Source organism: Streptomyces sp. NPDC012825, assembly GCF_042900925.1.
Lineage (GTDB): Bacteria > Actinomycetota > Actinomycetes > Streptomycetales > Streptomycetaceae > Streptomyces.
Map to the genome: position 1 here is coordinate 1 of NZ_JBIBBZ010000023.1, position 56017 is coordinate 56017.

Annotated in this window: 53 protein-coding genes (1 of these 53 cut by a window edge); 37 read left to right on the top strand and 16 right to left on the bottom strand. The window is 74.0% G+C overall.

What is annotated here, in order from left to right:
• The 9 genes from ACFY7E_RS29670 to ACFY7E_RS29710 form a co-directional block, all read left to right on the top strand.
• Positions 1–872, top strand: an 872-nt coding sequence (locus tag ACFY7E_RS29670) for an acyl-CoA carboxylase subunit beta (protein WP_389490187.1), incomplete at its 5' end; no start/stop codon positions are given.
• Between the two features lie 38 nt (positions 873–910).
• Positions 911–1882 (top strand): aromatase/cyclase, encoded by a 972-nt coding sequence (locus ACFY7E_RS29675; RefSeq protein ID WP_389490189.1) that lies wholly within the window; start codon positions 911–913, stop codon positions 1880–1882.
• 35 nt (positions 1883–1917) lie between these two features.
• Positions 1918–3048 carry a DegT/DnrJ/EryC1/StrS family aminotransferase gene (locus ACFY7E_RS29680; RefSeq protein WP_389490191.1) on the top strand — a complete coding sequence of 377 codons (1131 nt, stop codon included), beginning with the start codon at positions 1918–1920 and terminating at the stop codon, positions 3046–3048.
• On the top strand, positions 3045–4109 hold the full coding sequence (locus ACFY7E_RS29685) for a glucose-1-phosphate thymidylyltransferase (protein WP_389490193.1): 1065 nt from the start codon (positions 3045–3047) through the stop codon (positions 4107–4109). The genes ACFY7E_RS29680 and ACFY7E_RS29685 overlap by 4 nt, the downstream gene beginning before the upstream one ends.
• Entirely contained in the window at positions 4106–5107 is a 1002-nt protein-coding gene (rfbB, locus tag ACFY7E_RS29690) for a dTDP-glucose 4,6-dehydratase (RefSeq protein WP_389490195.1), read from the top strand. The genes ACFY7E_RS29685 and rfbB overlap by 4 nt, the downstream gene beginning before the upstream one ends.
• Positions 5104–6543, top strand: coding sequence for an NDP-hexose 2,3-dehydratase family protein (locus tag ACFY7E_RS29695; protein ID WP_389490197.1), 1440 nt, complete (start codon positions 5104–5106; stop codon positions 6541–6543). The genes rfbB and ACFY7E_RS29695 overlap by 4 nt, the downstream gene beginning before the upstream one ends.
• Before the next feature lie 50 nt (positions 6544–6593).
• On the top strand, positions 6594–7316 hold the full coding sequence (locus tag ACFY7E_RS29700) for a methyltransferase domain-containing protein (protein ID WP_389490199.1): 723 nt from the start codon (positions 6594–6596) through the stop codon (positions 7314–7316).
• A complete protein-coding gene (locus ACFY7E_RS29705) occupies positions 7313–8278 on the top strand; it encodes an NAD-dependent epimerase/dehydratase family protein (RefSeq protein ID WP_389490201.1) in 966 nt (321 codons plus the stop codon). Before ACFY7E_RS29700 ends, ACFY7E_RS29705 begins: the two co-directional genes overlap by 4 nt.
• Before the next feature lie 42 nt (positions 8279–8320).
• A complete protein-coding gene (locus tag ACFY7E_RS29710) occupies positions 8321–9346 on the top strand; it encodes a carbohydrate kinase family protein (protein ID WP_389490203.1) in 1026 nt (341 codons plus the stop codon).
• A gap of 157 nt (positions 9347–9503) precedes the next feature.
• On the opposite strand, the gene ACFY7E_RS29715 is transcribed toward ACFY7E_RS29710, so the two are convergent.
• Entirely contained in the window at positions 9504–10007 is a 504-nt protein-coding gene (locus ACFY7E_RS29715) for a flavin reductase family protein (protein WP_389490205.1), read from the bottom strand.
• A 43-nt stretch (positions 10008–10050) separates the two neighbouring features.
• Positions 10051–11037 carry a 3-hydroxyacyl-CoA dehydrogenase NAD-binding domain-containing protein gene (locus ACFY7E_RS29720; protein WP_389490207.1) on the bottom strand — a complete coding sequence of 329 codons (987 nt, stop codon included), beginning with the start codon at positions 11035–11037 and terminating at the stop codon, positions 10051–10053.
• Between the two features lie 173 nt (positions 11038–11210).
• On the opposite strand from ACFY7E_RS29720, the gene ACFY7E_RS29725 reads away from it, so the two are divergent.
• Genes ACFY7E_RS29725 through ACFY7E_RS29740 form a run of 4 tightly spaced genes read left to right on the top strand, consistent with a single transcriptional unit; the run spans position 11211 to position 14639 of the window.
• Positions 11211–11987 (top strand): BTAD domain-containing putative transcriptional regulator, encoded by a 777-nt coding sequence (locus tag ACFY7E_RS29725; RefSeq protein WP_389490209.1) that lies wholly within the window; start codon positions 11211–11213, stop codon positions 11985–11987.
• A gap of 14 nt (positions 11988–12001) precedes the next feature.
• The gene (locus ACFY7E_RS29730; protein WP_389490212.1) at positions 12002–12442 is read left to right on the top strand and encodes a nuclear transport factor 2 family protein; all 441 of its coding nucleotides are present in this window, start codon (positions 12002–12004) and stop codon (positions 12440–12442) included.
• Positions 12443–12495: 53 nt separating this feature from the next.
• Positions 12496–13512: a zinc-binding alcohol dehydrogenase family protein gene (locus ACFY7E_RS29735; RefSeq protein ID WP_389490214.1), complete on the top strand. Its 1017-nt coding sequence runs from the start codon at positions 12496–12498 to the stop codon at positions 13510–13512.
• Entirely contained in the window at positions 13509–14639 is a 1131-nt protein-coding gene (locus ACFY7E_RS29740; RefSeq protein WP_389490216.1) for a nucleotide disphospho-sugar-binding domain-containing protein, read from the top strand. The genes ACFY7E_RS29735 and ACFY7E_RS29740 overlap by 4 nt, the downstream gene beginning before the upstream one ends.
• 91 nt (positions 14640–14730) lie before the next feature.
• On the opposite strand, the gene ACFY7E_RS29745 is transcribed toward ACFY7E_RS29740, so the two are convergent.
• On the bottom strand, positions 14731–15378 hold the full coding sequence (locus ACFY7E_RS29745; protein WP_389490218.1) for a hypothetical protein: 648 nt from the start codon (positions 15376–15378) through the stop codon (positions 14731–14733).
• 282 nt (positions 15379–15660) lie between these two features.
• On the opposite strand from ACFY7E_RS29745, the gene fabG reads away from it, so the two are divergent.
• The 5 genes from fabG to ACFY7E_RS29770 all read left to right on the top strand — a co-directional run bounded on the left by fabG (position 15661) and on the right by ACFY7E_RS29770 (position 21155).
• Positions 15661–16446 (top strand): 3-oxoacyl-ACP reductase FabG, encoded by a 786-nt coding sequence (gene fabG / locus ACFY7E_RS29750; RefSeq protein ID WP_389490221.1) that lies wholly within the window; start codon positions 15661–15663, stop codon positions 16444–16446.
• A 34-nt stretch (positions 16447–16480) separates the two neighbouring features.
• The gene (locus ACFY7E_RS29755) at positions 16481–17620 is read left to right on the top strand and encodes an acyl-CoA dehydrogenase family protein (protein ID WP_389490223.1); all 1140 of its coding nucleotides are present in this window, start codon (positions 16481–16483) and stop codon (positions 17618–17620) included.
• A gap of 142 nt (positions 17621–17762) precedes the next feature.
• A complete protein-coding gene (locus tag ACFY7E_RS29760) occupies positions 17763–19031 on the top strand; it encodes a beta-ketoacyl-[acyl-carrier-protein] synthase family protein (RefSeq protein ID WP_389490224.1) in 1269 nt (422 codons plus the stop codon).
• Entirely contained in the window at positions 19028–20254 is a 1227-nt protein-coding gene (locus ACFY7E_RS29765; protein ID WP_389490226.1) for a ketosynthase chain-length factor, read from the top strand. The genes ACFY7E_RS29760 and ACFY7E_RS29765 overlap by 4 nt, the downstream gene beginning before the upstream one ends.
• Positions 20247–21155: an MBL fold metallo-hydrolase gene (locus tag ACFY7E_RS29770; RefSeq protein ID WP_389490229.1), complete on the top strand. Its 909-nt coding sequence runs from the start codon at positions 20247–20249 to the stop codon at positions 21153–21155. Before ACFY7E_RS29765 ends, ACFY7E_RS29770 begins: the two co-directional genes overlap by 8 nt.
• Before the next feature lie 118 nt (positions 21156–21273).
• Here the strand turns inward: ACFY7E_RS29770 and ACFY7E_RS29775 are convergent, their stop codons facing one another.
• Both ACFY7E_RS29775 and ACFY7E_RS29780 read right to left on the bottom strand, forming a co-directional pair.
• A complete protein-coding gene (locus ACFY7E_RS29775; RefSeq protein WP_389490231.1) occupies positions 21274–22596 on the bottom strand; it encodes a GAF domain-containing protein in 1323 nt (440 codons plus the stop codon).
• 445 nt (positions 22597–23041) lie between these two features.
• Positions 23042–24697, bottom strand: coding sequence for an acyl-CoA dehydrogenase family protein (locus ACFY7E_RS29780; protein WP_389490234.1), 1656 nt, complete (start codon positions 24695–24697; stop codon positions 23042–23044).
• A 17-nt stretch (positions 24698–24714) separates the two neighbouring features.
• On the opposite strand from ACFY7E_RS29780, the gene ACFY7E_RS29785 reads away from it, so the two are divergent.
• Both ACFY7E_RS29785 and ACFY7E_RS29790 read left to right on the top strand, forming a co-directional pair.
• Entirely contained in the window at positions 24715–25839 is a 1125-nt protein-coding gene (locus ACFY7E_RS29785; RefSeq protein ID WP_383439407.1) for a YihY/virulence factor BrkB family protein, read from the top strand.
• Positions 25840–25853: 14 nt separating this feature from the next.
• Positions 25854–26594: a helix-turn-helix domain-containing protein gene (locus ACFY7E_RS29790; protein WP_389490237.1), complete on the top strand. Its 741-nt coding sequence runs from the start codon at positions 25854–25856 to the stop codon at positions 26592–26594.
• Here the strand turns inward: ACFY7E_RS29790 and ACFY7E_RS29795 are convergent.
• Positions 26525–26947, bottom strand: coding sequence for a VOC family protein (locus ACFY7E_RS29795; RefSeq protein WP_389490239.1), 423 nt, complete (start codon positions 26945–26947; stop codon positions 26525–26527). The two genes, ACFY7E_RS29790 and ACFY7E_RS29795, sit on opposite strands and share 70 nt — an antisense overlap.
• Positions 26948–27087: 140 nt before the next feature.
• Between ACFY7E_RS29795 and ACFY7E_RS29800 the strand changes: the two genes are divergently transcribed.
• From ACFY7E_RS29800 to ACFY7E_RS29810, 3 genes are all read left to right on the top strand, one after another.
• A complete protein-coding gene (locus ACFY7E_RS29800) occupies positions 27088–27231 on the top strand; it encodes a hypothetical protein (protein WP_389490241.1) in 144 nt (47 codons plus the stop codon).
• A gap of 60 nt (positions 27232–27291) precedes the next feature.
• The gene (gene rsgA / locus ACFY7E_RS29805) at positions 27292–28401 is read left to right on the top strand and encodes a ribosome small subunit-dependent GTPase A (protein WP_389490244.1); all 1110 of its coding nucleotides are present in this window, start codon (positions 27292–27294) and stop codon (positions 28399–28401) included.
• An 88-nt stretch (positions 28402–28489) separates the two neighbouring features.
• Positions 28490–29863, top strand: coding sequence for a DNA-3-methyladenine glycosylase 2 family protein (locus tag ACFY7E_RS29810; RefSeq protein ID WP_389490246.1), 1374 nt, complete (start codon positions 28490–28492; stop codon positions 29861–29863).
• 38 nt (positions 29864–29901) lie between these two features.
• On the opposite strand, the gene ACFY7E_RS29815 is transcribed toward ACFY7E_RS29810, so the two are convergent.
• Together ACFY7E_RS29815 and ACFY7E_RS29820 are read right to left on the bottom strand one after the other, a co-directional pair.
• Positions 29902–30384 carry a DUF456 domain-containing protein gene (locus tag ACFY7E_RS29815; protein ID WP_389490248.1) on the bottom strand — a complete coding sequence of 161 codons (483 nt, stop codon included), beginning with the start codon at positions 30382–30384 and terminating at the stop codon, positions 29902–29904.
• Between the two features lie 277 nt (positions 30385–30661).
• Positions 30662–31645, bottom strand: coding sequence for a helix-turn-helix domain-containing protein (locus ACFY7E_RS29820; protein WP_389490250.1), 984 nt, complete (start codon positions 31643–31645; stop codon positions 30662–30664).
• A 349-nt stretch (positions 31646–31994) separates the two neighbouring features.
• On the opposite strand from ACFY7E_RS29820, the gene ACFY7E_RS29825 reads away from it, so the two are divergent.
• From ACFY7E_RS29825 to ACFY7E_RS29840, 4 genes are all read left to right on the top strand, one after another.
• Positions 31995–32369 carry a hypothetical protein gene (locus tag ACFY7E_RS29825; RefSeq protein ID WP_389490253.1) on the top strand — a complete coding sequence of 125 codons (375 nt, stop codon included), beginning with the start codon at positions 31995–31997 and terminating at the stop codon, positions 32367–32369.
• Positions 32370–32492: 123 nt separating this feature from the next.
• Positions 32493–33989 (top strand): protein phosphatase 2C domain-containing protein, encoded by a 1497-nt coding sequence (locus ACFY7E_RS29830; RefSeq protein ID WP_389490255.1) that lies wholly within the window; start codon positions 32493–32495, stop codon positions 33987–33989.
• A 27-nt stretch (positions 33990–34016) separates the two neighbouring features.
• Positions 34017–35759 (top strand): pyruvate dehydrogenase, encoded by a 1743-nt coding sequence (locus tag ACFY7E_RS29835; protein ID WP_389490257.1) that lies wholly within the window; start codon positions 34017–34019, stop codon positions 35757–35759.
• Between the two features lie 86 nt (positions 35760–35845).
• Complete coding sequence (locus ACFY7E_RS29840; protein WP_383439372.1) at positions 35846–36250, top strand: ATP-binding protein; 405 nt, start codon at positions 35846–35848, stop codon at positions 36248–36250.
• A 38-nt stretch (positions 36251–36288) separates the two neighbouring features.
• On the opposite strand, the gene ACFY7E_RS29845 is transcribed toward ACFY7E_RS29840, so the two are convergent.
• Entirely contained in the window at positions 36289–37431 is a 1143-nt protein-coding gene (locus tag ACFY7E_RS29845; RefSeq protein ID WP_389490260.1) for a DUF2637 domain-containing protein, read from the bottom strand.
• A 213-nt stretch (positions 37432–37644) separates the two neighbouring features.
• Positions 37645–38511 (bottom strand): (2Fe-2S)-binding protein, encoded by an 867-nt coding sequence (locus ACFY7E_RS29850; RefSeq protein WP_389490263.1) that lies wholly within the window; start codon positions 38509–38511, stop codon positions 37645–37647.
• A 538-nt stretch (positions 38512–39049) separates the two neighbouring features.
• Here ACFY7E_RS29850 and ACFY7E_RS29855 point away from each other — a divergent pair.
• Complete coding sequence (locus ACFY7E_RS29855) at positions 39050–39799, top strand: GntR family transcriptional regulator (RefSeq protein ID WP_389490331.1); 750 nt, start codon at positions 39050–39052, stop codon at positions 39797–39799.
• 145 nt (positions 39800–39944) lie between these two features.
• Positions 39945–41612, top strand: a complete 1668-nt coding sequence (locus tag ACFY7E_RS29860; RefSeq protein WP_389490265.1) for a hypothetical protein — start codon at positions 39945–39947, stop codon at positions 41610–41612.
• A gap of 33 nt (positions 41613–41645) precedes the next feature.
• On the opposite strand, the gene ACFY7E_RS29865 is transcribed toward ACFY7E_RS29860, so the two are convergent.
• Positions 41646–42434: a hypothetical protein gene (locus ACFY7E_RS29865; protein WP_389490268.1), complete on the bottom strand. Its 789-nt coding sequence runs from the start codon at positions 42432–42434 to the stop codon at positions 41646–41648.
• A gap of 321 nt (positions 42435–42755) precedes the next feature.
• On the bottom strand, positions 42756–44453 hold the full coding sequence (locus tag ACFY7E_RS29870; protein WP_389490271.1) for a PucR family transcriptional regulator: 1698 nt from the start codon (positions 44451–44453) through the stop codon (positions 42756–42758).
• A gap of 318 nt (positions 44454–44771) precedes the next feature.
• On the opposite strand from ACFY7E_RS29870, the gene ACFY7E_RS29875 reads away from it, so the two are divergent.
• From ACFY7E_RS29875 to ACFY7E_RS29895, 5 genes are all read left to right on the top strand, one after another.
• The gene (locus ACFY7E_RS29875; RefSeq protein WP_121832305.1) at positions 44772–45662 is read left to right on the top strand and encodes a xanthine dehydrogenase family protein subunit M; all 891 of its coding nucleotides are present in this window, start codon (positions 44772–44774) and stop codon (positions 45660–45662) included.
• A 1-nt stretch (position 45663) separates the two neighbouring features.
• On the top strand, positions 45664–46254 hold the full coding sequence (locus ACFY7E_RS29880; RefSeq protein ID WP_356548070.1) for a (2Fe-2S)-binding protein: 591 nt from the start codon (positions 45664–45666) through the stop codon (positions 46252–46254).
• Positions 46255–46256: 2 nt separating this feature from the next.
• Positions 46257–48662 carry a xanthine dehydrogenase subunit D gene (pucD, locus tag ACFY7E_RS29885; RefSeq protein WP_383440359.1) on the top strand — a complete coding sequence of 802 codons (2406 nt, stop codon included), beginning with the start codon at positions 46257–46259 and terminating at the stop codon, positions 48660–48662.
• 216 nt (positions 48663–48878) lie between these two features.
• Positions 48879–50345 (top strand): NCS2 family permease, encoded by a 1467-nt coding sequence (locus ACFY7E_RS29890; RefSeq protein WP_389490275.1) that lies wholly within the window; start codon positions 48879–48881, stop codon positions 50343–50345.
• Positions 50346–50385: 40 nt separating this feature from the next.
• Positions 50386–51522, top strand: a complete 1137-nt coding sequence (locus tag ACFY7E_RS29895) for an XdhC family protein (protein WP_389490277.1) — start codon at positions 50386–50388, stop codon at positions 51520–51522.
• A gap of 45 nt (positions 51523–51567) precedes the next feature.
• Here ACFY7E_RS29895 and ACFY7E_RS29900 read toward each other — a convergent pair whose 3' ends face one another.
• Together ACFY7E_RS29900 and ACFY7E_RS29905 are read right to left on the bottom strand one after the other, a co-directional pair.
• Positions 51568–52287, bottom strand: a complete 720-nt coding sequence (locus ACFY7E_RS29900; protein ID WP_389490279.1) for a restriction endonuclease — start codon at positions 52285–52287, stop codon at positions 51568–51570.
• Positions 52288–52455: 168 nt separating this feature from the next.
• Positions 52456–52629 (bottom strand): CsbD family protein, encoded by a 174-nt coding sequence (locus tag ACFY7E_RS29905; protein ID WP_383440371.1) that lies wholly within the window; start codon positions 52627–52629, stop codon positions 52456–52458.
• Positions 52630–52793: 164 nt separating this feature from the next.
• On the opposite strand from ACFY7E_RS29905, the gene ACFY7E_RS29910 reads away from it, so the two are divergent.
• Together ACFY7E_RS29910 and ACFY7E_RS29915 are read left to right on the top strand one after the other, a co-directional pair.
• A complete protein-coding gene (locus tag ACFY7E_RS29910; protein ID WP_389490281.1) occupies positions 52794–53186 on the top strand; it encodes a hypothetical protein in 393 nt (130 codons plus the stop codon).
• Positions 53187–53304: 118 nt separating this feature from the next.
• Entirely contained in the window at positions 53305–54036 is a 732-nt protein-coding gene (locus ACFY7E_RS29915) for a translation initiation factor IF-2 (protein WP_389490283.1), read from the top strand.
• A 32-nt stretch (positions 54037–54068) separates the two neighbouring features.
• Here the strand turns inward: ACFY7E_RS29915 and ACFY7E_RS29920 are convergent, their stop codons facing one another.
• Positions 54069–54458, bottom strand: coding sequence for a MerR family transcriptional regulator (locus tag ACFY7E_RS29920; RefSeq protein ID WP_389490284.1), 390 nt, complete (start codon positions 54456–54458; stop codon positions 54069–54071).
• Positions 54459–54544: 86 nt separating this feature from the next.
• Here ACFY7E_RS29920 and ACFY7E_RS29925 point away from each other — a divergent pair, with 86 nt between their 5' ends.
• The gene (locus ACFY7E_RS29925) at positions 54545–55792 is read left to right on the top strand and encodes an MFS transporter (RefSeq protein WP_389490286.1); all 1248 of its coding nucleotides are present in this window, start codon (positions 54545–54547) and stop codon (positions 55790–55792) included.
• 31 nt (positions 55793–55823) lie between these two features.
• On the opposite strand, the gene ACFY7E_RS29930 is transcribed toward ACFY7E_RS29925, so the two are convergent.
• A protein-coding gene (locus tag ACFY7E_RS29930) for an ROK family protein (protein WP_389490289.1) crosses the window boundary here: on the bottom strand, positions 55824–56017 show its end. It continues 1123 nt past the right edge of the window; 194 of the gene's 1317 nt are visible here — the last part of the coding sequence; the start codon falls outside the window, past its right edge; it ends in the stop codon at positions 55824–55826.

A 56017-nucleotide genomic window follows, 5' to 3' on the forward strand; every position in this document is an offset into this window, starting at 1 on the left:
ACTTCGCGTACGACGACGAGGAGACCTGCATCGCCGAGGTCCGCTACCTCCTGTCGATGCTCCCGCAGAACAACCGCGAGAACCCCCCGGCCGTCGCGCCGGACGACTCACCGGACCGGGCGACCCCCGCCCTCCTCGACCTCGTGCCGGCCGACCCCGTGCGCGCCTACGACGTCCGCGTCGTGATCGAGGAACTCGTCGACGACGAGGAGCACATGGAGGTGCACAGCGGCTGGGCGGCCAACCTGGTCTGCACCCTCGCCCGGCTGGACGGCCGGGTCGTCGGGATCGTCGCCAACCAGCCCTCCGTGATGGCGGGCGTCCTGGACATCGACGCCTCCGAGAAGGGGGCCCGCTTCGTCCAGCTGTGCGACGCCTTCAGCATCCCGATCGTCACGCTCGTGGACGTGCCCGGCTTCCTCCCCGGAGTCGGACAGGAGCACAACGGCGTGATCAGGAGGGGCGCGAAGCTCCTCTACGCGTACTGCAACGCGACCGTGCCCCGGATCTCCGTCGTCCTGCGCAAGGCCTACGGCGGCGCCTACATCGTCATGGACTCCCAGTCCATCGGCGCCGACCTGACCTACGCCTGGCCCACCAACGAGATCGCGGTCATGGGCGCCGAGGGCGCCGCCAACGTCATCTTCCGCAAGCAGATCGCGAGCGCCCCGGACCCCGAGGCGGAACGCCTGCAGAAGATCAAGGAGTACAAGACCGAGCTGATGCACCCCTACTACGCCGTCGAACGCGGTCTGGTCGACGACGTCATCGACCCCGCCGACACCCGCCGGGTGCTCGTCCGCGCGCTGGACATGCTCCGCACCAAGCACGCCGACCTCCCCGCGCGCAAACACGGAAACCCGCCGCAGTGACAACGCAACGGCCGGGCGCCGACCTCAAGGAGCCGACCATGACCCAGCCCGCCACACGGGAGACCGCACACGAGATCACCGTCCGCGCGACGGCCGAGCGGCTCTACGAACTGATCGCCGACGTCGGTGGCTGGCCCGCGATCTTCCCGCCCTCGGTCCACGCCGACCACCTGGAGCGCGGCGACAAGGAGGAGCGCATCCGGCTCTGGGCCACCGTCGACGGCCAGGTCAAGCACTGGACGTCCCGGCGCGCCCTGGACCGGGACGGACTCCGCGTCGACTTCCGGCAGGAGGTGCCGAGCCCGCCGATGGCCGCGATGGGCGGCGCCTGGATCGTCGAACCCACCGGACCGGGGGAGTGCCGCGTACGGCTGCTGCACGACTTCCGCGCCGTCGGCGACGACCCCGGCACCCTCGACTGGATCGATCGCGCCGTGGACGCCAACAGCCGGGCGGAACTCGCCGCCCTCAAGCGCCACGCCGAACGCGCCACGGGCGCCGGCGGCACCGGCGAGGCCGGCGGGGGTGACACCTTCCTCACCTTCGAGGACACCGTGCGCCTCGAAGGCCACGTCAAGGACGTCTACGACTTCATCGACCAGGCCCAGCACTGGGCCGACCGCCTCCCCCACGTCATGGCCGTGAACCTGCGGGACGCCGGTCCCGGCGTCCAGATCCTGGCCATGGACACCCTGACCAGGGACGGCAGCCCGCACACCACCGAGTCGGTGCGTGTCTGCGTCCCGTACGAGCGAATCGTCTACAAACAGACCACCCTGCCCCCGCTGATGTCCCTGCACACCGGCGCATGGAGCTTCGAGGAGGACGGCCCCGGCGTCACCACCGTCACCTCCCGCCACACCGCCGTGATCGAGTCCGCCGCCGTCACCCGGGTCCTCGGCGAGACCGCCGACATCCCGGCGGCGCGCCGCTACCTCCGCGAAGCGCTGGGAGCGAACAGCCTGGCCACGCTGCGGCACGCCGGAGCGTACGCCGCAGCCCGTCGCTGACCTCGTCCGAAGTCCGCACTCGCAGAAGGAACACCATGACCACCTACGTCTGGGACTACCTCCCGGAGTACGAGAACGAACGCGACGACATCATCGACGCGGTGGACACCGTCTTCCGCTCCGGCCGCCTGATCCTCGGGCCCTCCGTCGAGGGCTTCGAGAGCGAGTTCGCCGCCTACCACGGCCTCGCCCACTGCACGGGCGTCGACAACGGCACCAACGCCGTGAAACTCGGCCTCCAGGCCCTCGGAGTCGGCCCCGGCGACGAGGTCATCACGGTCTCCAACACCGCCGCGCCCACCGTCGTCGCCATCGACGGCACCGGAGCCGTCCCCGTCTTCGTGGACATCCGCGAGCAGGACTTCCTGATGGACACCGACCAGGTGGCGGCGGCCATCACCCCCCGGACCAAGGCCCTGCTGCCCGTCCACCTCTACGGCCAGTGCGTGGACATGGCCCCATTGGAGCGCCTCGCCGAACAGCACGGCCTGAAGATCCTCGAGGACTGCGCCCAGTCGCACGGCGCCCGCCACCACGGCCGGACCGCCGGCACCATCGGTGACGCCGCCGCCTTCTCCTTCTACCCGACGAAGGTCCTCGGCGCGTACGGCGACGCCGGCGCGGTCGTCACCGACGACGCCGGTGTCGACGCCGCCCTGCGACGCCTGCGCTACTACGGCATGGCGGAGACCTACTACGTCGTCCAGATCCCCGGCCACAACTCCCGCCTCGACGAGGTGCAGGCCGAGATCCTCCGGCGCAAGCTCCGCCGCCTCGACGCCTACGTCGGGGGACGCAGGGCGGTCGCCCGCCGCTACGAGGAGGGCCTCGGGGACCTCTGCGCACCCGGCGGGCTCCAGCTGCCCGCCACGGCCGAGGGCAACGAGCACGTCTACTACGTCTACGTCGTCCGCCACCCGCGACGCGACGAGATCATCGAGCGCCTCAAGGGCTACGGCATCTCGCTGAACATCAGCTACCCCTGGCCGGTGCACACGATGAGCGGCTTCGAGCACCTCGGACACGCCAAGGGTTCGCTGCCCGTGACCGAGCGGCTGGCCGGCGAGATCTTCTCCCTCCCGATGTACCCCTCGCTCTCCGAGGACGTCCAGGACAAGGTGATCTCCGCCCTGCGGGAGGTCCTCACCGAGGGGATCCGGTCATGAAGGCCCTGGTGCTGTCCGGCGGAGCGGGTACCCGTCTGCGCCCCTTCAGCTACTCGATGCCCAAGCAGCTCATCCCGATCGCCAACAAGCCCGTCCTCGAACACGTCCTGGAGAACATCCGCGCCGTGGGCATCACCGAGGTCGGCGTCATCGTCGGCGACTGGGCCGACGAGATCGCCGAGGTCATCGGCGACGGCTCCCGCCTGGGACTGCGCATCACCCTCATCCCCCAGGAGAAGCCGCTCGGCCTCGCGCACTGCGTCGCCCTCGCCCGCCCCTTCCTCGGCGACGACGACTTCGTGATGTACCTCGGCGACAACATGGTCCCGGGCGGCATCGCCGGCATCGCCGCCGACTTCACCGCCCGGCGGCCCGACGCCCTGGTCGTCGTCCACAAGGTGCGCGACCCCCGCGCCTTCGGCGTGGCCGAACTCGCTCCCGACGGCAGCGTCCAGCGGCTCGTGGAGAAACCCGAACGGCCCCGCAGCGACCTGGCCCTCATCGGCGTGTACTTCTTCACCGCCGCCATCCACGAAGCCGTCGCCGCCGTCGAACCCGGCGCCCGCGGCGAGCTGGAGATCACCGACGCCATCCAGTGGCTCGTCACCCGCGGCTCCCGCGTCACGGCCAGCGAGTACTCCGGATACTGGAAGGACACCGGACGCGTCGAGGAAGTCCTCGCCTGCAACCGGCAGCTGCTCGGCGAGCAGGACGCCCGCGTGGACGGCGAGGCCGACGCGGCCAGCCGGCTGACCGGCCGCGTCGTGCTCGAAGCGGGCGCCCGCCTGGTGCGCTCCACCGTCACCGGACCGGCCGTCATCGGCGCCGGCACGGTGATCGAGGACAGCACGGTCGGTCCCCACACCTCCATCGGCCGCGACTGCCTCCTGCGCGAGGCGACCCTGACCGATTCCATCGTGATGGACGGGGCCTCCATCACCGCGGTGACCGGCCTGCGCGGCTCGCTCATCGGCCGCAACGCCGTCGTCGGCGCCGGCGCCGAGGGCGACGGCCACCGTCTCGTGATCGGCGACCACACCCGTATCGAGGTGGCCGCATGAGGGTGCTCGTCACGGGCGGCGCCGGCTTCATCGGCTCCCACTACGTCCGCACGATGCTCGCGGGCGGCTACCCGGGCTACGAGGACGCCCGGATCACCGTCGTCGACAAACTCAGCTACGCCGGCAACCGGGACAACCTCCCCACCGGCCACCCCCGGCTCGACTTCGTCCACGGCGACGTCTGCGACCTCCCCCTGCTCCTCGACGTGTTCCCGGGCCACGACAGCCTCGTCCACTTCGCCGCCGAGTCGCACGTCGACCGCTCCGTGGACTCCGCGGCCGAGTTCGTCCGCACGAACGTCGGCGGCACCCAGACCGTCCTCGACGCCTGCGTCGAGACCGGCGTCGAGCGGGTCGTCCACGTCTCCACCGACGAGGTGTACGGATCGATCGAGACGGGCTCCTGGACGGAGAGCCGGCCACTGCTGCCCAACTCCCCGTACGCCGCGTCCAAGGCGGGAGCCGACCTCGTCGCCCGTTCCTACTGGCGCACCCACCGCCTCGACATCTCCATCACCCGCTGCTCGAACAACTACGGCTCCCACCAGCACCCCGAGAAGCTCGTCCCGCTCTTCGTCACCAACCTCCTCGAAGGGGTCCCCCTGCCGCTCTACGGAGACGGCCGCAACGTCCGTGAATGGCTGCACGTCGAAGACCACTGCCGGGCGGTCCACCTCGTCCTCGCCCACGGCGGAGCCGGCGAGATCTACAACGTCGGCGGCGGGAACGAGATCACCAACCTCGACCTCACCCGCCGCCTCGTGGAGCTGTGTGGCGCCGACGAGTCCATGATCCGACCCGTCGCCGACCGCAAGGGCCACGACCTCCGCTACGCCCTCGACGACGGAAAGATCCGGGGACAGCTCGGTTACGAACCCCTCGTTCCCTTCGACCGCGGCCTCGCGGACACCGTCGCCTGGTACCGCGAGAACCCCCAGTGGTGGAAGCCGGTCAAGCACCGGGAGCGGTCGGCCGCCACTCCGGAGTCGGGCCGGTGACCCGGCCCCCGGACACCGTCACCCGAGCGGCGGGGCCCGGGCCGGCCCCCGCGACGGCGGTCCTGCGCCGCCGCGCGGAGACCGGCCTGGCCCTGCGCCTGGCCCGCTCGGCGGCCGCGCCGGAAGGCGCCCGCCCGCGCACGGAGGAGGTCACCGGCTGGCTGGCGGAACGCCTGCGCGCCCACCGGTTCCGCGTCGACCGCATCCCCTTCGCCGACCTCGAAGACTGGGCGTTCGCACCGGAGTCCGGGAACCTCGGCCACCGCAGCGGCCGGTTCTTCTCGGTCGAGGGCGTGGGCGTCACGGTCGACCGGGGGCCCTTCCCCCACTGGCAGCAGCCCATCATCCACCAGCCCGAGGTCGGCATCCTCGGCATCCTGGCCAAAGAGATCGACGGGGTCCTGCACTTCCTGATGCAGGCGAAGATGGAACCGGGCAACCGGAACCTGCTCCAGCTCTCCCCGACGGTCCAGGCCACCCGCAGCAACTACACCAAGGTGCACAGGGGCGCGGACGTGCGCTACCTGGAGTACTTCCTCGGCCCCCGCCGCGGACGGGTCCTCGCCGACGTCCTCCAGTCCGAGCACGGCTCCTGGTTCCTGCGCAAGGCCAACCGGAACGTCCTCGTCGAGACCGACGAGGACGTGGCGCCGCACGAGGACTTCCGCTGGCTGACCCTCGGCCAGATCGGACGGCTGCTCCGCCTCGACAACCTCGTCAACATGGACTCCCGCACCGTCCTCGCGGGACTGCCGACCGCCTCCACCGAGGACCGGCACGCCCGTGCCCTGCACACCGACCGCGAACTGCTCTCCTGGATCACCACCCAGCGCGCCCGCCACGAGGTCCGGGTGGAACGGCTCCCGCTCGCCGGGGTACGGGACTGGCACCGCACCCCCACCGCCGTCGAGCGCGCGGACGGCCGCTACTTCCGTGTGGTGGCGGTCGCCGTCGAGGCCGGCAGCCGCGAGACCGCCGACTGGACGCAGCCGCTGATCGAACCGACCGGGCGGGGCGTGACCGCGTTCCTCATCCGCCGCATCGACGGCGTCCCCCACCTCCTGGTCCACGCGCGCGTGGAAGCCGGCCTCCTCGACGTCCTGGAGCTGGCCCCCACCGTCCAGTGCGCTCCGGAGAACTACGCCCGCCTCGACCCCGCCGACCGGCCCCCGTTCCTGGACGAGGTCCTCACGGCCGGACCCGAGCGCATCCGCTACGAGGCGGTCCACTCCGAGGAGGGCGGCCGGTTCCTCAACGCCGAGAGCCGCTACCTCGTCGTCGAGGCCGGCCCCGGTGCCCCGCAGGAACCCCCGGAGGGCTACCTGTGGGTCACCCCCGGCCAGCTGGGAGCCCTCGCCCAGCACGCGCGCTACGTGAACGTCCAGGCCCGCACGCTGCTCGCCTGCATCAACGCGGGCGCCGTCGACTCCCTCTGACGTCGCACCGGTCCCCGTCCCGCCATCCATCGCATCCCCCGAGGACGACCATGTACGGAAACGACTCCGCCGAGCTCTACGACCTCCTGCACAGTGCCCGCGGCAAGGACTTCGACGGCGAGGCCGCCGAGGTCGCCGGACTCGTCGAGGACCGCATGCCCGGCGCCGCCTCCCTCCTCGACATCGCCTGCGGCACCGGCGCCCACCTCGCCCGCTTCGCCGGACGGTACGAGCACGTCGAAGGCGTCGAGCTCTCCGAGCCCATGCTCGCCCTGGCCAGGACCCGGCTGCCCGATGTCCCGCTCACCCTCGGCGATATGCGCGCGTTCGACCTCGGCCGCCGCTTCGACGCCGCGGTCTGCCTGTTCGGCTCCATCGGCTACGTCGACTCGGCCGACGAACTCGACGCCGCCCTGCGCGCCTTCGCCCGCCACCTGAACCCCGGCGGCGTCCTGGTCGTCGAGCCGTGGTGGGCCCCGGACACCTTCACGCCCGGACACGTCTCCGCCGACGTGGTCGAGGCCGACGGAACCCACGTGGCCCGCGTCTCGCACGCCTCGCTCGCCACGCCTGCGGGCGACGCCTCCCTCATGCGCGTCCACTACGTCGTGGCCCACGCCGATCACGGCGTACGGCACTTCACCGAGGACCACGTGTGCCGGCTCTTCGCCACCGAGCGGTACGAGGCCGCCTTCACCGCCGCGGGCTTCGCCTTCGAGCGGATCGAGAGCCCGGTGTCCGCCCGCGGGTTCCTCGTCGGGGTCCGCAAGTGACGGCCGTCCCGCCGGCCGCACGGACCCCGCGCGTCATGGTGCTCGGCGGCACGGGCTTCGTGGGACGCACCGTCTGCGCGGACTTCCGTACCGCCGGCTGGGACGTCCTGGCCGTGGCCCGGACCGTCCCCGCGACGCCCGTCGCGTCGCGGTTCCTCGCCCTCGACCTGGCGGAGACCCCCCCGGACACGCTCGCCCGCATCCTGGCGTCCGAGCGCCCCGACGTGGTCGTCAATTCCACCGGGAGCATCTGGAGCCGGGACGACGCCGCCATGGAGCGCATCTGCACCGTTCCCACCGTGCGGCTCCTCGACGCCCTGGCCACCCTGGGGGACCGGCCCCGGCTCGTCCACCTCGGCTCCGTCCTCGAACACGGCCCGCTGCCGCCCGACGGCGCCCCGCGCCCCGACCCGGCACCCGAACCGACGACCCCGTACGGAAGGGCGAAGCTCGCCGCCTCCCGTGCCGTCCTGGAGGCGGCGGCGAGCGGCGCCGTGCGGGCCCTCGTCCTGCGCGTCTCCAACGTGTCGGGTGTCGGCGCCCCCGACGTCAGCCTGCTCGGCCGGGTCGCCGAGCGGCTCGTGACGGGTGCCGGCGGCGGCGGACGGGTCACCGTCGAACTCGCCCCGCTGCGCGCCCACCGCGACTACGTCGACGTACGGGACGTGTCGGAGGCCGTGCTCGCGGCGGCACTCTCGCCCGTCAGCGGCCGGGCCGTCGACATCGGGCGCGGCGAGGCCGTGCCCGTACGGTGGCTCGTCGACCTCCTGGTGCGCGTGAGCGGCGTCCCCGCCCGCATCGTCGAACGGCCGGCGCAGCCCGGCGCCGGGGCGGAGCGGGACTGGATCGAGACGGATCTCGCCCCGGCCCGTGAGGTCCTCGGCTGGGAGCCGAGGCGCGGACTCGAGGAGTCGCTCGCCGCCTACTGGGCGGACGTCAGCGGCCGGCCCGCCGCCGTCTGAACGACGGCCGGGCCCTCACCCCCGAAACAGAGTGGAGTGGATGTGCGTATCGCGGTGACAGGCTCCATCGCCACCGACCATTTGCTGACGTTTCCCGGCCGGTTCGGGGACCAGCTCATCGAAGGCGAGCTGGACAAGGTCTCGCTCTCCTTCCTCGCCGACGAGCTGGAGGTGCGCCGGGGCGGCGTGGCGGCGAACATCGCCTTCGGCCTCGGCGCCCTCGGACTGCGGCCCCTGCTCGTGGGGGCCGTGGGCCGGGACTTCGCCGAGTACGGGCGACGGCTCGAGGCACAGGGCGTCGACACCGGCTCCGTGCACGTCAGCGAGACCCGGCACACGGCCCGGTTCATCTGCACCACCGACCGTGACCAGCACCAGATCGGCACCTTCTACGCGGGTGCGATGAGCGAGGCGCGGCACATCGCCCTCGCCCCCGTGCTCGCCCGCGCCGGGGGTCTCGACCTGGTGCTCGTCTCGCCGAACGACCCGGAGGCCATGCTGCGGCACACCAGTGAGGCGGCCGGGCTCGGCGTCGCGTTCTGCGCCGACCCCTCCCAGCAGCTGGCGCGCCTCGACGGGGAGGAGGTACGGCTGCTCCTGCGAGGCCCGCGCGTCCTCTTCACCAACGCGTACGAGGCCCAGCTCGTCCAGGAGCGGACGGGATGGACCGAGCGGCAGGTCCTGGAGCGGGTCGGCACCTGGGTGATCACCCGGGGCGCGGACGGCGCGCGGATCCTGGCCGGCGGTCGCCCGGCCGTCGACGTGGCGGCCGTTCCCGCGGACGGACCCGTGGAACCCACCGGAGCCGGGGACGCCTTCCGGGCCGGGTTTCTCGCGGCCACGGTCCGGGCGGACGACCCGGTGCGGGCCGCCCGGCTCGGCGCCGCCCTCGCCACCACGGCCCTGGAGTCCGTGGGACCGCAGGCCTACACCCTCGACGGCGAGATGCTGCTCGCCCGCATCGCGGACACGTACGGGCCGGAGGCCGCGGCGGATCTCGCGCCGGAGACCAGGACGGTACGGGCGGTCGAGACAGTGGAGACGGCAGAGACGGTCGGGGCCGCGTAGTCCTGAATCGCGCCGGCGGCCCGGAGGGGGCCGGGGCCGCGTGGTCCTGAAAGCGCGCCCGGCCGCTCCCCTGAACCGGGCCCGGCCGCCACCCCGAACCGCGCGGCCGACCGGTGGCCCGTCGCCCCCGCACACGGGCGGCGGGCCCCGGCGGCGGTCAGGTCGCCGTACGGAACGCCCTGCGGTGCCAGAGCAGCGGCGAGGAGTCCCCGTCGAGGAGCGCCTCCGTCGGACGCCCCACCAGCAGCTCGTGGTCCCCGACCCGCAGCCGGTCCTCGACCGCGCAGCGGAACGCCGCGTGCGCGTCGGGGACGAAGGGCAGGCCGGTGCCGGGCCAGGAGTCGAGGGCCTGACCGGCGAACCGGTCGATGCCCGGGGTGGCGAATCTGCGGGCGAGCTCCTCGTGCTGCTCCCCGAGCACGTTGACCACGAACTCGGACGCGACGGACAGCGCCGCCGCGCAACTGGAGGTGCGGGCTATGCCCACCACGACGAGCGGCGGAGCGAGCGAGGCGGAGGTGACCGAACTCGCCGTGAGCCCCCAGCGGCGCCCCTCCTCGTCCGCTGTCGTCACGAGCGTGAGCGGCGAGGCGAGGAGGGAGAGCACGTCCTTGAACGTCTCCGCGTCCCGTACGGCCCTGATGTCCGCGCGCACGCTCATGACGCACCTCCGCGCGGGGTCGCCCGCCGGCACGGTACGGCGCTCACGACGCGCTCCCGGGCTCGCCGCTCCCCGTCACGGTGCCGCGCTCCGCCTCGACCGCCGCGAGCGCGTCGAGCACCGCGCGGTGCCGCAGATCGCGCTCCAGGCACAGGCGCGCGTACCCGGTGCCGCCGAAGAGGCGCTCGGCCTCCGAGCCGAGGGCGTCGATCGTCTCCTCGGTCATCCGGGGCGAACCGAGTTCGGCCCAGCTCCTCTCCAGGCCCACGCCGAGATGGCCGAGCCACTTGCGCAGACCGCCCTCGCCGCCACCGAGGTGGAAGGCGTGGAACGGGCCGATCGTGGACCACCGCAGGCCGATCGACCGCGTGACGACGGTGTCCAGCTCCTCCATCGTCACCACGCCCTCACGGACGAGGTGGATGCTCTCCCGGAGCAGCGCGGACTGCAGCCGGTTCGCCACGAAGCGGGCGATCGGCCGGCGCAGGACGACGGGCGTCCGGCCCACCGAACGGTAGAAGTCCACGGCCTCCGCCACCGCGTCCGGGTCCGTCCGCTCGCCCCCGACCACCTCCACCAGGGGAACGACGTGGGGGGAGTTGAAGGGATGACCGACGACCAGGCGGCCGGAGTCCTTCATCCGCTCGCCCATGGCGTCGGGCAGCAGCGTGGACGTCGACGACAGCAACAGAGCGTGTGCCGGAGCCGCTTCGCCGATGCGGCCGTACAGCTCCTGCTTGAGGAGCAGGTCCTCGGGGGCGTTCTCCTGGACGACGTCGGCGCCCTCCACGGCGTGGGCCACGTCCGGCTCGAAGGTCACCCGTTCGAGGAATTCCTCAGGGTCTGCATCGGCGCCGCCGGGCAGCGTGGGCACGAAGGTGCGCAGACCCCCGAGGACGACGCTCCGCGCTTCGGGACGGCGGCTGTTCACCCGCACGTCCAGGCCGTGTCCGAGGAACAGGGTGATCCACCCGAGGCCGATCGTCCCCGCGCCGATCACCGCCACGGTGGGCCGGCCGGTTCCGCTCATCGTTTTCGTTCTCCCGTCCTGGTGTCCCCGCATGCGCTCTCGTACGGGCCCATGCTGGTCCGCCGTGCTCGACGGACCCTCGACACGCGCTCGACGGAGGACACCCGCAGAAGTCAGTGACAGTCATCCGCCAGTCCGGAACCGACCGGAAACGAGACGTCCGAGGTCAGTCAGTGAAATTCCATCTCCTCGGCCCCTTCGAGATCACCACGGAGGACGGCCGCTCGTGCATCCCCCCCACCCCGAAAGCCAGTCAGGTCCTCGCGCTGCTGCTCACCCGGCCCCGGGAGATCGTGCCGGTCGATGCGTTCATCCAGGAACTCTGGGCCGAGAACCCTCCGCGCAGTGCCCTGACCACCCTGCAGACGTACATCTACCACCTGCGCAAGATCCTCGTCGGCGAGGGCCTCGCCGGAGCCGACGAGCGGATCCTCGTCACCCGCAGCCCCGGCTACCTCATCGACCCCACCGGGCACGGCCTGGACACCCGGGAGTTCGAGGAGCTCGTGAAGTCCGGGCGGCGGGCCGCCGACCGGGGCCATCTCGAACTGGCCGCCCGGACCCTGAGCGACGCCCTGGACATCTGGACCGGCCCCGCCCTGGCCAACATCTCCACCGGCCGTGTCCTCAAGGGGCACACGATGTACCTGGAGGAGCTGCGGGTGCGCGCCGTCGAGCGACGCATCGAGGCGCTCAAACAGCTCGGGAACGAGCGCGACCTCATCCCCGAACTGCGGGCGCTCATCCATCAGTATCCGCTCAACGAGTGGTTCCACGCCCAGCTCATCGAGTCCCTCAACAACTGCGGCCGGCGGGCCGAGGCCCTCGAGGCCTACCGCGACCTGTGGCGGTCGCTCGCCGACGAGCTGGGCATCGAGCCGTCGCCCGATGTGCAACGGCTGCACCACGAGGTACTGAACCCGGTCGCGCGCTCCGTCCGCGCGGCCTGACGAAGGGAGAGACCATGTCCACCCACCGAGTCCGAGGCGACCTGTACAGCCGCGTGCAGCAGTTCCACGCGGCGCAGATGCAGGCGCTCGACAGCGGCCGGTTCGACGAGTACGCCGCGACGTTCACCGAGGACGGCGAGTTCCGGCACTCGCCCGGCCGTCCCGCCGCCCACACCCGCGAGGGCATCGCCAAGGAGCTCAAGGCGTTCCACGAGGAGCGCTTCGCCGGTGAACCCGTCCAGCGCCGCCACTGGTTCAACATGCTGAACGTCCAGGAGCAGGAGGACGGCACCGTCCACGCCACCTTCTACGTCCTGGCGCTGCTGACCCGCGAGGGCGAGCGCGTCCCCGAGATCGCCCCCAGCTGCCTGGTCCGGGACGTCCTCGTCGAGGAGGACGGCCGGCTCCTCACCCGCTCCCGCCGGGTGGACCACGACCACGTGCCGGGATCGTGACCGCCCCCGCTCCCTCCCTTCCCCGTCCCTTCTCCCTTCCGCGGAGGAACGCCATGCGCGCTGTCCGAATCCATGAGTACGGCGGCCCCGAGGTGCTGCGCACCGAAGAGGTGCCGATACCGGAGCCGGGCCCCGGCCAGGTGCTGATCGAGGCCGAGGCCGTCTCGGTGGGCTTCGCCCAGACCCAGATGCGGCGGAACGCCTTCCCCGCCCCCATGTGGCGCCCCGAGTTCCCCATCACGCTCGGCGGCGACGTCGTCGGCGACGTCGTCGCCGTCGGGCCCGGTGTCACCGGCATCGTGGTCGGCGACCGGGTCGGCGCCTTCACCCTGCACGGCGCCTACGCCGAGTACGTCGTCGTCGACGCGGACACCGTGCTCCCCGTCCCCGCCGCACTCGACGCCGCCCAGGCCACGGCGCTCCCCGCCCCCGGGCCGATCGCCATGGGCACCATGGGCACGGCCTCGCTCGCCCCCGGGGAGAGCGTCCTCGTGCACGCCGCTTCGGGAGGCATCGGCCACCTCGCCGTCCAGCTGGCCCGGCTCGCCGGTGCGACCGTGATCGCCACCGCCGGCACGCCCGAGAAGTGCGCCTATGCCCGCTCCCTCGGCGCGGACGTCGCCGTCGACTACAGCCGCGCGGACTGGGCGGACGCCGTCCGCGAGGCCACCGGCGGGCGTGGCGTCGACGTGATCCTCGACAGCGTCGGAGGTGAGGTGCTGCGGCAGGGCGTGCGCCTCCTCGCCCCGTTCGGCAGGCTCGTCTTCTACGGTTCGGCCGGCGGCGGCCCCGACATCCCCGCCGTCTCGCCGATGGAACTCATCGGCATGAAGTTCCTCACCGGCTTCGCCCTGTCGGCGTGGCGCTCCGCGCGGCCCGAGCGGTACCGGGCCGACCACGACGCGCTCACCGCCCACCTGCTCGCCGGCACCGTCCGGCAGACCGTGCACGCGACGCTCCCCTTGGAGGACGTCGGCAAGGCGCACGAGATCGTCGAGAGCCGGGCCCAGCTGGGGCGCATCGTGCTCCTCACCGGCCGCGGCGACCGGACCACCGGGAGCGCCGCGTGAGGATCCTGTTCGTCGCCGGGCCCAGTCCGGCGACCGTCTTCGGACTCGCCTCCCTGGCCGTCGCCGCGCGCCAGGCGGGACACCGGGTGATCGTGGCCGGGACGGAGGAACTCGTCCCGCACATCACCGGCATCGGTCTGCCCGGCGCGGCGGTCACCCCCCGCACCTGGGACAGCCTGATCGTCACCGATCGGGCCGGCCGGCCGGTGCCCCGGATGCCCCGGGGCGTCGAGCCCGAACGCCGCCATCACGGCGGCTGGTTCGGCCGGCTCGCCGCCGAGAGCCTGCCCGGCCTGCGGGAGCTCGCCGCCCACTGGCGTCCCGAACTGGTCGTCGGCGGCAGCATGTCGTACGCGGCCCCGCTGCTCGCGGCCGAACGGGGCGTCCCGTACGTCCGGCAGGCCTGGGACCTGTACGACACCCGGGGCGTCGATCCGTACGCCGCGGAGGAACTCCGCCCGGAGCTGGAGGCGCTGGGGCTCGACCGGCTCCCCCACCCGGCGCTCCGCGTCGACGTCTGCCCGCCCGGCCTGCGGCCGGAGGACGCCGACCCGGCGCAGTCGATGCGCTGGGTCCCGTACAACCGGCAGCAGCCGCTCGAACGGTGGATGTACGGCCGGGGTGAGCGGCCCCGGGTGTGCGTGACCTCCGGCAGCCGGGAGACGGAGGCCAACCGGGACTTCCTGGCCGGGCTGGTCGCGGACCTCGCCGCCTTCGACGCCGAGATCCTGGTAGCGGCGCCCGAGGAGGCGGCGGCCCGGCTGCGGGCGACCGCGGGGCGGGTGCGGATCGGCTGGATGCCACTCGACGTCGTCGCCCCGACCTGCGACCTCCTGGTCCACCACGGCGGAGGAGTCACCGGGATGACCGCGCTCGGGGCCGGGACGCCGCAACTGCTGCTGCCTCGCTGGGACATCTTCGCCTCGACCATGCGCCGCACGGCCGAGCGGGGCGCCGCCCTGGTTCTCTTCCCCGAGGAGACCACGCCCGAGGCCGTGCTGCGGGCGTGCCGGGAGCTCCTGGAGGACCCCGGCCACCGGAAGAGCGCCGGTGGGATCGCGGACGAGATCGCCGCCCTCCCCGCCCCGGCGGAGGTGGTGGCGGTACTGGAACGGCTGGCCGCCTGACCCGGGTGGGCGCCGCCCGGGACGGGAACGCCGGGGGCGGTCACGGGATCTCCCGTGACCGCCCCCGGCGTGTGCCGCGTGTGCGCTCGCGTCAGCCGACCTTCGTCGTGCTGAACACGACGGGGGTCGCCGGGTTGGCGTAGCACTGGAACGGGTCCCACTGGTTGTTCGCCGGGTGCAGACGGTTCCAGCCGAAGGAACGGTTCTCGAAGCTGGAGCCGCCGGGGGCGGTCGTGACCGAGCCCGGGGTGTGGGGCGCGCGCAGCGCGACCACGAGGGTGGGCAGGTCGAACTCGACGCCGCCGGGCAGGGTGTCGGGCGAGGTGACGACGAACTCGGCGCCACGGCGCTCGACGTGGAAGCTCGCCGAGCCGAGGTTGCTGCCGCCGACCAGCTTGTAGCCGAGGACCCGGGCCTCGGGCGACACCTTGTAGGCGACCTCGATGTCGGTGAGTTCCTTGTTGTAGTCGCCGACGGCCAGGATCGGCGCGGGGTCGAACGCCACGTTGAACGCGCCGCCGGGGCTGACCTGCGTCGGGGCCGTGGTCGTGAAGCCCCGGGAGTACCCGTTGATGGGGAACCACGCGCCGTCGTAGCGGCTCTGGCACACGTAGCCGACGGTCGACGAGGTGCTGGTGCCCCCGCCGGTGGCGTTCGCCGGAGAGGCGACGCCCAGCATTGCGGTGGCCGCCGAGATGCTCAGGGCGGCGGCGATTCCCGCCGCGCTCTTCTTCTTCATGGTGCCTGTGGCCTCTCTCGCTGCGGTACGTGGGGGCCCCGCCTCGTGACCGAGAGCAGGGAGGTGGGTGGTGCCGGCGAGACGAAAGCATCGTCGCGCGGCTCGAAGGGCCGTCGTCGTCCCGTCGAGCAGAACTCGAAGTTCCGCTTCGCCACCGTCCGTCGGGCCCCTTCGAGCGCGCTTCGAACGACCTTCGAGACCCCGGAGCGACCGTCGGCCGGGCCGGGACCACCGCACTCGGAACCCCGGCACCCCTGTACGGAAACCTTCTTGGAGGCCCCCATGACTCAGGCGAACGGCCGTGTGGCCGTGGTCACCGGCGCGACCAGTGGCATCGGACGGGAGATCGCCGCCCGCCTGGCCGGGACGGGCCACCGGGTCTACCTCTGCGCCCGGTCGGCGGACCGCCTCGCCGAGGCCGTCAAGCAGCTGCAGGACCGTGGCTTCGACGCCGACGGCAGCACCTGCGACGTCGCCGACCCCGAGCAGATCACGGCCTTCGTCACGGCCGCCGTCGCCCGCTACGGCCCCATCGACGTCCTGGTCAACAACGCCGGCCGCAGCGGCGGCGGCATCACCGCCGACGTCACCGACGAACTCTGGCTCGACGTCGTCAACACCAACCTCAACAGCGTCTTCCGGATGACGAAGGCGGTGCTCACCGTCGGTGGCATGCAGCGGAAGAAGCGCGGCCGCATCGTCAACATCGCCTCCACCGGCGGCAAGCAGGGCGTCCTGCACGGCGCCCCCTACTCGGCCTCCAAGCACGGCGTCGTCGGACTCACCAAGGCCTGGGGCCTGGAGCTCGCCAAGACCGGCATCACCGTCAACGCCGTCTGCCCCGGCTTCGTCGAGACCCCCATGGCCGAGAAGGTCCGCGCCCACTACGCCGGCATCTGGGGGACCACCGAGGAGGAGACCTTCGAGCGCGTCACCGCCCGGGTGCCGATCGGACGGTACGTCGAGCCCTCCGAGGTCGCCGCCATGGTCGATTACCTCGTCGGCGACGGAGCCGCCGCGGTCACCGCCCAGGCCCTCAACGTCTGCGGCGGCCTGGGCAACTACTGACCGGACGCCCGCGACCAGCACCTCAGGGAGCCCCATGCCCACCCAGCCGACATCACTGTCCCCGGACGCCGTGCGCGAGGCCGCCGAGACCGCCGCCAAGCACGCGGCGGCCGCCGAGGCCGACCGGAGGCTGCCGCCGGAGGTCGTCACCCCGATCCTGGCCGCCGGATTCGCCCGCCACTTCGTCCCGGCCCGCTGGGGCGGCTCGGCCGGCACCTTCCGCGTGCTGCTGCCCGCCGTCACCGCGATCGGCGAGGGCTGCACCTCGGCCGCCTGGTTCGCCTCCCTCGCCGCGAGCGTCGGCCGCCTCGCCGCCCACCTGCCGACGGAGGGCCAGGCGGAACTCTGGGTGGACGGCCCCGACACCCCGCTCGTCGCCGCGCTCGCCGCCGCCGGCACCGCCGAACGCGTCCCCGGCGGCTGGCGCGTCAGCGGCCAGTGGCCGTACGTCAGCGGGATCGACTCCTCGGCCTGGGCCCTGGTCTGCGCCCGGACGACCGGCGGCGAACACCAGGAGCCGCGCTTCTTCGCCGTGCCCCGCTCCTCCTACGGACTCGGGGACTCCTGGTTCAACGTCGGCCTGCGGGCCACCGGCAGCAACACCCTGGTCCTCGACGCCGTCACCGTGCCCGACGCACGGTCCGTCGCCCTCGCCGACCTCCTCGCCGGGCGGGCCCCCGACGCCGAGGCCCGCTGCCACCGCGTCCCCCTGAAGGCCGCCAACGGCCTGACCCTCACGGCGCCCCTGCTCGGCGCGGCCCGCGGCGCCCTGCGCCACTGGTCCGGCCTGGTGCGCGTCAAGCTCCGGGCACCGGCCGCCGCCGTCACCGGAGCGGCGGACCGGACCCCGTACGAACTGACGCTGGCCCGCACCGACGGCGAGATCGACGCCGCCGCCCTGCTGCTCGACCGGGTCGCGGACGTCCTGGACCGCGACACCCTCGACCCGCTCCTGACGGCCCGGAACGGGCGCGACTGCGCGCTCGCGGCCGAACTGCTCGCCGACGCCGCCGACCGGCTGCTGCGCTCCTCGGGCAGCAGGGGCCAGTCCGACACCGAACCGCTCCAGCGGTTCTGGCGGGACGTCAACGCCGGTGCCGGCCACAGCGGCCTGCAGTTCCCCTCCGCCGCGAGCGCGCTGGTCCGCGTCTCGCGGGCCCTCGACACCCCGTGACCGGCACGCGAGCCGCGTGACCGGCCGGAACACCCGTACAGCAGCAACAAGAAGGGAAGACGCACCCGATGTCGTGCATCCAGCGAACGACGGCAGTCCCCGAGGGCCACGCCCGGTCCCGCTACCCGGCGGGAGGCCCCCGATGACCCGCCGCGTCGTCGTCACGGGCCTCGGGGTGCGCGCCCCGGGCGGCTCGGGGGCGCGGCAGTTCTGGGACCTGCTCAGCTCCGGCCGCACCGCCACCCGGAACATCACCTCCTTCGACGCCTCCGCCTGCCGCTCCCGGGTCGCCGGCGAGATCGACTTCGACCCCGCCGCCGAGGGTCTCTCCCCCCGCGAGATCCGCCGCATGGACCGGGCGGCGCAGTTCGCCGTCGTCTGCTCGCGCGAGGCCGTGGCCGACAGCGGGCTCTCCTTCGAGGGCGTCCGCCCCGAGCGGATCGGCGTCGGCGTGGGCAGCGCGGTCGCGGCCGCGATGTCGCTGGAGAAGGAGTACCGGGTCCTCTCCGACCAGGGCCGCGAGTGGGAGGTCGACCCCTCCTATCTGACCCCCCACATGTTCGACCACATGGTGCCCAGCGTCCTCGGCGCCGAGGTCGCCTGGACCGTCGGCGCCGAGGGCCCGGTCACCGTCGTCTCGGACGGCTGCACCTCCGGTCTCGACTCGGTGGGCTACGCCTGCCGGCTGATCCAGGAGGGCTCGGTCGACGTCATGCTGGCCGGTGCCACCGACACCCCCCTCACCCCGATCGTCGCCGCCTGCTTCGACGCCATCAAGGCCACCACCCCCCGCAACGACGACGCGGAACACGCCTCCCGGCCCTTCGACCTCTCCCGCAACGGCTTCGTCCTCGCCGAGGGCGCGGCGATGTTCGTCCTGGAGGAGTACGAGAGCGCGGTACGCCGGGGAGCCCGGATCTACGCCGAGGTGACCGGCTACGCGACCCGCCTCAACGCCCACCACATGACCGGGCTCAAGACCGACGGCCGGGAGATGGCCGAGGCCATCCGCGTCGCCCTCGACGAGTCCAGGCTCGACCCGACCGCCATCGACTACGTCAACGCGCACGGCTCGGGCACCAAGCAGAACGACCGGCACGAGACGGCCGCCTTCAAGCGGAGCCTCGGCGATCACGCCTACGACGTGCCCGTCAGCTCCATCAAGTCGATGGTCGGCCACTCCCTCGGCGCCATCGGCTCCATCGAGATCGCCGCGAGCCTCCTGGCCCTGACGCACCAGGTCGTCCCGCCCACGGCCAACCTCCACACCGCCGACCCGGAGTGCGACCTCGACTACGTCCCGTTGACCGCCCGCGAGACGAAGCTGCGCAGTGTGCTCACCGTGGGCAGCGGCTTCGGCGGGTTCCAGTCCGCGATGGTGCTCCGACGACCCGAGGAGGCGGCGGCATGAGCGACCGGGCCCTGATCACCGGCATCGGCGTGGTGGCCCCCAACGGCCTCGGCGTCAAGGAATACTGGAACGCCACTCTCGAGGGACGCGGCGGGATCGCCCCGCTGACCCGCTTCGACGCCTCCCGCTACGCCTCCCGGCTCGCCGGCCAGATCCTCGGCTTCGACCCGGCCGAGCATCTGCCCAACCGGCTGCTCCCGCAGACCGACGTCTCCACCCGGCTGGCCCTGGTCGCCGCCGAACAGGCCCTCGCCGACGGCGGCGTCGACCCGGCCGAGCTCGTCGACTTCGACCTCGGCGTCATCACCTCCAACGCCTCCGGCGGATTCGCCTTCACCCACCGGGAGTTCGCCAACCTCTGGTCCAAGGGGCCGGAGTACGTGAGCGTCTACGAGTCGTTCGCCTGGTTCTACGCGGTCAACACCGGCCAGGTGTCCATCCGGCACAAGCTGCGTGGCCCGGGAGCCGCCTTGGTCGCGGACCAGGCCGGTGGCCTCGACGCGCTGGGCCACGCCCGCCGGACCCTCAGGCTGGGCACCCCGCTCGTCGTCACCGGCGGCGTCGACTCGGCCCTGGACCCCTGGGGCTGGGCCGCGCACCTGTCCAGCGGACGGATCAGCGACAGCGACGACCCGGACCGCGCCTACCTGCCCTTCGACGGCGGGGCACGGGGCCACGTGCCCGGCGAGGGCGGCGCGTTCCTCGTGATGGAGAGCGAAGAGAGCTTCCGGCGCCGTGGCACGGACCGGCCCTACGGCGAACTCGCCGGGTACGCCGCCACCTTCGACCCGCACCCGGACTCCGGCCGGCCCCCGGCCCTGCGCCGCGCCGCCGAGCTGGCGATCGCCGACGCCGGCCTCACCCCCGCGGACGTCGGCGTCGTCTTCGCCGACGCCGCCGCCACGGCCGACCTGGACCGGACCGAGGCCGGGGCGATCACCGGGATCTTCGGCCCCCGCGGAGTGCCGGTCGCCGCGCCGAAGGCGCTGACGGGCCGTCTCCTCGCGGGCGGCGGACCACTGGACGTGGTGGCGGCGCTGCTCACCCTGAGGGACGGGGTCGTCCCGGCCGTGCCGTACGAGGGCGAGACGCCGGAGGCGTACGGCGTCGACCTGGTGCGCGGGACCCCCAGGCCCACCTCCGCGCGGGCCGCCCTGGTCCTGGCCCGGGGCCGCTGGGGCTTCAACTCCGCCGTCGTGGTCAAGGCTGCGGACCATGGCTGACGACGCCTCGCGGCTCGTCGAGGTCGCCGACGGGGTCCACGCGTACGTGCAGCCCGACGGGGGATGGTGCCTGAACAACGCGGGCGTGATCCTCACCGGCGACGGGGCGGTCGTCGTCGACACGGCGGCGACCGAACGCCGGGCGCTGCGGCTGAAGGAGAGCGTCGACTCCCTCGCGGCCGGTCCGCGACGCACGGTGGTCAACACCCACTTCCACGGCGACCACACCTTCGGCAACAAGGTCTTCGGGCCGGAGGCGACCGTCATCAGCCACGCCCTCACCCGGATCGACATGGCCGAGACCGGCCTCGCGCTGACCGACCTCTGGCCGGACGTGGAGTGGGGGGACGTCGAGGTCGTCCTGCCCGACGTCACCTACTCGGACGGTCTGACCCTGCACGTCGGCGGTCGGCGTGTGGAGCTCCTGCACCTGGGCCCGGCGCACACGCGCAGCGACACCGTGGTCTGGCTGCCGGAGGAGAGGGTCCTGTTCACCGGGGACGTCGTGATGCCGGGCTGCACGCCGTTCGTCCTGATGGGGACGGTACGCGGCTCCCTGGAGGTCCTGGGACGGCTGCGCGCCCTGGATCCCGTCACGGTCGTCGGCGGCCACGGCCCGCTCGCCGGCCCCGAGGCCTTCGACGCCACCGAGGAGTACCTGCGGTGGCTGGAGAAAACCGCGGCCGAGGGCGCCGCGAGCGGGCTCACCCCGCTGGAGGCGGCCAGGACGTGCGACCTCGGCCCCTTCGCCGGGCTGCTCGACTCCGAGCGGCTCGTCGGCAACCTGCACCGCGCCTGGTTCGAACTGGACGACTCCGACCGGGCGAGCCCGCTGGACGTCGTCGGCGTGTTCGGCGAGATGGTCACGTACCACGGCCGCCTGCCCGACTGCCACGCCTGACGGCGCCCCCCGACCCCCGCCCCGGGACCCGGCACCCCCACCGGGCCCCGGGGCGGCGGCATGTCCGAGAACCGCCGTGTCCGGCCGTCCGGGCGGTCGTGCCGGACGCGTCCGGTTCCTACGCGTCCGGGCCCCGCGCGGTCGTGCCCCTCCCCGTGGAGCGCACCGCCGGCGCCGTCGAGTGCGGCAGCAGGTCGCCGGGGCGCTCCGGGCGCAGGACCTCCACCGCGACCTCCTCGCGGAAGCGGTACGGGCGGTGGGCCAGGACTCCCGCCAGGGTCCGGCGCACCCGGGACATCTCGGCCCGGACGGTCACCGTCCTCGTACGGTCCCCGAACACGTCCTCCGCCAGCTCCGCCGCCGTCCGCCCGTCCCGGTGCAGCGCCAGGACGTAGAGCAGCTCGGCGTGCCGGGGACTGAGCTCCTGCTGCCAGCCGCCCGCGGGACCCGAGACGGACACCGTCCAGCGGCGCGGCCGGCTCAGGTCGAGCACCACGCGCTGTGCCGCCTCCGCGTCCGGCGCCCCGGCCCCCTCACCGGCCTCCTCCTCGACCCGCAGCAGCCAGCCGCCCGGCAGCGGCTCCACCGCGCACGTCCCGAGCGAGGGCAGCCAGACCCGTCCGGCGCGGAAGGACTTCGGCAGCGGGACGCGGTCCACCGGCGCGAGCCCGGTCACCGCCGCCGTCCAGCCGTACGCGTCCACCGCGACGGCCCGGCCGCCCACCCGGCACAGGATCGGCGCGGCGACCGCCCGCAGCCGCTCGACCGACCGGCGGTGCCGCTCCCGCATCTCGGCCTCGGCGAGCTGCGCCACCGAGCCGACCAGGGCCAGCATCGCCGGATGGAAGGTGGACGCCGGGCCGCTCACGTCCAGGATCCCCAGGAGCCGCCGGTCGCGCGGGTCGCGCACGGGCGCGGCGGCGCAGGTCCAGTTGTGGAGCGTGTGGAGGTAGTGCTCGGCGGAGTGGACCTGCACCGCCCGGCCCAGGGCGAGCGCCGTGCCGACCGCGTTGGTCCCGGTCGTGTGCTCGGTCCAGGCCGCCCCCTCCTCCAGACAGATGCCGTTCGCCCGCCGCAGCACCCCGGCGTTCCCCTGCCGCCACAGCACCCGGCCGTGCTCGTCGGTGACCACCATGATCTGGAGGGAGGCGTCGGCTATGCCGGCGAGGCCGCTGGTGAGGGTCTGCATGACCTCGGAGAGGAGCGTGGTCCTGCGCCGCTCCTCCAGCTCGTCGCGGCGGAGCAGCACGCTGCTCGTGCCCTGGTCGGGGTGGAGACCGAGCCGGACCATCCGCTGCCAGGACGCGTCGATGACCGGACGGGGCGCGATCGGCGGCGTCCGGCCCGCCAGCGTCTCCTCGCGCACCCGGTGCAGCAGCCTGGTGGCCCGGGCGGTGTCCATGGCGGCAAGCCGCCCCATGTCGAGCCGCGTGTTCTTCATCGGTCCCTCCCAGCCACCCGGGGTGCTGTATCGGTTCTGCACAGGGCGGACGACCGGAGTCCCGCGCGAGGGCGGACGTCCGGAGCGCCGGTGCCCATCGTGCCGCCCGGGGCCGTCCGGCGAGACCCGGTTCGGGTAATCCTGCAACCCTTTGCAACTCTCGCCCTCACCCGCCCTCCTGGGCGACGCTTGTGCGAGCGGCGGGTGGTGCCGTGTCGGCGCAGCACCACCCCCGCTTCTTCGCGCGCCCGCGCCGAGGGCGACCGCCGCGTACGCCTGCGGGGCGCGAACGCCGCGTACGCCCGCCGCACAGGACCGTGCCGTACGGCCATCGCGCAGGGCCACCCCGCACGCCCGCCGCGCAGGGCCACCCCGTACAGCCGCCGTGAGCACCACCCCACACACCCGCCGCACAGGACCACCCCGTACGCCCGGCCCCGTACGCCTACACCTCCACCCGCGCCCGCTCCACCACCGTCCGCAGGTCCAGGGTGTGCGGCAGCGTGCCGAAGGCCGCGCCGCCGTCCCCGCCGAGCCGCGCCGCGCAGAACGCGTCCGCCACCTCCGGCGGGGCCCACCGCACGAGCAGCGCCCCCTGGAGCACCAGGGCCATCCGCTCCACGAGCCGCCGCGCCCGCGCCTCGACGCCGTCCAGGTCCGCCAGTTCGGCGAGCAGCTCCCGTACCGCCCGGTCGAAGCGGTGGTCCGCGCCCCGCGCCGCGCCGATCTCCCGCAGGAAGGCGTCGAGCGAGAGCGGCTCGGTCCGCAGCACCCGCACCACGTCCAGGGCCTGCACGTTCCCCGAGCCCTCCCAGACCGAGTTGAGCGGCGACTCCCGCAGCAGCCGGGGCATCCCCGACTCCTCCACGTACCCGTTGCCGCCCAGGCACTCCAGCGCCTCGGTCACCACCGGCGTACACCGCTTGGTCACCCAGTACTTCGCCACCGGCACCGCGATCCGCAGCAGCGCCCGCTCCCGCGCGGCGTCCTGCCCGCCCTCCTCCGCCGCGTCGTACGCCGCCGCGAGCCGCATCCCCAGGACCGTCGCCGCCTCCGACTCCAGGGCCAGGTCCGCGAGGACGTTCCGCATCAGGGGCTTCTCGGCCAGCGGCCCGCCGAAGGCGCTCCGGTACGAGCAGTGGTGGACGGCCTGCGCCACCGCCTGCCGCATCAGCGCCGCCGAGCCGAGCACGCAGTCGAGCCGGGTCGCCGCCACCATCCCCATGATCGAGCGGACCCCGCGCCCCTCCTCGCCGATCCGGCGCGCCCAGGTCGTGCCGTCGAACTCGACCTCGGCCGAGGCGTTCGACCGGTTGCCCAGCTTGTCCTTCAGGCGCTGGATCGCGAAGGCGTTGCGCGAGCCGTCGGCGAGCACCCGGGGCACCAGGAAGCAGGTCAGGCCCGCCGGGGCCTGCGCCAGGACCAGGAAGGCGTCCGACATCGGCGCCGAGCAGAACCACTTGTGCCCGGTCAGGACGTACTCGCCCGCCGCCGCCAGCGGACGCGCCTCCGTCGTGTTCGCCCGGACGTCGCTGCCGCCCTGCTTCTCCGTCATCGCCATCCCGAGCAGCGCGCCCGGCTTCTCCGCGACGGGCAGCAGCGCCCGCTCGTACACGTGCGAGCGGGCCGCCGGCTCCCAGACCTCGGCGAGCTCCGGCTCGATCCGCAGCGCGGGCACCGCCGCGTGCGTCATCGACAGCGGACAGCCGTGCCCCGCCTCCGCCTGCGTCGCCACCAGGAACCCGGCCGCCCGCCGCACGTGCCCGCCCGGAAGCCCCCACGCGTCGGTCAGCCCGGACGACACGGAACGGCCCAGGATCCGGTGCCAGGCCGGATGGAAGTGGACCTCGTCGATCCGGTGGCCGTAGCGGTCGTGGGTCCGCAGCCGCGGCGGGTTCTCGTTCGCCTGCTCGCCCCACTCCCGCACCTGCTCCGAACCCGTCGCCCGGCCGAGCAGCGCGAGGGACTCCCGGGCCTCGTCGCGCAGCCCCGGACCGAGGTGCCGTTCGACCGCCTCGACCAGGGCGCGGTCGCCCGTGAAGACGTCGTACCCCACCAGGGGAGGGGGCTGATTGCTCACTGTGTGGGTGGTCCGCGCCATACGGATACGGTAAGCAGGTGCAGGCAGCAAGAGAAACACCCGAACCGCCCGAACGGCGGCCCTGGAGCAGGCTCCACCGCGCCCGCGTCCTCTACCGCAACGTCTCGAAGCGGAAGATGGTCTGGCTGCTCCTCAAGGACACCGTCAACTCGTGCATCGAGTACCGGATCCTCGGTCTCGCCGCCGAGGCGGCGTTCTTCACCCTGCTGTCCCTGCCGCCCCTGCTCCTCGGCCTGATCGCCCTCCTGGGCTACGCCGACGACTGGACCAACACCGACACCGTCACCAGCATCCAGGAGAACATCCTCCGCGCCGCCGGGACGGTCCTCTCCGACCGGGGCGTCGAGGAGATCGCCAAACCGGTCCTGGACGACGTCACCGGGGGCAAACGGCCCGACCTGATCTCCCTGGGCTTCGCCATCGCCCTCTGGTCCGGCTCCCGCGCGGTGAACGTCTTCATCGACACCATCACCGTCATGTACGGCCTCGACGGGCACCGCGGCATCGTGAAGACCCGGCTGCTCGCCTTCCTGCTCTACCTCGTGGCCCTGGTCATCGGCGCCGTCGTGCTGCCGCTCGCCGTCGTCGGCCCCGACCGGGTCGTCGAACTCGTCCCCTGGGGGACGGAGGTCGTCTCCGTCCTGTACTGGCCGGCCGTCATCCTCCTCTCCATCGCCTTCCTCACCACGCTCTACCACGTGTCCGTGCCCGTGCGGTCGCCGTGGATCGAGGACATCCCCGGCGCCCTCGTCGCGCTCGCCATGTGGGCCCTCGGCAGCTTCCTGCTGCGGATCTACCTCACCAGCCAGGTCGAGGGCCCCACCATCTACGGCTCCCTCGCCGCGCCCATCGCCGTCCTCCTCTGGATCGGCGTCTCCGCCTTCGCCGTCCTCGTCGGCGCCGCAGTGAACGCCGCCATCGACCGCGTCTGGCCCTCCGTCGCCACCGCCGCCGCCCGCGAGGCCAACGAACGCGCCCGCGCCGTCCAGGCGGCGGAGCTCGTCGCCCGCGTCCGGGCCGAGGCGGAGGACGTCGACGAGGACGACCCGGACATGCCCTCCGAGTTCCCCGAGCGCTGGTCGAAGTTCCTGCCCCCGGACGACGTGAAGTCCCGCCTGCACTCGGGCCGGGAGAAGGACTGACCCCGGGGGAGAAGGTGTACGAGGAACGCCCGGCCCGCCTCACGGGAGCCGTCCTGTGGACCGCCGAGACCGATCCGAAGGCCCCGGTCCGCCCGATCCTCCCCGACGGCTGCATGGACCTGATCTGGGCCGACGGCCGCCTCCTCGTCGCCGGACCCGACACACGCGCGCACATGCCGACGGAGACCGCCACGCGGTACGCGGGACTCCGCTTCGCCCCGGGGGACGCGCCCCGCGTCCTCGGAGTCCCGGCCCGCGCGCTGCGCGACCGGCTGGTCCCCCTGGACGCCCTGTGGGACGGGCCCGAGGCGCGCCGGACCGGCGAACGGATCACCGAGGCCCCCGACCCGGCCGCCGCCCTGGAGGAGTTCGTACGGCTCCGGTCCGCCGCCGCCCCCGCGCCCGACCCGCTCCTGCGGGCCGTCGTGGCGCGCCTCGCCGCCGGCCGGCCGGTCGCGCGGACGGCCGACGCGGTCGGGCTCGGCGCCCGGCAGCTGCACCGCCGCTCCCTCGACGCCTTCGGCTACGGCCCCAAGACCCTCGCCCGGATCCTCCGCCTCCAGCGCGCCCTCGCCCTGGTCAGGTCCGGCGTGCCGTACGCGGAGGCGGCCGTCCGCGCGGGCTGCGCGGACCAGGCCCACCTGGCCCGCGAGGTCAGATCCCTCACGGGCACGACACCGACCGCCTACGCGCGCCTGTCGGCGTCGGCGAACAACGACACCGCGCACCCGTCCGGATCGAGCACCACCGCGTAACGCTGCCCCCAGACCGCGTCCCAGGGCGCCAGGTGCCCCCGGTACCCGGCGGCGACCAGCTCCCCGTACAGCGCGTCCACCTCCGCCGGCGACCCGCACCGGAAGGCCGGCTCGATCCGGTGCCCGCCCGAGGGCCGCGTCCACCCCGGATCGAAGGACCGGACCACCTCCTCCGTGTCCCACGCGAACCGCAGCCCACCGGGCAGCACCACCTCCACGTGCGGCGCCTCCTCGGCCCCCTCCGGGACCTCCGTCCCGAGCCGCCGGTAGAAGGCGAGCGAGGCGGCCATGTCGGAGACGACGAGCCCGATCAGATCGAACCGGGGGGGAGAGGTACGGGGTGTGACGTCCATGCGTCGCACCCTGGGGAGCACCCGCCACCCGGGTCTTGTACGAATCGGACACGGCCCGGGGACGCCCGTGGCTCGCCCCCGACGCCCGGGCCGCCGCCGACCTCGTTTAATCCGGTGGTGCCACCGCCCGGGACGGGGCTATGGTTCTGCTCATCCGTTCGCGAGTGAGCGGTGATCAGTTCGTGGAGAAGCAGCCGGAGGTGAGGACATTGATGACTGTCACGGTGACGGGCACGGCCCGCATTCAGGAGTTCATCGTTCCCACCTCCGTGGCCTCCGGCTGACACCCACTCGAACCGCGCGCCCGTAGCGCGCCGCCGGGGCCGCCCTTCGAAGGGTCCCCCTTGTCTTCCTCGCTTTCCCATGGTTCCTCCTCCCCGCTCGACGCCCACGGCTGGGACTCCGGATGGGCCGCCGCCTTCGCGCCGTACGCCGACCGGGGGCTCGTCCCGGGCCGGGTCGTCCGGGTCGACCGCGGTCAGTGCGATGTCGCCACCGACGCGGGAACCGTCCGCGCCGACACGGCGTTCGTGACCCCGCACGACCCGCTCCGGGTCGTCTGCACCGGCGACTGGGCCGCCGTCGACCCCGAGGGCGCCGGCGATCCCCGGTACGTACGGGCGTGCCTGCCGCGCCGTACCGCCTTCGCGCGCTCCACCTCCTCCAAGCGGTCCGAGGGACAGATCCTCGCCGCCAACGTCGACCACGCCGTCATCGCCGTCTCGCTCGCCGTCGAACTCGACCTCGGACGGATCGAACGCTTCCTCGCCCTGGCCTGGGAGTCCGGCTCCCAGCCGATCGTCGTCCTCACCAAGGCCGACCTCGTCCCCGACCCCGTCGGGCTCTCCTACCTCGTCGAGGACGTCGAGACCGTCGCCCCCGGCGTGCAGGTGCTGCCCCTCAGCTCGACCACCGGCGAGGGGCTCGACGTGCTCTCCGCGGTCGTCGCGGGCGGCACGACCGTGCTGCTCGGCATCTCCGGCGCCGGCAAGTCCACCCTCGCCAACGCGCTCGTGGGCGAGGACGTCATGTCCGTCCGGGCCGCTCGCGACGTCGACGGCAAGGGCCGGCACACCACCACCACCCGCAACCTCTTCGTCCTGCCGGGCGGGGGAGTCCTCATCGACACCCCCGGGCTTCGCGGCGTCGGGCTCTGGGACGCCGAGGCCGGTGTCGGCCAGGTCTTCTCGGAGATCGAGGAGCTGGCCCGGGACTGCCGCTTCCACGACTGCGCCCACGAGGCGGAGCCGGGCTGCGCGGTGGCGGCCGCCATCGAGGACGGCACCCTGCCCGTGCGCCGCCTGGAGAGCTTCCGCAAGCTCATGCGCGAGAACCAGCGGCTCGTGGCCAAGACCGACGCCCGGCTGCGCGGCGAGATCCGCAGGGACTGGAAGCGCACGATGACCGCCGGTCGCGCCGCCGTGGAGTTCAAGCGCAACGGCCGTCTGCGGTAGCCCGTACGGGCGGGGGCGTACGGCCCCGGGGAGCGCGGTGTCCGAAAACCGCGAGCCCCGGGCCGTCCGCCGCCGCACACTGGAGACCGTGAGGGACGACGACACCCGCTACGAGGCGGTCAGCAGCAGGGACGCGCGGTTCGACGGAGAGTTCTTCTTCGCCGTCCGGACCACCGGCATCTACTGCCGTCCCAGCTGCCCCGCCGTCACCCCCAAGCGGCGGAACGTCGCCTTCTTCCCGACGGCCGCCGCCGCCCAGGGCCACGGCTTCCGGGCCTGCCGCCGCTGCCGCCCGGACGCCGTGCCCGGCTCCGCCGAGTGGAACGCGCGGGCCGACGTCGTCGGGCGCGCCGTGCGCATGATCGGGGACGGCGTCGTCGACCGCGAGGGCGTCCCCGGCCTCGCCGGACGCCTCGGCTACAGCACCCGGCAGGTCCAGCGCCAGCTCACCGCCGAACTCGGCGCCGGACCCGTCGCCCTCGCCCGCGCCCAGCGCGCCCACACCGCCCGGCTGCTGCTCCAGACCACCGGGCTCCCCGTCACCGAGATCGCCTTCGCGGCCGGCTTCGCCAGCGTCCGCCAGTTCAACGACACGATCCGCGCCGTCTACGCCCGCACCCCCACCGCCCTGCGCGCCGAGACCGGGACCGGCGCGGGAGCCCGTACCGCCCTCGCCGCCGGAGTGCCGCTGCGGCTCGCCCACCGGGGGCCGTACGCCGCCGGCGAGGTCTTCGACCTGCTCGCCGCCGAGGCCGTGCCCCGCGTCGAGGAGGTCGCCGGCGCCCCCGGCGCCCGCACCTACCGGCGCACCCTCCGCCTCCCGTACGGCACCGGGATCGTCTCCGTCGACGAGCGCTCCGCCGGGCGCTGGCTGGACGCCCGCCTCCACCTCACCGAGCTGCGCGACCTGACCACCGCCGTGCACCGCCTCCGCCGCCTCTTCGACCTGGACGCCGACCCGTACGCCGTCGCCGAACGCCTCGGGGCCGTCCCCGCGCTCGCCGCCGAGGTGGCCGCCCGGCCGGGCGTGCGCTCCCCGGGCACGGCCGACCCCGAGGAGTTCGCCCTGCGGACCCTCCTCGGCGCCGAGGGGTCCGCCCGGGCCGTCGAGGAGCACGGCACCCCCCTGGCCACCGCCTGCGGCGGCCTCACCCACCTCTTCCCGGCTCCCCGTGACCTGACCGGCCACCCCGTCGCCGGGCCGCTGGCCCGCGCGCTCGACGCCGGAGCCGTACGCCTCGACCCCGGCGCCGACCGCGACGAGGCCGAGCGCGCGCTGCTCGCCGTCCCCGGAGTGACGCCCGGGACGGCCGCCCTGATCCGGATGCGGGCCCTCGGGGACCCCGACGTGTTCCCGGAGTACGCCCCCGGGGCCGGGGAGTGGCGGCCCTGGCGCTCGTACGCCGCCCGCTACCTCCTCGGGATCGGGACCGCCGGTGCGTCCGGACGGTCTTCTCGCTGACCTCGCCGACCTCGCGGGGCTCGCCGACCTCGCGGGGCTCAGCCCCCGATCACCGCCCCCGCCCACGCCCCCACGATCAGCAGACAGGCGAACAGTTCGACGAGGACGCTCGCGCCCGCCGCCCGCATCACCGCCCGGGTCGCCGTCCTGGCCTGGCCGTGGCCGCCCAGACGGAGCCGCTCCGCGAGGTAGATCCCGCCGACGAAACCCGGCACCGCGCCGACCACCGGGACCAGGACGAAGCCCAGGAGCGCGCCCGCCCCGGCGTACGTCACCGTCCGGCGGGTGATGCCGACCCCCCGGAACCGGCGCGCGGGCAGTTGCCAGACGATCACCTGGGTGAGGAGCAGCAGGCCCGTCGAGGAGGCGAGGAGGATCCAGGCGAGGTCCGTCCGCTCGTGCAGCGACCACCAGAGCATCGCCGCCCACACCAGCCACGTTCCCGGCACGCCGGGCGTCAGGACCCCGAACAGGCCGAGCAGCATCACCGTCGCGACCATCAGGAGCTGCCACACACCCACGCTGCCCAGCGTGCACGACCCGGTGGATTCCCGCAGGTCGCGACGGGCGGACGGGGGAGGGAGCGGACGACGGTCGGGGTACGAGTGGACGACGGTACGGCTCCGGACCACCGGGGTACGAGGGGACGACGGTACGGTCCCGGGCCACCGGCGTACGGAGCGGACGACGGTACGGCCTCGGACCCCGGGGCCTCCGGGCTCCCGCGTCCGGCGCCGACGTTCGCCCGGGTTCACGCCCCGGCCTCGACGCCCGGCCCCGCCCACGCCCCGCCCCGGCTCACCCGCGCGCGACCCACCCCTTCTCGTACGCGTGCCAGCCCAGTTGCAGCCGGGTCGAGACCCCGGACAGCTCCATCAGCCCCTTCACCCGCCGCTGCACCGTCCGCAGCCCCAGGTCCAGCTGCTTCGCCACGCTCGCGTCCGTCATCCCGGCGAGCAGCAGGGAGAGGATCTCCAGGTCCACCGCGTCCGGGCCCGGCGCCCGGTCCTCGGTGACCTGCGCGTCCGCCCCGAGCCGCAGCGGCAGCGCGTCCCGCCACACCGACTCGAAGAGTCCCGTCAACGATTCGAGGAGCCCGCTCGCGTGCACCACGATCGCCGCCGGCTCCGCGCCCCGCCCGGTCAGCGGCACCATCGCCAGGGCCCGGTCGGCGACGACCAGCTTCGTGGGGACCCGGTCCACCACCCGGACGCGCTCCTCGCGGCCGAGCGCCGCCGACAGCTCCAGGAGTCCCGACGGCTGGGAGAGCACCTCGCGCTCGATCACCACCCGGTAGCGCACCCCGCGCCCGGCCGCCTGCTCCTCCGCGCCGTTCTCCGGCCCGGAGACCGCGACCGGCCTGCCCGTCACCAGGGCGCAGACCTCCTCCGTCGCGCCCAACTGGAGCTGGAGGAAGCGGTGGGTCACCGCGCTCGCCCCGGTCACCACCTCCACCAGATCGTGCACGGCCGCCTCCGCCGCCTCCGCCCGGTACTCCTCGGCGAGCAGCGCCGCCGCCAGCTCGGCCCGCTCCAGCTCGTGGCGCTGCTGGGTGAGCAACGCGCCGAGCGCCACCCCGGGCGGGGCCGCGACCCACCGCCCGGTGCGGGCCGAGGACTGGGCGGCGAGCCCCTGCGACTCCAGGCGGCGCAGGGCCCGCTCGGTCTCCCGCTCGGGCAGGGCGAGCCGATGGGCGAGGTCCGTGACCTCGGCCGCGCCCAGCGAGACCAGAGCGCGATACGCCGATTCCTGGCGTTCGTCGAGTCCTATCGCTCCCAGCATGGTTGCCCCGCCCCTCGCCGCACCTCCGCCGGGCGTCCCGCGTCTTCCGGGAGCGTCCGGCGGAGGCTTTCGTTCCGTTGGTGACCTGGCGGGAAACGGCCACGGCGTATTCCCGCCGGGCTCATCATCCCCGTACCGCCCTCACCTCTGCCAATGTGGCGCCACCGCAGCACCGACGGCCTCCGGGGACGGGCGATTCGCGCCGCCGTGACCGGAATCAGAGGGGAGAGGACGATGCGCCCGATTTCGCGTCTTCGAGACACCGGCCGGAGCCGGGACGCACACGTTCCAACGGAACCCCCTGCGGATCGGCGGCAATGCGGGGGCCCGCTCCCCTTCCGTCAACTCGGTGGGGGAATTCACCTCCAAGCTTGACGGGAGCGTCTATTCTCGGGACATCCCGATTCTCTTCCCCCGGTACGACCTTCCGGGGGGGGACGGCCTCGAGACCCCCGCCGCGACCGACGGCCGGCACATCGGCCTCACCGCGACGGGACACGCGGGCCACACCCCCGTAGCGCTCACCCCGGCCGGGCTCTCGTCCTCCCACGACGGCGGTACGACCCGGACCGGAGCGCGGGTCTCCCAGCAGGGCGGCCGCCGGACCGCGACCGTGAACCACGCGGGCGCGACCGGCAGGCAGGTCACCCTGAAGAGCGAACCGACGGACGCCAGGGACGAATCCGTCACCCAGATCGTGGTCCGCGCTTACGACGTGCGCTGACCACGCCGGTCCGCCGGGCGTCCTTCCCGTGGGGGGTGGGGCCGCCCGGCGGACCACCCGTTCGCCGCAACGCTTTTCCCCATGTGCCGTTTTCGGGCCCCTCGCGCGGTGGACAATAAGGGCATGACTCAGCAGGGGGACAGCTGGTGGGACGAGCTCTACGACGAGTCGGCGCCGGACACGGGCCCGACGGCCTCGGGTGACACGCTCGACGACCGCTTCGACGCGGTGGCCCGCGCCACGACGGACCCACCGGGCGACACGAAGAGCCAGCCGGGCCCGGACCTCCGGGCCGCGGCTCCGGCATCGGCTCCGGATCCGGCTCCGGCACCGAAGAGCACCGCTCCCGACACGGCACCGGAACCGCCGCCGGTACCACCCGCACCGCCGGTACCACCCGCACCACCCGCACCGCTCGCGGCCCCCGTGCCGCCCGTCCCCGAGCGGGCCCCCTGGGAGGCCGCCGCGACCGGGCCGCGGACCTTCCCCGCCCCGCCGCCACCGCCCGCCCCGCCGGCCGAGACGCCCACCGTCCAGGTGTCCCCGGACCCGCCGGAGCAGGAGCAGGAGCCGCCGTCGGCCGGTGTCGACCCGGCCCCGACCGTGCAGGTCCCCGTCCCCCGCCCCCGTACCGGATTCGTCGGCGGCAGGCCGCCCACCTACGAGCCCGAGCCCACCACCCTGCCCGTCGCCCGCCCCGGCGAACTCGCCGACGTGGTCGCGGACACCGTCCTCGACGGCGCCCGCTACGGCACCTGCACGCTGCGCGCCGCCTCCGTGCGCGGCGACTCGGCCCGCTTCCGGGGCGAGCCCCGCCGCGACGCCCTCCTGACCGCCCGCTTCGGCCACGACGAGGCCGCGCTCGTCCTCGTCGCCGTCGCCGCCGGATCCCGCGCCGCCGAGGACGGCCACCTCGCCGCCGCCGACGCCTGCCGGTGGATCGCGGAGGCGGTCTGCCGCAGCCACACCCGGCTCTCCGAGGACATCAGGTCCGGCCGCCGCGGCGACCTCAAGTCCGGACTGCACCGGCTCACCGACCGCACGTACGGCAAGCTGCGCGCCCGCGCCGCCGAGCGCGGCCTCGCCCCCGACGCGTACACCGCGGCCCTCCGCTGCCTCCTGCTCCCCGCCGACCCCGAGTGCCGCACCCGGGTCTTCTTCGGCGTCGGCGGCGGCGGTCTCTTCCGGCTCCGCGACGGCGCCTGGCAGGACATCGAACCGCTGCTGCCCGAGCGGGCCGCCGTCACCGGCGCCCCCGTCGTCGGCTTCGGCTCCCCGCCGTCCGCCCCGTCCGCCCCGGAGGCGGCCGAGGAGGACGACCGGCTCACCATGGACCTCGGCATCACGACCGCGCCCGGACCGCTGATCGAGGAGCCCGTTCCGCCGCCCGCCGAGCCGTTCCGCTTCCGGGCCTCCGTCGCCCGTCCCGGTGACGCCCTGCTGCTCGCCTCGGCGGGCCTCGCCGAGCCGATGCGCGGCGAACCGGACCTCGCCCGTGAGCTCGCCGACCGCTGGGCCGGCGCGGAACCGCCCGGCCTCGCCGCCTTCCTCGCCGACACCCAGCTGAGGGTGACCGGTTACGCCGATGACCGTACGGCGGTGGCCGTCTGGGAGGCGTGACGCGCTGGGCCGTGTGTTGATGGAGCCATGGCCAAACAGAACGTCGCCGAACAGTTCGTCGACATCCTCGTGCGCGCGGGCGTGAAACGTCTCTACGGCGTGGTCGGCGACAGTCTGAACCCGGTCGTCGACGCGATCCGCCGCACCAGGGGGATCGACTGGATCCACGTCCGCCACGAGGAGACCGCCGCCTTCGCCGCGGGCGCCGAGGCCCAGATCACCGGCGGCCTCGCCGCCTGCGCGGGCTCCTGCGGGCCGGGCAACCTGCACCTCGTCAACGGCCTGTACGACGCCCACCGCTCCATGGCCCCGGTCCTGGCCCTCGCCTCGCAGATCCCGTCCAGCGAGATCGGCCTCTCCTATTTCCAGGAGACCCACCCCGACCAGCTGTTCCGCGAGTGCAGCCACTACAGCGAACTCATCTCCAGCCCGAAGCAGATGCCCCGGCTGCTCCACACGGCGATCCAGCACGCCGTCGGCCGCGGCGGCGTCAGCGTCGTCTCGCTGCCCGGCGACATCGCCGGCGAGCCGGCCCCGCAGAAGGCGGTGGAGTCCGCGCTCGTCACCACCCGGCCCACCGTCCGCCCCGGGGACGCCGAGGTCGACGCCCTGGTCCGGATGATCGACGAGGCCGACCGGGTGACGCTCTTCTGCGGCAGCGGCACCGCCGGGGCCCACGCCGAGGTGATGCGGTTCGCCGAGCGGATCAAGGCGCCGGTCGGACACGCCCTGCGGGGCAAGGAGTGGATCCAGTACGACAACCCGTACGACGTCGGCATGAGCGGGCTGCTCGGGTACGGCGCCGCCTACGAGGCCACCCACGGGTGCGACCTGCTGATCCTGCTCGGCACCGACTTCCCGTACAACGCCTTCCTGCCCGACGACGTGAAGATCGTCCAGGTGGACGTCAGGGCCGAGCACCTCGGGCGCCGCTCCCGGCTCGACCTCGCCGTCTGGGGCGACGTCCGGGAGACCCTGCGCTGCGTGACCCCCCGGGTCCGGGCCAAGAAGGACCGCCGCTTCCTCGACAAGATGCTCAAGAAGCACGCCGACGCCCTCGAAGGGGTCGTCAGGGCCTACACCCGCAAGGTCGAGAAGCACGTCCCCGTCCACCCCGAGTACGTGGCCTCCGTCCTCGACGAACTCGCCGACGACGACGCCGTCTTCACCGTCGACACGGGCATGTGCAACGTCTGGGCGGCCCGTTACCTCACGCCCAACGGGCGGCGCAGGATCATCGGCTCGTTCAGCCACGGCTCGATGGCGAACGCGCTCCCGCAGGCGATCGGGGCCCAGTTCACCGACCGGAACCGGCAGGTCGTCACACTCTCCGGCGACGGCGGCTTCTCCATGCTCATGGGCGACTTCCTCACCCTCGTCCAGTACGACCTGCCCGTGAAGGTCGTGGTCTTCGACAACTCCTCGCTCGGCATGGTCGAGCTGGAGATGATGGTCGCGGGCCTGCCCGCCTACGGGACGACGAACAAGAACCCGGACTTCGCCGCCATCGCCCGCGCCGCCGGGGCCCACGGCGTCCGGGTCGAGAAGCCCAAGCAGCTCGCGGGCGCCCTCAAGGAGGCCTTCAGGCACAAGGGCCCGGCCCTGGTCGACGTCGTCACCGACCCCAACGCGCTCTCCATCCCGCCCAGGATCAAGGCGGACATGGTGACCGGCTTCGCGCTCTCCGCGAGCAAGATGGTCCTGGACGGGGGCGTCGGGAAGATGCTCCAGATGGCCCGCTCGAACCTGCGGAACGTGCCCAGGCCCTGACCCTCCGCCACCACCCATGTATGCCGACGGTCCTGTGGGGCATGCATCCCCGTGAGCCTGTTCGACGCGACCACGGGTGGGGGGACATGACCGGGGAGGCACGACAGCCGACTCAGCTGCTCAGAAAGGTGGGGTGCGCGGATCTCACCGCGGTGCCGGAGGTGCGGCACGCCCTGCGGGAACTGCTGCGGAAGTGGGGCGGCCCGGGCGCCTCCGACGTGGCCGAACTCCTCACCAGCGAACTGGTGACCAACGCCCTGGTCCACACCGACCACGGGGCCGTCGTGACCGCGACGGTCGTCCCCGAGCAGTTACGGGTCGAGGTCCGCGACTTCGTCCCCGGCCTGAGGACGCCGGAAGCGCCGCCCGCCGACGAGGGCACGAACGGCCGGGGGCTCGTCCTCGTCCAGGCCCTGGCCGACTCCTGGGGGGTCGAGGACCGGGGGGTGGGGAAGGTGGTGTGGTTCGAGCTGAACGGCGGGGCCGCCTGAGGGGGCGACCCCGCCGTTCCGTGTGATGCGCGCACTGCTCAGCCGAACTGCTGCTCCAGGTCCTTGAGCTTGCGCTCCAGGGAGTCGAGACGGGGCAGCGCCTGGGTGTCGTCCTCGGCGGTGAGGTCCACCGTCCGGGAGTCTCCCGTCCTGGAGTCTCCCGTCCGTGGGTCTTCCGTCCGGGGCTCATCGCCCTTCACGGCTTGCAGGGACGGCCGGGGGCGAAGCGGCAGTTGTCCGGGATCCGCTATGGCGGGCTCCACGACGGGTGCCTGGACGGCGCCCGTAGTGGAGCCCGACCCGGAGACCTGGGCGGGCACCGGGCCCGGGGCGGCCGTGGCGTTCAGGGCCGCCATCTCGACCTGGCGGCCACCGCCGCGGCCGATCCCGAAGGCGCGGTGCTGACGGTTGATCGCCTTGAGCCGGGCCCGGTCCAGCTTCACCTGGTCCCGCCTGCGGATCCGGTTCTGCTCCTTCTCCCTGCGGTCCTCCCGCACCTCGTCGACCGCCTCGTCCAGGGTCCGCACGCCCTCCAGGAGCATCAGGGACCAGGCCGCGAAGGTCTCCCGGGGCGCCCTCAGCCAGCGGACGATCCGGATCTGCGGCAGCGGGCGGGGCACGAGGCCCTGCTCGCGCAGCGCGGCCCGGCGGGTCTGCTTCAGCGCCCGGTCGAAGAGGACCGCCGCCGAGAGGGACATGCCCGCGAAGAAGTGCGGGGCCCCGTCGTGGCCGAAGCCCCGGGGCGCGTGCACCCAGTTGAACCAGGCCGCCGCGCCCGCGAACAGCCAGACGAGCAGACGCGAGCCGAGGGCCGCGTCGCCGTGGCTGGCCTCGCGGACGGCGAGGACGGAGCAGAACATGGCGGCGCCGTCGAGGCCGAAGGGCACGAGGTACTCCCAGCCGCCGGAGAGGCTGAGGTTCTGGCGGCCGAAGCCCACGAGGCCGTGGAAGGAGAGCGCGGCCGCGACGGCCGCGCAGCAGAACAGCAGGCCGTACGAGGCGAACCCGTAGACGGCCTCCTTGCGCCGGCGGCGCTCCTCGCTGCGTTCCCAGGAGTCCTCGGCCGGGGTCTGGTCACCGGCGCGCTTCCCGCGCGCGAGCACCGCCACCGCCGTCAGGACTCCGGCGACCATCACGCCGCCCGGGAGCAGCCAGTCCAGCGATATGTCGGTCAGTCTCATGCGGTGTCCCTTGCATCGCGGTAGGGCGTTCGGTCGCCCATACTGACCGACCCCGCGCGGCGCTCACGCCGTTTCGGGGCAAGAGCACGCCATCGGGGTGCCGGGCCATACGAATAGGGGCGATCTGATCGAACACCCTTGCAGGGGAGGGGGGTTGGGTTCGATTGACGCCACCCTTCCGGGTGGCGTAATCGTCGTGCGGCCGTCGGCGCCTCAGGCGGCCGCGGTCAGCTTGCGGACCCGGTCGGCGTCACAGGTGCGGGGGCAGGTGACGCAGGTGTCCTCGGGGCGCAGCGTGTAGAAGAAGCAGCAGGTGGCCCGGTCCCGGGTGGTGAGCGGGCCGCCGTCCGGCCCCTCGGCGCCGGGCAGCTCCCGGAAGCCCGCGGAGCCCGCGTACGGCTTGTACGGCTTGGCGGTGCCCGGCATCAGGAGCTCCAGCTCCTCCCTCGCCCGCCGCTCCTCGCCGAGCAGGGTGCCGACGTGCCAGAGGCCCTCGACGATCTCGTCCGTCGCCATCCCCCACAGGGCCCGGCGGCCGCGCCGCATCCGGGAGCCGAAGCCGTCGAGGACCGCCTCGAAGTGCTCGGCGAGCGAGGAGCGCACCTCGGCCCGCAGCGACTCCTCGTCCGGGACGACCCGGGCGCCGGGCAGGGCCGCGGCCGGGTCGTCCGGCAGGCAGGCGAACTCCTCGATCCGGACCGCCATGCGGCCGAGCGTGCGCTGGAAGGCGACGTTCCGGACGGGCAGGCGCGGCACCCGGCGCTCCAGGAACCACGGGACGGTGACCAGGAGGCAGGCGGGCCAGGCGTACCGGTGCAGACCGAAGCTCGCGACGACGTCGGGGCGGGCCCGGGCGCCGTAGTCGCGCAGCACCTGCTCGTCGTCCCAGGCCAGGAAGGCGTCGAGCTCGGCGCCGCCGGCCGCGAGCGCCTCCGCGTCGACCCACCCCTCGCCCCGCGGCAGGAGTTCGCCGGGGGCGTGTTCCTCTATGCGCAGGTACGAGAAGACCTCGGTGAGGCGGGCGTAGGAGGCCGCGACGGGCGGGGCGGGCGGGGCGGGCAACAGGGCGGGGACGGTCATGCGGACCACCGAATCGCGATCGTTGGCAGGTAAGGCTTACCTTACCCGATTCGATCGGGTGTCTCACCACCAGCGCACCGCTCCGACCTGCGAGGCGTCTCTCACACCCCTGGCGCCGGTCCGTTCGCCTATGGTGCACAGAGGACCCGCGCGACGCGAGCCGGGACCGGCACGAGGCCGCAGGAGGACCCGGGTGGAGCAGGGCGCAGCGCGCGAGCGGACGTCGGACACCGCGTCCGGGCCCCGGCCCCCCGCCGACGCCGCGCACGGCCGGCCGACGATTCCGGCTCCTGCCGACGCCGTACGCGGTCGGTCGGCGGCTCCGGCCGAGCCCGCGGGCGCACGGCCCGTGCGGGTGCCGGGCCAGGCCCGGGAGACGGAGCCGGGGCGGGATCGGGGCCGGGCCCGGGACGTGGAGGAGGAGGCGGCCCCGGGGCAGCACCAGGACACGACTCCGGGGCAGCACCAGGACGCGGCTCCGGAGCAGCACCAGGACACGGCCCCGGTCCAGAGCCAGGACACGCCCCCGGGGCAGGGCCTGAGCGCGGACCCGCGTCCGGGGCGGCACCCGGAGCAGGGCCGGGGGACGCCCCCCGCCCCCGGAGCCCCGGACGTCCACCGTGAGCCGGACGTCCACGGTGAGTCGGTCGGGCTCGGGCCCCGGACCGTGCGGCGGCACTCCGTGCGCGGGCAGGTCCTCGAAGCGCTCCGTACCGCCCTCGTCGGCGGCGAGCTCGTCCCCGGCGAGGTGTACTCCGCGCCCGCCCTCGCCGACCGCTTCGGCGTCTCCGCCACACCCGTCCGCGAGGCGATGCAGCGCCTGGCCGTCGAGGGCGCCGTCGAGGTCGTGCCGAACCGCGGCTTCCGCGTCACCGAGCGCACCCCCCGCGAGCTGGCCGAACTGGCCGAGATCCGCGCGCTCATCGAGGTCCCCGTCATGCTGCGGCTCGCCCGCACCGTCCCGGCCGCCCGCTGGGCCGAGCTGCGCCCGCTGGCCGAGGCCACCGCGACGGCCGCGGCCCGGGGCGACCGCGCCCACTACGCCGAGGCCGACCGCGCCTTCCACCGGGCCGTCCTCTCGCTCGCCGGGAACCAGCAGCTGCTCGCCGTCGCCGACGACCTCCACCGCCGCTCCCAGTGGCCCCTGATCAGCGCCCCCGCCCTCCGCCACGGCGTCCTCGTCGCCGACGCCGCCGAGCACACCGCCCTGCTCGACGCCCTGATCGCCCAGGACCTGACGGTCGTCCGGGTCCTCGTGCGGGAGCACTTCACCGGCTCGGAGTGCTGAGCGCCCGGGACGACCGGGGGTGTCCTGCGGATCGGGCCGGACCGGGGAGCGGTGCCGGACACCGCGGACCCGGCCCGATCTCCGGGGCACCCCCTAAGGTTGGGGGCGTCAGCCGCTCGCACCGTGCCGTCCGTGAGGTGTCCCCATGCCGTCCGCGACCCCGTCCCCGGCCTGGGACGGACGCCGGCCCGCCCCCGGTACGGAGCCCGGGGCCACGGCCCTGCTCGGCTGGCTCACCGACCCCGACGCGCCCCGGCTCTGCCTCGTCACCGGCCCTCCCGGCAGCGGCAAGACGGCGCTGCTCGGCTGGCTCGCCGCGCACGGCCCGCGCTCCGGCCGCACCCGCCGCCGGCCCGCCCGGGTGCTCGTCCCGCTGGCCGGGCAGTGCGCCCTCGGCGCGGCCTGGACCGTCGCCGACCGCCTCGGCGTGGTGGCCGGCACCCCGGGCGACCTGGTCGACGCCCTCGCCACCAGCGAGGCGCGCCCCACCGGCCGGGCCGTCCTCCTCCTCACCGACCTGCACGCCGCCGCCGAACCCGACGCGCTCGCCCGGCTGGTCGCGGAACTCGCGGGGGTGGGCCGGGTCCGGCTCGTGGTCGAGGCCCGCGACGACACCCCCGCCCTCGCCGCCCTGCGCGCCGACCGCCGGGTCGCCGTCGTGGACCTCGACGGCGACCCCGGCCCCCTCGACCCGGCCGGGGAGCCCGCCCGGCCGGTGCCGGACCTCTCCGACCCCGCGGCCGTCTGCGCCGCCGACCCGCTGCTCGTCACCACGGCGTACGTCACCGGCTCCGCCCCGGCCGGCGTGCCCGGCACCCTCGACGGGCCCGAGCCGTCGGGGCGTCCCGGCGAGACCACCGCCGACGACCACGGCGGCCTGCGCACCGCCTGGATGCGGGCCGGGCAGTCGCTCTGCCGCGCCCAGTCCCCGGCGGATCGGGCCCTGGTGCTGCTCGCCGCGCTCGGCGACGGGGCCGACCCCCGGCTGCGCCCCGCCCTCGCCGACCTCGCGGCGGCCGCGCCCTGGCGGCTCCGCTGGGCCCGCCACCGCGGCGACCTGACCCCGCCCTGGCCGGGCCCGGTCACCGTCCTCGGCTCGGCGGGCGGCCCGCTGGAGGGCACCCTGCTCGTGGGCGACCGCACCGGCACCGTACGCCTGCTGCACGAGGCCGACGCCGGCTCCGCCGGGCGCCTGGCGCACACGGTCCCCGGCCGGGTCGCGGCCCTCGCGCCCGCGCCGGACGGCACGGTGCTGATCCTGGACGACCGGGGCCGGCTGCACACCGTACGGGGAACGGCCCCCCGGCCCCCGTACCTGGAGCGCCTCACCGAGGCGGTCTCCGCGACCCTCGCCCGGCACCCCGGCACGGCCCTCGCGGCGATCGGCGGCTCGGTGGTGGTGGGGGACCGGCTCGGTTCCGTGCACGCCTTCGGCCTCACCGGCCTCCACCAGGCGGCCTCCCACAGCGGCCGGGTCACGGCGGTCGCGGCGGTGGAGTCCGCGACCCCCTTCGTCTGCTCCGGCGGCGCCGACGGGACCGTACGGCTCTGGACCCCGGGCCGCGACCCGCTCCCCGAGCCGCTCGCCGAACGCCGCTCTCCGGTGGTCTCCCTGCACGCCGCGGAGACCCCGTACGGCCCCCTGGTCGCCGCGGCCTGGGCCGACGGGCTCGTCGAGCTCCACCGGCCGGAGGGCGGACCGAAGCTCTCCTTCCGCCCGGGCCCCCCGGTCCGCGCCGTCGCCGTCACCGGCTCGGGCTCCCTCCTCGTCGGTACCGACGAGAGCCTGCTCTGCCTCGCGGTGAAGGGCTGACGGGACGTCAAGAAGCCTTCTGGAGAAGGTCTTTCAGGTGGCCGGGTGGGGGGTGAGCTGGACCGCCAGCCAGGTCGGCACCCCGCCGAGCAGCCGGAACAGGCGCCTCGCCTCCGCCCGCAACCGCCCCGCCTCCGGCTCCGTCTCCGTGGTGGCCAGGGCGGTGAGGGCCGGAGCCGTACCGACCAGATAGCCCAACTCCTCACGGATCCGCAGCGATTCGGCGAAGCCGTGGCGCGCCTCCGCCAACTCCCCCTCGCGCAGGGCCAGTCCGGCCAGATGGCGCCAGGTCGAGGAGAGCAGCAGCGAGTCGCCCCGGGCGGTCGCCCCCGCGTGCGCCCTGGTGTACGCGGCGCGGGCCGCCTGCGGGGAGTCGCCGAGGTTCTGGGCGACGAGGCCGCGCCGGAAGTCGAGCAGCGGCCGGCCCTCGGCGGAGGGGGCGATCAGGGCCGCCGCCCGGCCCAGGGCCATCCGGGCCTCGTCGGCCCGGTCGCGGACCCCGAGCAGGGTGGACGCGTAGGCGAGGTAGCCGCGTTCGCAGGCGGCGGCCCCGCGCTCCTCGTCCGTCCGGGCGACCGCCTCGGCCGCCCGCAGGGCCTCCTCGGCGTCGGCCCAGCCCTTCTCGGTGTAGAGGCAGCGTTCGACGAGCAGCGCGGCCCGTTCGAGCGCCGCGTCCGGTTCGGCGGCGCGCGGCGCGAGCAGCGCGGCCGCGTCCGTCCAGCAGCCCCGGGAGCGGAGACGCCACACGGCCGTCTCCACGGGGGTCTCCTTGCCGTGGGCGAGGGACGGGTCTCCGCCATCCCGTGATTCGGAACCAGACATGGCGGTGTCCGCCACATTGCCCTCCCCGAGCGCGCCATCGAGCTGTTGAGTAGACCCGCATCTCAGCACGAAGGGCCGCACCCGGCCAAGGGGTCGGGTGAAAGATTTCACAAAGGGGCGATCGGTGGGGTGACCACCCTTCGGAGGACGCCCGACGGTCCGTCAGATCGCCGTCGGGCACGGGACCGGGCCCCGGCGCGGCCCGTCGACGGCGCCGGCCGACGGCCCCCACCAGCCCGGACGTCACTCCTTCGGACTCCTCCGAAGGAGTGAATCCCCGGACGGTTCTCCGGGCCTCCGCCGGAGGCGTCGCGGGGCGCCTCAGCTCATCCGCAGGGCCAGGAAGAAGTCGAGCTTGTCCTCCAGGCGGGACAGGTCGCGGCCGGTGAGCTGCTCGATCCGGCCCACCCGGTACCGCAGCGTGTTCACGTGCAGGTGGAGCCGGGACGCGCAGCGCGTCCAGGAGCCGTCGCAGTCCAGGAACGCCTCCAGGGTCGGGATCAGCTCCGCCCGGTGGCGCCGGTCGTAGTCCCGCAGCGGGTCGAGCAGCCGGGCCGTGAACGCCCGGCGGACGTCGTCCGGCACGAACGGCAGCAGCAGCACGTGCGAGGCCAGCTCGTGGTGTCCGGCCGCGCAGACCCGGCCCGGCCGGGCCGCGGCGACCCGGCGGGCGTGCCGGGCCTCCTCCAGGGCCCCGCGCAGGCCCTCGGCCGAGTGCACGGCCGCGCTGACGCCCAGGGTCAGGCGCCCGTCGTCGGCGAGGCCCGCGGAGAGCGGAGCCCGTACGGCGGCGAGCAGCGCGTCCGCGTGCAGGCCGACGGCGGGGGCGCCGCCCTCGTCCTCGCTCTCCGGCAGCGGCCCGGCGGCCAGCGGCACCAGCGCGATGGCCTCGTCCCCGCTGTGCGCGACGGCGATCCGGTCGGCCGACTCGGCGCCGACCGCCGCCGGGTCCACGAGGATCTCCTCCAGGAGCGCCTGCGCGACCGGGCCGCCGTCCACCGCGGTCCCCTGGCCGTCCGCCTGCTCCCAGTCGACCCGGGCCACGACGACCTGCCAGTGCGGGGCCGTGCCGAGGCCGGGCAGCAGCACCGGGGCGGCCACCCGCAGCCGGGCCGCGATCTCGGCGGGCGCGGCGCCCGTCTGCACCAGCTCCAGGATCTCCTGGGCGAGCCGGCGCCGCACCGTACGGGCCGCGTCGCGCCGGTCCCGCTCGACCGCGATCAGCTGGGTCACGCCCTGGAGCAGGTCGAGCCGGGCGGCCGGCCAGTCGCCCGCGTCCGCCTCGACGGCGAGCAGCCAGTCCGAGAGGACCGTCTCGCGCACGTCCCGGACGACGGGGGCGGCGCCCCGGCCGGTGTTGCGGATCGGGAAGAGCGAGTACGTCGTTCCGCCGCCGGACACCCGGTGCGGGCCGCGGCGGCCGGTCCGGACGGCGGCCAGGTGCTCCCCGGCCAGACGGGCGGCGAGCCCGCTCTCCAGGGGCTCCCCGGCGCCCGCGATCCGGCGGCCGGTGGGGGAGAGGACCCAGGCCCGCAGGTCCAGGTCGGAACCGAGGAGGTCGAGGACGACCTCGGGGCCGCCGCCCGCCGGACCGGAGGTCATCAGGCGCCTGTGCCGGTCGACGACGGCCGCCAGGTCCCCGGCCCGCTCGCCGGACACCTGTCGAACAACGTGCTCGGTGATCGTCGCGAACGCAACGGACTCGTTGACCGCGAAGAGCGGCAGCCGGTGGCGCGAACACGCCTGTACGAGATCGTCGGGGATGTCCCCGAGTTCCGCCTCGCCCGCCGCGAGCGCCGCCACCCCGGCCGAGGCCAGGAGCCGGGCGAAGGGCTCGGCGTCGGCCGGCTCCCGCAGCCAGGCCAGACCGGTCAGGACCAGCTCGCCGCCGGACAGGTAACGACTGGGGTCCTTGAGGTCCGTCGTCATCACGCCCCGGACGGTGCGGTCCAGCTCGTCGTCGCCGCCGAGCAGGCGCAGCCCCAGCGCGTCGTTCTCCAGCAGTGCGCGCAGCCGCATGATGTCGCCGCCGTCCTTCTCGTCAGTGGTCGTGGTTGTCGCGTTGTCGCATTGTCGACGGGTCGGTGGTGCCACCGTTTCCAGGGGGAAACGGTGAGGTTTCCGTTCTCCGCCTTTCGTTCGAATCTACAAGACGACGGTGGGCACCAGCCAACTCCTTCATGTTTTCGGTGACTGCACCCAGGAGATCGTGGGCTTGTGTACTAGGCCACACACCGCGTGAACAGCACATGAACAAGACAAGGGCCGGCCGTCTTCCCGGGCCCATCCGCACCGCACTGATCATCCGATCACCAGAATCACTAGAAGAGAGCCACCATGGACTTCCTTCGCCCCGCCAGCTGGGAGGAGGCGCTCGCCGCCAAGGCCGAGCACCCCACGGCCGTGCCCATCGCGGGCGGTACCGACGTCATGGTCGAGATCAACTTCGACCACCGGCGTCCCGAGTACCTCCTGGACCTGAACCGTATCGAGCTGCTGAGCGAATGGGAGGTCGGCGAGGAGAACGTCCGGCTCGGCGCCTCCGTCCCGTACACCCGGATCATGGAGAACCTGCGGGCCGAACTGCCCGGCCTGGCACTCGCCTCGCACACGGTGGCCTCCCCGCAGATCCGCAACCGCGGCGGCGTCGGGGGCAACCTCGGCACCGCCTCGCCCGCCGGCGACGCCCACCCGGCCCTGCTCGCCGCGGGCGCCGAGGTCGAGGTCGAGTCGGTGCGCGGCAGCCGTTTCATCCCGATCGACGCGTTCTACACGGGCGTGAAGCGCAACGCGCTGGAGCCCGACGAGCTCATCAAGACCGTCCACATCAAGAAGGCGGACGGCCCCCAGCAGTACTCCAAGGTCGGCACCCGCAACGCGATGGTCATCGCCGTCTGCGCCTTCGGTCTCGCGCTCCACCCGGAGACCCGGACCGTGCGTACCGGCATCGGCTCCGCCGCGCCGACCCCGATCCGCGCCAAGGAGGCCGAGGCCTTCCTGAACGCGGCCCTGGAGGAGGGCGGCTTCTGGGACAACGGCAAGATCATCACCCCGTCGATCGCGAAGCAGTTCGCCGACCTCTGCTCGGGCGCCGCGAACCCGATCGACGACGTCCGGGGCACCGCCAAGTACCGCCGCCACGCCGTCGGAATCATGGCCCGCCGCCAGCTCGGCTGGACCTGGGAGCAGTACCGCGGCACCGGCCGCACGCTTGAGGGAGCTGCATAACATGCGCGTCAATTTCACGGTCAACGGACGTCCGCAGGAGGCCGACGACGTCTGGGAGGGCGAGTCCCTCCTCTACGTCCTGCGCGAGCGGATGGGCCTTCCCGGCTCCAAGAACGCCTGCGAGCAGGGCGAGTGCGGTTCCTGCACGGTCCGCCTCGACGGCGTCCCCGTCTGTTCCTGCCTCGTCGCCGCCGGTCAGGTCGAGGGCCGCGAGGTCGTCACCGTCGAGGGCCTCGCCGAGTTCGCCAAGGAGCGCACGGAGCACGGCTCCTGCGGCACCGGCGCCTGCGGCGGCACCTCGCTCGACGCCGCCAAGAAGTGGGAGGCCCGGCCGGGCCAGGACTCCCAGACCGGCGAGGGCGTCGAACTCTCCCCGATCCAGCAGGCGTTCATCGACGCCGGCGCCGTCCAGTGCGGCTTCTGCACCCCCGGTCTGCTGATCGCCGCCGACGAGCTCCTGGAGCGGCAGAGCGACCCGTCCGACCAGGACATCCGTGAGGCCCTCTCCGGCAACCTGTGCCGCTGCACGGGCTACGAGAAGATCCTCGACGCGGTCCGCCTCGCGGCCGCCCGTCAGGGAGAGGCGGTCTGACCATGGCGCAGAACACCCGTACCGCACCCGCCGGTACGCCCACCAACGTCACCCAGAACCACACCAAGGGCGGCATCGGCGAGTCCACGCTCCGCCCCGACGGCACCCTCAAGGTCACCGGCGAGTTCGCGTACTCCTCGGACATGTGGCACGAGGACATGCTCTGGGGCCAGACCCTCCGCTCCACCGTCGCCCACGCCGAGATCGTCTCCATCGACGTCTCCGAGGCCCTGGCGATGTCCGGCGTGTACGCCGTCCTCACGTACGACGACCTGCCGGCCGAGATGAAGAACTACGGCCTGGAGATCCAGGACACCCCGGTCCTGGCCCACGGCAAGGTGCGCCACCACGGCGAGCCGGTCGCCCTGGTCGCCGCCGACCACCCGGAGACCGCCCGCCGTGCGGCCGCCAAGATCAGGATCGAGTACAAGGAGCTGCCGCTCGTCACCGACGAGGCCTCCGCGCTCGCCGAGGACGCGCCGCTGATCCACGAGGGCCGCGACGACCACCACTCCGGTCACGTCCCGCACCCCAACATCGTGCACCGCCAGCCGATCGTCCGCGGCGACGTGGAGGAGGCCCGCAAGCGGGCCGACGTGATCGTCGAGGGCGAGTACGTCTTCGGCATGCAGGACCAGGCCTTCCTCGGCCCCGAGTCCGGCCTCGCCGTGCCCGCCGAGGACGGCGGCGTCGACCTGTACGTCGCCACCCAGTGGCTCCACTCCGACCTGCGCCAGATCGCGCCCGTCCTCGGCCTGCCCGAGGAGAAGGTCCGCATGACGCTCTCCGGCGTCGGCGGCGCCTTCGGCGGACGCGAGGACCTGTCGATGCAGATCCACGCCTGCCTCCTGGCGCTCCGCACCGGCAAGCCGGTCAAGATCGTCTACAACCGCTTCGAGTCCTTCTTCGGTCACGTGCACCGCCACCCGGCGAAGCTCCACTACGAGCACGGCGCCACCAGGGACGGCAAGCTCACCCACCTCAAGGCCCGCATCGTCCTCGACGGCGGCGCCTACGCCTCGGCCTCCCCGGCCGTCGTCGGCAACGCCTCCTCGCTCGGCGCCGGCCCGTACGTGGTCGACGACGTCGAGATCGAGGCCGTCGCCCTCTACACCAACAACCCGCCCTGCGGCGCGATGCGCGGCTTCGGCGCGGTCCAGGCGTGCTTCGCGTACGAGGCGCAGATGGACAAGCTCGCGGCGAAGCTGGGCATGGACCCGGTCGAGTTCCGGCAGATCAACGCCATGGAACAGGGCACGCTCATGCCCACCGGCCAGGTCGTCGACTCGCCCGCCCCGGTCGCCGAGCTGCTCCGCCGGGTCAAGGCCCGCCCGCTGCCGCCCGAGCGCCAGTGGGAGTCGGCCGGCGAGGGCGCGGACGTCCGCGCGCTGCCCGGCGGCCTCTCCAACACCACGCACGGCGAGGGCGTCGTCCGCGGCGTCGGCTACGCCGTCGGCATCAAGAACGTCGGCTTCTCCGAGGGCTTCGACGACTACTCGACCGCCCGCGTGGTCCTCCAGGTCATCAACGGCGAGCCCGTCGCCATGGTCCACACGGCCATGGCGGAGGTCGGCCAGGGCGGCGTCACCGTCCACGCCCAGATCGCCCGCACCGAACTCGGCGTCACCCAGGTCACCATCCACCCGGCCGACACCCAGGTCGGCTCCGCCGGCTCCACGTCCGCCTCCCGGCAGACGTACATGACCGGCGGCGCGGTGAAGAACACCTGCGAGGCCGTCCGAGAGAAGGTCCTGGAGATCGGCCGCCGCAAGAACGGCTCCTACCACCCCGCCTGGGCGACCGCCGAACTCCTCCTGGAGGGCGGCAAGGTCGTCACCGACGGCGGCGAGGTCCTCGCGACCCTCGCCGACGTCCTGGAGGGCGAGGCCCCGGTCGACCTGGAGCTGGAGTTCCGGCACCGCCCCACCGTCCCCTTCGACCTGGTCACCGGCCAGGGCGACGGCCACGTCCAGTACACCTTCGCCGCGCACCGCGCGGTCGTCGAGGTGGACACCGAGCTCGGCCTCGTCAAGGTCGTCGAGCTCGCCACCGCCCAGGACGTGGGCAAGGCGCTCAACATGCTCTCCGTCGTCGGCCAGATCCAGGGTGGCACCACCCAGGGCCTGGGCGTCGCGGTGATGGAAGAGATCATCGTGGACCCGAAGACCGCGAAGGTGCGCAACCCCTCCTTCACGGACTACCTGATCCCGACGATCCTCGACACGCCGACCATCCCGGTCGACGTGCTCGAACTCGCCGACCCCAACGCGCCGTACGGCCTGCGGGGACTCGGCGAGGCCCCGACCCTGTCGTCCACCCCGGCCGTCCTCGCGGCGATCCGGAACGCCACGGGCCTGGAGCTCAACAAGACGCCGGTGCGCCCCGAGGCGCTCACCGGCACCCTGTAGGACCCTCCGGGCGGTACGGCCCGTCCCGGGAACGTCACCCCTCCCCGTCCGTACCGCCCGGAGCCCCTGCGCACCACCCCCGCACCATCCCCGTTCGTCTCGGGCCGTCCCCCGGGTCGTGCAGCCACGCAGCATCCCAAATCCCGCGGCTTCAGCCGGACCAGAACCCTTCGAAGTCCGACGCGGGTGCCCCTTTGAACCTTGGGAGTAGGCCCCATGACCCAGTCGTCAGTGGAGCCCAAGACCAGCGCCGAGGACGCGGGCTCCGGCTCGCGCACCCCCGCCGGCAGGTCTTGGCTCGACCGGTACTTTCACATCTCGGAGAGAGGATCCACCGTCGCGACGGAGATCCGCGGCGGCGTCACCACCTTCATGGCGATGGCGTACATCCTCCTGCTCAACCCCCTGATCCTCAGCGGCAAGGACGTCCAGGGAAACCTGCTCAGCCAGCCGGCCCTCATCACCGCCACCGCCCTCGCCGCGGCCGCGACGACCCTCCTCATGGGTTTCTGGGGCAAGGTCCCGCTCGCCCTCGCCGCCGGTCTGAGCGTCTCCGGCGTCATGGCCTCGCAGGTCGTCCCCGTCATGACCTGGCCGCAGGCCATGGGCATGTCCGTGGCGTACGGCGCCGTGATCTGTCTCCTGGTGGTCACCGGCCTCCGCGAGATGATCATGAACGCGATCCCGCTCGCCCTGAAGCACGCCATCACCATCGGCATCGGCCTCTTCATCGCGATCATCGGCTTCGTGAAGGCCGGCTTCGTCCACGAGAACCCCGCCCCGGGCGGCGGCCCCGTCTCCCTCGGCCCGGCCGGTGAGCTCCAGGGCTGGCCCGTCCTCATCTTCGCCTTCACCCTGCTCCTGATCTTCGCCCTCCAGGCCCGCAACATCCCCGGCGCCATCCTCATCGGCATCGTCGCCGGCACGGTCGTCGCGGTCGTCCTGAACGCGGTCGCCGACATATCCCCCAAGGCCTGGTTCTCCGGCCCGCCGGAGCTGGACGGCAGCGCGGTCTCCGCCCCCGACTTCTCCCTCATCGGAGAGGTGTCCTTCAAGGGCTGGGGCGACGTCGGCTACATCACGATCACCATGATCGTCTTCACCCTCGTGCTCGCCGGCTTCTTCGACGCCATGGCCACCATCCTGGGCGTCGGCACCGAGGCCAGGCTCGCCGACGACAAGGGCCGCATGCCCGGCCTCTCCAAGGCCCTCTTCATCGACGGCGCCGGCGGCATCGTCGGCGGCGGCGTCGGCGCCTCGGGCCAGACGGTCTTCGTCGAGTCCGCCACCGGCGTCGGCGAGGGCGCCCGCACCGGCCTGGCCTCCGTGGTCACCGGCGGCTTCTTCGCCCTCTGCCTCTTCTTCACCCCGCTCACCGCGATCGTGCCGCAGGAGGTCGCCGCCGCGGCCCTGGTCGTCATCGGCTCGATGATGATGCAGAACGCCAAGCACGTGGACTGGAGCGACCGCTCCGTGGCGATCCCGGTCTTCCTCACCGTGGTCCTGATGCCGTTCACGTACACCATCACCACGGGTGTCGCCGCCGGTGTCATCTCCTACGCGGTGATCAAGACCGCACAGGGGAAGGCGCGGGAGGTCGGGGCCTTCATGTGGGGCCTGACCGCGATCTTCGTCGTGTACTTCGCCATCCATCCGATCGAGAGCTGGCTCGGCGTCGGCTGACGCCCCCGCCGCCCTCCCCGCACCCCCAAGGAGAACCGAGATGCTGGACATCGCCGAAGAGCTGCACCGGTGGGTCGAGCAGGGACGCGCCTTCGCCGTCGCCACCGTGGTGGCGGTCGGCGGCAGCGCGCCCCGGCAGCCGGGCGCCGCACTCGCCGTCGACAGCGAGGGCACGGCGATCGGATCGGTCTCCGGGGGGTGCGTGGAGGGCGCGGTCTACGACCTGTGCGTCCAGGCCCTCGAAGACGGCCGGACCGTCGTCGAGCGCTTCGGCTACAGCGACGAGGACGCCTTCGCCGTCGGCCTGACCTGCGGCGGGATCATCGACATCCTCGTCACCCCGGTCCGCGGCGGGGTCCTCCCCGCCGCGCTCGCCGCCTTCGTCGGGGGCGAGGCGGCGGCCCTCGCCCGGATCGTCTCCGGGCCCGGGGACCTGCTCGGCGAGGCCCTCCTGGTCCGCCCCGACGGCTCGTACGAGGGGAAGCTCGGCGGCCACCCCGAACTGGACCGCACCGCGGCCGGCGAGGCCCGCGCGATGCTCGACGCGGGCCGCACCGGCACCGTGGAGATCGGCGAGGACGGCAGCCGCTGCGGACAGCCCCTGACCCTCCTCGTCGAGTCCTCCGTCCCCGCCCCCCGCATGATCGTCTTCGGGGCCATCGACTTCGCCGCCGCGCTCGTCCGGGTCGGCAAGTTCCTCGGCTACCGCGTCACCGTCTGCGACGCGCGCCCCGTCTTCGCGACCCCGGCCCGCTTCCCCGAGGCCGACGAGGTCGTCGTCGAATGGCCCCACCGCTACCTGGAGTCCACCGACGTGGACGGCCGGACCGTGCTCTGCGTCCTCACCCACGACGCCAAGTTCGACGTGCCCCTGCTCCGGGTCGCCCTCCGGCTCCCCGTCGCCTACGTCGGCGCGATGGGCTCCCGCCGCACCCACCTGGACCGCAACGAGCGGCTGCGCGAGGTCGGCGTCACCGAACTCGAACTCGCCCGCCTGCGCTCCCCGATCGGCCTCGACCTCGGCGCCCGCACGCCGGAGGAGACCGCCCTCTCGATCGGCGCCGAGATCGTCGCCGGCCGGCGCGGCGGCACCGGCGCCTCCCTCACCGGCGCCCACACCCCGATCCACCACGACCGGCCCCGGGGGCCGCTGGGACGGATAGGGTCCGTGGCCTAGAAGACGTCCGTCGTCGGTCGCCCGTCGCCCGTCGCCCGTCGTCCGTCAGGCCGGATCCACCGGAAGCGCCTCCCACGGGGGAGGCGCGAGCTGGTCCGTCCAGGCGGCCAGGGCCTCGCCGTCCACGCAGACGATCCCGCAGGTGGCGGCGTACTCGGCGGCCGGCGCGGTGAGCGAACTGGTGGTCACGAGCACGGCCACGTCCGCATCGTGCACGGTGAAGCAGGTGCCGCCGAACCGCTGGAGGTCCTGCGAGCCCACCCGGTGGTCCTCCGCGTACTGCTTGCACTGGAGCACCACGCGCCGCCCGTCCACGGTCGTCGCGATCACGTCGGCGCCCAGGTCGCCCGCGCCGCCGACCACCTCCACGGGCGAGCAGCCGTCCCGCGCGCACAGCGCGGCGACCGTGTGCTCGAAGCCGTCGGGGTCCACCGCCGTGTGGTCCAGCGCCCCCGGCCCGATGTCGGGCACGTCCGGGACCGGCGCGGCGACGGCCGTACGGAGGGCTCGGCGCCGACCGCGCACGGGCGCCGCGCCCCTCCTGAGCAGCGCGAGGCCGACGGCCAGCGCCCCGAGGGCGGCGAGCGCCACCAGGAGGGCGGCCGGCACCCCCGAGCCGCGGTCCCCGGCCGCCTCGGCCGTCTTGAAGAAGAGGGCCAGTCCACCGACGCACGCCCCCAACAGCCCGATCGCGAGCACCAGATCGCGCCCGATCGCCGCGGGGCCGCGCCGGACGGCACCCCTGTCCTCCCCGATGGCTCCCATCCGAGCCCTCCCTCCCTCGCGTACGTCCCCTCGCGCACGCTCCTCGCGTGCGCCCCTCACGCGCGATCCCCCGCGCACGACCCCTCGGGTACGGCGCACCCGGCTCCGTACATGCCGCGGCCCCGACCCGCGAGGGGCCGGGGACCGCGGCATAGGCCGACCCGGGGGTCAGTGCTTGAAGGCGTCCTTCGTCTTCTCCTTGGCCTCACGGGCGTCGCCCTTGGCCTGCTCGGCGCGGCCCTCGCCGGCCATCCGCTCGTCGCCGAGCGCGCGGCCCGTCGTCTCCTTGATCGAGCCCTTGACCTGCTCGCCCTTGGCCTTCATCTTCTCGTTGCCCGACATGTCGGCTCCTCTCCGAGAACCTGGAAAACCGTTGTTCCGATGAAATGCCGCATAACCGCGAACCGGCCCCCGAAACGGGGTGACGGGTCGGGCCCGCGATAATCGGCGTGGACCACGCACGCGCGTGCGTACGGTCCGACCATCCCGAGCGCGGAGGACGGACGATGCTGAAAGAGGGCCGGCGAGTGCGGCTCGCGGTGGACCTCGGGCTGGCCGGCGAGGTCGTCCCGGCCGGCGGACCGGCGGCGGAGGCGGGCACCGGGGCCGGGTTCCTGGCCCTGGCGGCGGGCGTCGAGGGGACCGTCGAGCGGGTGGTGGAGGAGGACCGCCCCCGGAGCCCGGAGGTGAGCGAGTACGAACGGCTCAAGTCCCTCCTGGACGACTTCGGTCACCAGATGCCCCCGGCCAGCAGGGGACAGCTCGAAGAGCGGGTCGCGGACCTGGAACCCGCCTGGACCGCCTACCGGGAACGGAGGCTCCGGACGACCGTCCGCGTCCGCTTCGACAACGGCTTCGTCCTCGGCGACGCCCCCGGAGACCTCTTCGTCCCCGCCTGACCGGCCCCGCCCGCCGGCGGCGAGGCGCCGGAGCGCGAATCGGCTGAGTACGAGCGCCTACGTCGTCCTGGGGGAACGAGCCCTTGCCCGTCGCGCGCGGTGCCGTAAGGGTGTTCACATGCGTCGACTGCTCCGGTTCTCCACGCTGTTGTTCCTCGTCGTCTACGGGGTGGTGCGCTTCTCCGAGGACGAGGGGACGACCGCCGCCCGCGAGGTGGCCGGGAAGGCGGCCCGGCTGCTGGAGAGCCAGCGCCCGCGCACGGCGGAGGAGGTCGGGTACTCCGCCTCCGGGTTCGACGGGGTGGAGGTGCTGCGGGTGACGGGCACCGCGACGCACGACGGCGACGGCGTCGAACTGCTCGTCCGCACAACCGGCTTCGGGTACGAGGGAGTGCTCGCCCCCGAGCGGTACGAAGTGCGGCGCTGCTTCGAGATACGGGTGTCGCCCAAGGCGGAGTGGGACCAGGAACCCCGCAGGGTGGGCTGCCCGGACGGCCCGGTGCTGTCCTTCCCGCCACCGCCCGAACCTCCCCGGCTGCCGTACGAAGAGCTCCGGGCGGAGCTTCCCCGGGTGCCGAAGGGAGGCCGGGCGGACGAGGCGGCGGTACGCCGGGCGGTCGCGGCCCTGGACATGGATCCGAAGATCCGTACCGAGGTGAAGGCGGACGGCGACCGGGTCGGCGTCCTCCTGCTGGTGCCGGGCAACCACTTCGACGCGCAGGACTGCCTGCTCGCCCGCGTGGAACCCGGCGCCACCGAGGTGTGGTCGCCGTCCCGGATCCAGCGGATGCCCGGAGAGGGCGGCTGCAGCGTCGGCAACGCACTGAACCCGGCACCGCCGCCGCACTGACCTGCCAGGTGGCGGGACGCGCGCTCGGGGCGTCAGGCGGCCGGTTCGGCGGGTTCCGCCGGGGCCGCCTTCCGGACCTCCGCGAGGTACGCGGTCATCGCGGCCCGGTTGCGGGCCAGTCGGTCGATCCGCTCCGACATGCGCGCGCACTCCAGCTCCAGGAGCGCGATCGTCTCCGGCGTCGGGTTCGGGATGTCGATGCGGCCGGGCGGCCCGAGGCAGGGCAGGATCCTGCGGATCGTCTGCGTCGAGAGGCCCGCGTCGAGCAGCCCGCGCACCTGCTGGACGCGGTCCACGCAGGGCTCGGGGTAGTCGCGGTAGCCGTTGGCGCACCGCCGGGAGGCGATCAGCTCCTGCTCCTCGTAGTACCGCAGCATCCGGCGGGAGACACCGGTGCGTTCCGACAGCTCCCCGATCCGCACGGCCCTCGTCCTCCCTCGCGCCCCCGCGACGCTTTTCCGGATCCCGCTTGACCTTCACATCAATGGAAGGGTTCGAGCATGCTGCCATGTCGAGCACAGACCTGACCAGAGGGCCCTCGCGCGGCCCCGCAAGCTCTCCGCGACGGACCGAAACCCCGCCCTTCCCCGCCAAGTTGAATCTGCCGGCGCTGCTCGCCCTGGCCACCGCCGTGTTCGTCACGAGCCTCACCGAGACGCTGCCCGCCGGACTGCTGCCCGCCATGGGCGGCGACCTGGGCGTCGGCGAGTCCGCCGCCGGGCAGACGGTGACGGTCTACGCCCTGGGCACCGTGCTCACCGCCGTCCCGCTCTCCACCGCGACCGCGGGGTGGCGCCGCCGCCGGCTCCTGCTGACCGCGATGGCCGGGTTCGCCGCCGCCAACACCGTGACGGCGCTCTCCCCGTCCTACCCGCTGACCATGGCGGCCCGGTTCGCCGCGGGGGTCGCGGCGGGCCTCGCGTGGGCGCTGCTCGCCGGGTACGCCCGGCGGATGGCTCCCGCGCACCTCCAGGGCAAGGCCGTCGCGGTGGCCATGGCCGGCATCCCCGTCGCGCTCTCCCTCGGCGTGCCCGCCGGGACGTTCGTCGGCAAGGCCGCCGGCTGGCAGACCGCCTTCCTCGTCATGACCGGCCTGACGCTCGTCCTCCTCGGCTGGATCCTGGCCGCCGTCCCGGACCACCCGGGGCACCGCCCGGAGAAGGGCTCCGCACCGTCGGTGCTCGGGGCGCTCAAGGTGCCCGGCGTCACCCCCGTCCTCACCGTCACCCTCGTCTTCGTCCTCGCCCACACCCTCCTCTACACCTACATCGCCGCCTTCCTCGACCGGCTCGGGATGGGCGGCCGGGCCGACGCCGTCCTCCTGGTCTTCGGCGGTGCCTCGCTGCTGAGCATCTGGGCCGTCGGCGCCCTGATCAACCGCCGGCTGCGCGCCCTGATGATCACCGGCACGCTGCTCGTCGCGGTGGCCGGCGCCGTCCTGGCGCTGTTCACGGGGTCGCCCGCGCTCGTGTACGGAGCGGTGGTCCTCTGGGGCCTCGGCTGGGGCGGCGCGCCGACCCTGCTGCAGACGGCGGCGGGCGACGCGGGCGGCGAACAGGCCGACGCGGCGCAGGCGATGCTGGTCACCCTCTGGAACGTCGCGATGGCGGGCGGCGGGGCGGTCGGCGGCCTCCTCCTCGACGCGTTCGGCACCGGGGCCCTCCCCTGGAGCGTGCTGCTCCTCCTGGTGCCCGTGACGGTCGTGGTCGTCACGGCCCGCGCCCACGGGTTCCCGGCCCGCCGGAGCGGGTCCTGAGGGGCCGGTGGCGGGCGGCGGGGCCGCGGGCTCAGTGCGCCGTCCGCTCCCGTACGGCCGTCGCCCACACCGGCTGCTCCTCGACGGTCCCGGCCCCGGGCTCGGTCCGCCGGCCGCCCCGCGCGAAGAAGTCCGCGAGCGGCAGGATCGCCGCGCCGACCGTGACCGCGTCCGGGCCCAGCGTGCCCAGGCCGATGCCGACGCGGGCCGCCGGGTACTTCAGCG

Bases quoted from the DNA above. Each gene is read 5' to 3' on its own strand.
- ACFY7E_RS29675 (WP_389490189.1), top strand. From the start codon at position 911: ATGACCCAGCCCGCCACACGGGAGACCGCACACGAGATCACCGTCCGC.
- ACFY7E_RS29680 (WP_389490191.1), top strand. From the start codon at position 1,918: ATGACCACCTACGTCTGGGACTACCTCCCGGAGTACGAGAACGAACGC.
- ACFY7E_RS29685 (WP_389490193.1), top strand. From the start codon at position 3,045: ATGAAGGCCCTGGTGCTGTCCGGCGGAGCGGGTACCCGTCTGCGCCCC.
- rfbB (WP_389490195.1), top strand. From the start codon at position 4,106: ATGAGGGTGCTCGTCACGGGCGGCGCCGGCTTCATCGGCTCCCACTAC.
- ACFY7E_RS29700 (WP_389490199.1), top strand. From the start codon at position 6,594: ATGTACGGAAACGACTCCGCCGAGCTCTACGACCTCCTGCACAGTGCC.
- ACFY7E_RS29715 (WP_389490205.1), bottom strand. From the start codon at position 10,007: ATGAGCGTGCGCGCGGACATCAGGGCCGTACGGGACGCGGAGACGTTC.
- ACFY7E_RS29720 (WP_389490207.1), bottom strand. From the start codon at position 11,037: ATGAGCGGAACCGGCCGGCCCACCGTGGCGGTGATCGGCGCGGGGACG.
- ACFY7E_RS29730 (WP_389490212.1), top strand. From the start codon at position 12,002: ATGTCCACCCACCGAGTCCGAGGCGACCTGTACAGCCGCGTGCAGCAG.
- ACFY7E_RS29735 (WP_389490214.1), top strand. From the start codon at position 12,496: ATGCGCGCTGTCCGAATCCATGAGTACGGCGGCCCCGAGGTGCTGCGC.
- ACFY7E_RS29745 (WP_389490218.1), bottom strand. From the start codon at position 15,378: ATGAAGAAGAAGAGCGCGGCGGGAATCGCCGCCGCCCTGAGCATCTCG.
- fabG (WP_389490221.1), top strand. From the start codon at position 15,661: ATGACTCAGGCGAACGGCCGTGTGGCCGTGGTCACCGGCGCGACCAGT.
- ACFY7E_RS29755 (WP_389490223.1), top strand. From the start codon at position 16,481: ATGCCCACCCAGCCGACATCACTGTCCCCGGACGCCGTGCGCGAGGCC.
- ACFY7E_RS29760 (WP_389490224.1), top strand. From the start codon at position 17,763: ATGACCCGCCGCGTCGTCGTCACGGGCCTCGGGGTGCGCGCCCCGGGC.
- ACFY7E_RS29765 (WP_389490226.1), top strand. From the start codon at position 19,028: ATGAGCGACCGGGCCCTGATCACCGGCATCGGCGTGGTGGCCCCCAAC.
- ACFY7E_RS29770 (WP_389490229.1), top strand. From the start codon at position 20,247: ATGGCTGACGACGCCTCGCGGCTCGTCGAGGTCGCCGACGGGGTCCAC.
- ACFY7E_RS29775 (WP_389490231.1), bottom strand. From the start codon at position 22,596: ATGAAGAACACGCGGCTCGACATGGGGCGGCTTGCCGCCATGGACACC.
- ACFY7E_RS29780 (WP_389490234.1), bottom strand. From the start codon at position 24,697: ATGGCGCGGACCACCCACACAGTGAGCAATCAGCCCCCTCCCCTGGTG.
- ACFY7E_RS29795 (WP_389490239.1), bottom strand. From the start codon at position 26,947: ATGGACGTCACACCCCGTACCTCTCCCCCCCGGTTCGATCTGATCGGG.
- ACFY7E_RS29800 (WP_389490241.1), top strand. From the start codon at position 27,088: ATGGTTCTGCTCATCCGTTCGCGAGTGAGCGGTGATCAGTTCGTGGAG.
- ACFY7E_RS29820 (WP_389490250.1), bottom strand. From the start codon at position 31,645: ATGCTGGGAGCGATAGGACTCGACGAACGCCAGGAATCGGCGTATCGC.
- ACFY7E_RS29830 (WP_389490255.1), top strand. From the start codon at position 32,493: ATGACTCAGCAGGGGGACAGCTGGTGGGACGAGCTCTACGACGAGTCG.
- ACFY7E_RS29835 (WP_389490257.1), top strand. From the start codon at position 34,017: ATGGCCAAACAGAACGTCGCCGAACAGTTCGTCGACATCCTCGTGCGC.
- ACFY7E_RS29840 (WP_383439372.1), top strand. From the start codon at position 35,846: ATGACCGGGGAGGCACGACAGCCGACTCAGCTGCTCAGAAAGGTGGGG.
- ACFY7E_RS29845 (WP_389490260.1), bottom strand. From the start codon at position 37,431: ATGAGACTGACCGACATATCGCTGGACTGGCTGCTCCCGGGCGGCGTG.
- ACFY7E_RS29850 (WP_389490263.1), bottom strand. From the start codon at position 38,511: ATGACCGTCCCCGCCCTGTTGCCCGCCCCGCCCGCCCCGCCCGTCGCG.
- ACFY7E_RS29860 (WP_389490265.1), top strand. From the start codon at position 39,945: ATGCCGTCCGCGACCCCGTCCCCGGCCTGGGACGGACGCCGGCCCGCC.
- ACFY7E_RS29865 (WP_389490268.1), bottom strand. From the start codon at position 42,434: ATGTCTGGTTCCGAATCACGGGATGGCGGAGACCCGTCCCTCGCCCAC.
- ACFY7E_RS29870 (WP_389490271.1), bottom strand. From the start codon at position 44,453: ATGCGGCTGCGCGCACTGCTGGAGAACGACGCGCTGGGGCTGCGCCTG.
- ACFY7E_RS29875 (WP_121832305.1), top strand. From the start codon at position 44,772: ATGGACTTCCTTCGCCCCGCCAGCTGGGAGGAGGCGCTCGCCGCCAAG.
- ACFY7E_RS29880 (WP_356548070.1), top strand. From the start codon at position 45,664: ATGCGCGTCAATTTCACGGTCAACGGACGTCCGCAGGAGGCCGACGAC.
- pucD (WP_383440359.1), top strand. From the start codon at position 46,257: ATGGCGCAGAACACCCGTACCGCACCCGCCGGTACGCCCACCAACGTC.
- ACFY7E_RS29890 (WP_389490275.1), top strand. From the start codon at position 48,879: ATGACCCAGTCGTCAGTGGAGCCCAAGACCAGCGCCGAGGACGCGGGC.
- ACFY7E_RS29895 (WP_389490277.1), top strand. From the start codon at position 50,386: ATGCTGGACATCGCCGAAGAGCTGCACCGGTGGGTCGAGCAGGGACGC.
- ACFY7E_RS29900 (WP_389490279.1), bottom strand. From the start codon at position 52,287: ATGGGAGCCATCGGGGAGGACAGGGGTGCCGTCCGGCGCGGCCCCGCG.
- ACFY7E_RS29905 (WP_383440371.1), bottom strand. From the start codon at position 52,629: ATGTCGGGCAACGAGAAGATGAAGGCCAAGGGCGAGCAGGTCAAGGGC.
- ACFY7E_RS29910 (WP_389490281.1), top strand. From the start codon at position 52,794: ATGCTGAAAGAGGGCCGGCGAGTGCGGCTCGCGGTGGACCTCGGGCTG.
- ACFY7E_RS29915 (WP_389490283.1), top strand. From the start codon at position 53,305: ATGCGTCGACTGCTCCGGTTCTCCACGCTGTTGTTCCTCGTCGTCTAC.
- ACFY7E_RS29925 (WP_389490286.1), top strand. From the start codon at position 54,545: ATGTCGAGCACAGACCTGACCAGAGGGCCCTCGCGCGGCCCCGCAAGC.